The organism is Pseudoalteromonas rubra, from assembly GCF_005887095.1.
GTDB classification, from domain to species: domain Bacteria; phylum Pseudomonadota; class Gammaproteobacteria; order Enterobacterales; family Alteromonadaceae; genus Pseudoalteromonas; species Pseudoalteromonas rubra_E.
Genome location: NZ_PNCI01000035.1, coordinates 1 through 57671 on the forward strand (window position 1 = coordinate 1; position 57671 = coordinate 57671).

Sequence of the window (57671 nt, forward strand, 5' to 3'; positions counted from 1 at the left end):
ACAAAAACGCAGCAGCTGAATCGGATTATAGACGGCGCAAAAAGCCCGTAAGTTCTTTGCGCAGTCGCTGATGTTGCATTGGCTGGTGCTGCTCACCGAACAGCTCTCGCTGGCGGTAGTCGAGTTTACTGTTACGTCTGGCCCAGCGTTTCCGCTCGTCAATGGTATCCAGCACCAGTGGACTGTCAAAGGTATAGAACACATCCAGCAGTGCTGGAGCAACCAAAGATAAACTGGCAGGTAAATGGCTGTTGCGCTGTGCATTGGCTAATTGCGCGCTGACCGTGATCAGGGCATCGACACGAATATTGGGCAGGGTCGCCAGGTACTCTGCAAAAAGTCCTGCACTGTTACCAAATGCCACAATCGCAATATGCTCTTGTTGACGCAGCGCCAGTGTTTTATAGAGTGCTTCAAAGCGGGCGACTAACGCGGCTTTGTAATTGTCTAGAGCGAATTCACTGAGTACAGGGATTGCGGTGCTTTTCACTTCATTGGGTTCACCGTCCATCAAACCCTGCGTAATATCATTGCCCTCGGTAAGATCCGGAACTGGCAAGGTGTAAGTATCGTATCCATCGTCCGTGAGTGTCTGGTGTAAGTAGCTTAAGCCGTTATTGTATAAAGGGCTTTGTTCGAGTCCCGGCAGTAACACGATAATACCGCGTTTTGGCGCCGCCATATATTCCGAAAATAACACGGCTATTTCTTGTTCTTCATCTTTGATAGTCAGCAGCTTTTCGCTGCTCAGCCAGTAGCGCAAGTCGCTGTCAAATAAGGACGATTTGCTGGGAGGTAGCTGGTGCTCTGCAGCCAGTGAAAACGTGCTGAAAGCGCTAAAACAAATGCCTGCTATGAGGCTGATTATGAGTGACAACAGGGAATATTTAAACATAGCTCACGCACTTTAAGACTCTATTGCATTTGTATCGGCTATTTGTTGTAAAGCTTGAGTTTAATCTGTTTGCTGCTATGTGCAGCGTCCTAAAATTTAGGTAAACTCGTGCCGGAAGAAAACAATGGAGAAGGCTTTGAGCAATAAAACTGATACCAAACGTGATTTTATTTGGTTGTTTTTTAAAGGGGCTGGCATGGGGGCTGCCGATGTGGTGCCGGGTGTGTCTGGCGGAACCATCGCATTTATAACCGGTATTTATGCACGTTTGCTTGGCGCCATCAAAAGTGTCAACCTGGATGCTGTCAAAACGCTTCGCTCGAACGGGGTGCAGGCAGCGTGGCGACATATCGACGGTACCTTTTTACTGGTGCTATTTGCGGGCCTGCTAACCAGTGCCGCTTCTTTGGCTAAGCTCATTACTTACTTGCTCGAGCATCACCAATTATTTGTCTGGTCTTTCTTCTTTGGCCTTATCATCGCGTCTTTTATTCATGTTGGTAAGCAGGTTTCCTGTTGGGACTGGCGCACGGTGACAGCCTGCCTCGCCGGTGCAGTCATTGCGTATGTCATAACTTCTATGGCGCCCGCGGAAGCGGTGCCACAAACCTGGTACTATTTTGCGGCGGGTGCTATAGCCATTTGTGCGATGATTTTGCCAGGCATTTCAGGGAGTTTTATTCTGTTGCTGTTGGGCATGTATGGTCATGTACTGAGTGCGGTCAATGAGATTGAGGTAATGTTGATTGCCTTGTTCCTGGGAGGATGTGTGGTTGGATTAATGGCGTTTTCGCGTTTATTATCATGGCTGCTAAGCCGTTTTGAGCAAGTGACGTTTGCGCTGTTGTGTGGCTTTTTACTGGGATCTTTGAATCTACTTTGGCCCTGGAAGCAGGTACTAACGACGTATACCAATTCTAAAGGGCTTGAAAAACCTCTCACTCAGCAAAATGTAATGCCAGCTGAGTTCGCCCAAATATCAGGCCAGGATCCTTACGTGCTGGGGTGTGTGTTGCTCGCCGTTGCCGGTTTAGTGCTGATCCTTGGCATCGAGTGGATCAGTAACCGAGACGCTTAATCGACCAGTTCTTTTGGTCAACTGATAAAATTTCATCATTGTATCATACGGGTGTGTGACGCTGTTCACACACCCGTTTTTTGTTGTCTGCCGGGCGTTAATTAACTCAATCAGGCGTGGGGTCTAGACTTGTGTCGAATGTAGGTTGTGTGAAAATTATGCTATTAAGTAGCCGCGCTAAAATTAACCACGTTTTAACCTCGTTTCGGACCTGATAACTAATGAAAAACTCGCTTTATGTTCTGCTCGCCTTAGCTACTCTGCTCTGCCATCCTGCAGCCATGGCGGCTGCGGCGAATCACGTTGCAACACCTGTTGATCTTACCTCAGCCCCTCTGGGTTGGCTCTGCATCGCCATTTTTGTATTGGCGTATATTCTGGTCATGCTGGAAGAAAAGCTCCACATGCGTAAGTCTAAGCCTGTGCTGGTGGCGGCCGGGTTGATCTGGATGATGATTGGCGGTTACTACGTCATGAATGATATCCCCGAACTGACTGAGCATGCCTTTCGGCATAATCTACTAGAGTTCTCTGAGCTCATGTTGTTTTTGTTGGTTGCGATGACTTACATTAATGCGATGGAAGAGCGGCGACTGTTCGATGCTTTGCGCGTGTGGATGGTACGTCGGGGTTTTAACTTTCGCACATTATTCTGGCTCAGTGGATTTCTAGCCTTTGTGATATCACCGATTGCAGACAACCTGACAACGGCGTTGTTAATGTGTGCAGTGGCGATGAAAGTGGGTCAGGGTGATAAAGAATTTATTAACCTCAGCTGTATTAATATCGTGGTGGCGGCAAATGCAGGGGGTGCTTTCAGCCCGTTTGGAGATATTACCACCTTGATGGTCTGGCAGGCTGGTATTGTCCATTTTGCTGAATTCTTCTCTTTGTTCTTCCCTGCGTTGGCCAACTATCTGGTGCCGGCCGTCATTATGAGTTTGTTTGTAAAAAACAAAAAACCAGCGGCCAGTGATGAAGTGGTAGAGCTCAAGCGCGGGGCTCGTCGCATCATGGTACTTTTCCTGATCACCATCGCCACCGCGGTCTCCTGTCATAGCCTGCTACACTTGCCACCCGTGCTGGGCATGATGATGGGTCTGGGGTATCTGCAGTTTTTTGGCTACTTTTTGCGGACGACTTTGCCTAACTCGCTTGACCGTAAGCGGGCAGAAGCAGAGCAGGCCGGTGATCAGGAGCGTCTCAAGGCGTTGGGCAATGTGGTGCCATTTGATGTGTTCGCTAAGGTGTCACGGGCTGAATGGGATACCTTGCTGTTTTTCTATGGCATTGTGATGTGTGTTGGCGGACTAGGTTTTCTGGGCTACCTGAGCCTGATGTCGGAGCTGCTCTATGGTGGTTGGTCTGCCACAGCAGCCAATGTCTTCTTAGGTGTTGTGTCTGCGGTCGTTGATAATATCCCGGTGATGTTTGCTGTGTTATCCATGCAACCTGACATGTCACATGGTCAATGGTTACTCATCACGCTAACCGCCGGGGTTGGTGGCAGTTTACTCTCCATTGGCTCCGCAGCGGGTGTCGCGTTAATGGGACAGGCGCGAGGCTACTATACCTTTTTTGGCCATCTGAAATGGACGCCTGTCATTGCACTGGGATACGCTGCGAGTATTTTAGTTCACTTGTGGCTCAATGCTGAGCTATTCACGGTGTTTGATTAGATACTCCGTTAAGATATCACTGTGTGCCTCAACCCAGCGGCCGTCAACCGGTTTGGCGGCGCTGATTGCATACGACAGGGGGACTTCCTGGATCTGGTTCCCTTGCTTTCCGATCATGACCTGATCTCGGTGACTGGCGACGGCATTGACTGCCGCTAACCCTAATTCAGTGGCAAGTAGTCTGTCTTCAGGAGCGGGGCTGCCACCCCGCTGGATATGACCGAGCACACAGACTGCGCTATCAATACCCGCTTGCTCGGCTAGTTGCGTTTTAAGGGCTTCAGGTCCGCCCGGCCAGAGGTTTTCAGCCAACACTATGACAAAGCTTTCGTGGTTGTGTTGTTTTTGAATCTGGATTTGAGCAATCAGTTGTGCCAGTTGTGGTGCGGTATTGGTAGGATCACAATTCTCGAACGACAAAATGGCTTCAGCGCCCGTCGCCAGCCCGACATTGAAAGCAATATGTCCGCTGTGTCTGCCCATTACTTCAACAATAAACACGCGTTCAAACGCGTTTGCGGTATCGCGGATCTTGTCGATTGCATGAGTGGCCGTTGTTACAGCTGTGGCAAAGCCAATCGTATTATCTGAGCCTGCCAGATCATTATCTATGGTGCCGGGTAGCCCGATCACTTGTCCTTGCCAATGCGCTTTAATTGCTTCGAGTCCATGGAACGAGCCATCGCCACCAATGACTATCAGCGCATCGATCTGGTGTTTTCTGAGTGTATTGGCCGCTTGTTTTGGGCCGTCAGGGGTGCACATAGCGGGGCAGCGCGCGCTTTTTAACAAAGTGCCGCCAAACTGCAGAACGTTGCTAACATCCTGATGTATCAGGGTTTGCCATTTATCATTTAGCAAGCCATTGTAGCCGTGGAAAAAACCGATGCATTCATATTGATGGTGCTGACAACTATGCACTATGGCGCGGATAGCGGCGTTCATACCGGGCGCATCGCCCCCGCTGGTGAGTAACGCAATTTTGGTCATTGAGATCCTTGTACTGTGACTGAACTATACACAGTGATTAATGTACAGCACTGTACAGTCACAGTACAAGATAAGGCACTTATTTCTGGGTGAGTGACCAGATGGCAATGCTGCCTGAGATTTCATTACCAACAATCAGCAAAGGCGTATTGGTCGGGCTATGCTCAGCACTGACAAAGGTCATGCCTTCTGGTGCCAGATCACCTGTAATGTCAGCGCCTTCTTCCAGTCCCCGGTTGATCAGGTAGGTAGTAAAAGTGACATTAAACGGGTTGGTGATGTCATAGATTAAAATGCTACCCATACGCTCCAACCCAACGAAAGCATAAGTGCGCTCGCCAATCTGTCCCAGAGCCAGTGCTTCTGGCTCTGCGCCCTTCGCATCTGAGCGTGTGTCACCTTCATTGGTATCTTCGTCGTTATTGAACTGCTCACCATGTAATGCGGTGGTGATCCGTACTATCTCGTCTCCTGAATCGAATACGCGAGTACCGCGATGATCCCAGATTGAGAAAGAACGAGCGCCGTAGGTATACAGACGCTCATACTGACCATCATTGTCCTCGTCGCCCATCACTGTAGTGACTTTGAGGCGACCCAAGTCATCGTTGTCGTTGTTTACACCGGTAAAGTTCCCAGCCAAGGTGAGATCTTTGGCGCGAATTTCATCCGTATACGCCAGACAACCATCGTCCTCATCAAAGTCTAGTCCACCGTTAGCTGTACACTCAGCTTCACTGGCAGCCGGGAAGAAGTACTCTCGCCCGTCACCTTCGTTTGCAGTCACGATGAAGTTGGCACCCAGCCATTCGTAGGCGGCGATGGAGTCAGGCTGGTACATGCCGTATAGCCCCGGGTATTTACGCAGATTAATGCCTCCGTCTTTATCCGATGCATCCATGCTCCAGTTGCCCCAATCTTTGTAACCCAAACCCTTTATAGTTAGTGAGTTATCACTCAGGTCAACAATGGCGAGCGCATTGTTTTCTTGTAGCGAGACATAGGCATAGCGGTTGTCTTTGCTGACGGTAACGTACTCTGGCTCCAGATCCATCGCAACACTGGTATTGATTGCTTGTCCTTTGATGGTACGTCCGGTTGGGTTGGCGAAGACCACGCCTTGCGTCTGTAACTGAGCTTGTTTGTCATTAAACGCTTCGAAACCCACTAGTGTGGCCTGATCGGCAACCTGTCCATCATTAATGTCAATAATGGCGATACTGCCTTGCGGGTCCACACTGTAGTCTCCGGCAGGTTCACCTTCGTTTGCGACGAGTATTTTACTGCCATCCTGATTGAAGGTAACCATATCTGGCAGGTAACCTACTTCAACGGTTTTCAGCAGCTTTGGTTGCTCAGCAGCGATATTATAGACCAGCACAAACCCGGTTTGTCCGGTGGCGCGAGCCATCGCGACGGCGAGCATATTCCCATGAATTGCCAGGCTGTTTGCATCCGCGGCGACAACATCACTAACAGCGATGGTTTGAGCGACATCCAAATTGGTGTTTGTGACAACACCTTCATTGTTCTTAATCAGCTTTGCAGCATCAATTTGTGTGGTCGGGATCACCGCGATTTGTGGGCTATCGCCAGAGCTGTCGAGAGCAAAGATACGCTGGCTTGGGGCATGATAAGCAACAATTTCAGCTGCACCCTCAGGGCTTTCTACATTGAGTACAGCGCGACCCACTAATTGGGCAGACAGCGTACCAGTCATTGTAACACCAGCTTCTCCTTGCTGACCCTGAGTACCGGTTTCGCCTTGTGGACCTTTTTCTCCGGTCTCTCCTGATTGACCGGCCTCGCCCTGTATACCTTGTTCGCCTTGCTTTCCTGCTTGTCCGTCATCGCCATCCAGGCTACACCCGCTTAGCAAGCCAAGCAGCGTTAAAGAGATCAGTGTTTTTTTCATTGTCTTTATTCTGAGTTGAGAAAATCACTGTAATTAAATCAGGGATTATTGACATCAGAATGACAATGGTGTGATTTTGGGGAAGGGAAACAAAATGGCCCTCGCACTAAGTACGAGGGAAGCCAATCAAGACAGTCTCGTTAGGAGTTTGTGAGACGGTCTAGCTCTGCGCGTTGTGCGCTGGGTAAGTTATCAACCACAATCTGATATGAATCATCAATCATGCGTTTGATTTCTTCTTCCGGGATGCTGCCATCAAGTACGATGGTGTTCCATAATCGTTTATTCATGTGATAGCCAGGTACGATTGATGCGTACTTGTCTCGCAACAACAACGCTTCATCTGGATCACACTTTAGGTTAAGCCACCACACTGGCTCACCATTCTCACCCATTTGACCTTCTTTCCCTTCATATAAGGTAGCAAACATCTTGTGCTGCACCTTGTAAACGTCTACGTCCTGTGCAAACGGTTTTGTGATAAAGGTCCCAGGCTTAGCCTGTAAATACTCATGTACGAATTTCTGATCCATAGCCCGTGTCCTTGAAATAACAAATTAAATTAACACAACATGGGGCTGATTTTAGCAGCTTTTGTGAGATTTCTGTAATTAGGAATAAGTAAAAACTATCAGTCAGTTAAGACCAAATAAGAATATACCTGAATAACCTTATCTAAGCTGCGCAACAATATCAGTATATTTCACTCTAACGAAAAAAATACGTCTTAAACCGCACAGAGGTTAACCAGTCCATTTATCTTTACAGTTCCAATTTCAAATCTGCTCAAGGAGAAGTTTTCTCCCGCTCTTTGACTGCTAACCACACCATGACCAAAATGACAAATGCCCACTTCATTAAACATTCACTCGGTTAACATGAGAGAAACCCTCTTCAAAACACAGTGAAAGTGCAATCAAATTGGCACGCTTAAGCTTCCAATCCCGTTCGGCTTAACCTAAGTGTAGGAAAATCAAACCGGATCGCCAGCGAAAGTGACAGGTCATCAGGTCTGTCTATCACCTGATGCGCCACTTGAAACGACTCATATCCGTGTCGACACAAATAATACCTTTTTAAAATAATAAGTTAGTAATTATTTGTGAGTTTAGGGACGTGTTGAAACATGCACCTAAGATAGAAACCACTGGCTTCTGGGGACGTATTAAATTAAATAATGCGATATTTTGCAACAATTTCAGTGTTTTTGCGTGTTTTTTAAACTTAGGGTACACTGCGCGGGAAAAAAGTTACCCATTTACTTAACGTGAAGCGCTGTGTTTCACGAATTTCTTATGGATCACTGTGTCGGGAGGCTGTGTGCTGGAGCTGTATCCTATAATGATGTGTCTTGGGGCACTGCTGATGTTCAATGAACTGCGTTGTACTGGGATTACAAGGCGTTCCTGGGTATTTCTGGCAGCATTTGCTGGGCCTGTGGTATGGATCCTGTTTCGTACGCATTATCGTCTTGCATGGCTCAGAAAAGTGGGAAGGATGTACGCGGTATTGAGAGCCTGACCCTGCGAAGTGTGCAACACAACTTATTCTTTCGTGTTAGTTGACCAATTGTAGAGTAGGTTTATCGGTAAGCTGGGACTTAAGAAATTGTTCGAACTCAACTGCTGACAAAGGCTTAGCATAATAGTAGCCCTGAATAGTCTGACAATTGAGGCGCTGCAGCTGCTGGAGCTGTTGTTCATGCTCAACACCTTCGGCGACCACATGCAGACCCAGGTTGTGGGCAATGGTGACAATCGAATCGACCATATTGCAGCCACGCTCTGTGTTCATATCATCTACAAAGGCTTTGTCGACTTTCAGGGTATTGAGTGGAAATTGCTTCAGATAGGCCAAAGAGGAATAGCCGGTGCCAAAGTCGTCCATTGCCAGGTGGATGCCACGAGAACTCAATGAACGCATAATTGAAATTGCTTCTTGTGGATCGTCCATAACCGTACCTTCCGTAATTTCTAGCTCAAGAAAATAAGAAGGAAGTTGATTCTTTTGCAAGATAAGATCTATGCGAGCTGTCAGATCCGGCAGACTAAACTGCCTGGCGGATAAATTGACCGCAACCCGGCCATTAAACAGCCCCTGATCCACCCAGCGTTTGACATCCTTACAGGCTTTGTCCAACACCACTTCACCAATCTCGACAATCTGGCCGGTTTCCTCAGCAATAGGAATGAATAACCCAGGGCTGATCACCCCTTTTTTGGGGGTAATGAAGCGCACCAATGCCTCCATACCTACGAGTGCGCCGGTTGCAATGTCCATTTTGGGCTGATAATACACCACAAAATGGTCCTCTTTTAACCCAAATCGCATCAGGTTCTCTATTTGCAGCCGCTTAACGGCCTGCTCATTCATAGAGTCGTTAAAAAACAGGTAGTGATTGCCTTTTTGTTTTGCATGATACATGGCTGTATCGGCGTTTTTCAGCAAGATTTCTGGTGTGCTGCCATCTTCTGGAAACAACACAATGCCAACCGAGGAGGTGATCACCAGCTCATGGTTCGCCATTTTGAATGGCGTTGCAATCACTGCCAGAAACTGCTTCGCGGCTTTGGTAATGGTATGAATGTCGTTAGTACCCGACATCACCAGGGCAAACTCATCGCCGCCAAGACGGTAAAACGTGTCTTGCTGACGGCATAGCTTATTGAGCCGCATGGCAAGCTTAGCAAGCAAGCTGTCTCCCAGCTGATGGCCAAGAGAGTCGTTTATTTTCTTAAAGTTATCCAGGTCAAACACCAGCAGGGCGTGGTCGCGTTTCTGATCAACCAGTTTCTTAAGGTTGGTAAAAAATAAGTTTCTGTTTGGCAGGCCAGTGGTGCGATCCCGGTTAGACAGATTATGCAGCTGTGATTCTGCTTTTTTTCGTTCAGTTAAGTCTGAGAATACAACAACGTAATTGGTAATGTGGCCGTGATTATTTTTAATCTCGTCAATCGATATTTCAATCGGCAGCATAGTGCCAGTCTGGTCGTAGAGCTTAAGTTCTTCCTGCCAGTGTTCGCTCTTTTTTAATGCCGCTTTTATCTGGCTGATAAACTGGCCATCGTAGCCGGGCAGTTTAAACTCGGTATTTATGTATTGTTCACGAACACCGCCAAACACTCGAATGTAGCTTGGGTTCAAATCGACCAGACGAAAGTGATGATCGTAGATGGCAATCGCATCGGTCAGAGACTCGACGCATTTGGCAAACAGGTTTAGCCGCTCTTCTGTGCTCTTTAAGTGGTTGATGTCGCGAATTGTGCCAGTCATACGCAGCGGGTTTAAGTTATCATCTTTTTCAATGATCTTGCCTTTATCCAGTACCCAGTGATACTGATCCAGGCTGTTTCTGACTCGGTAAGTGGCTTCAAAAAACGCCGTTTTTTCAGCAAAATGCAGCTTAAGTTGTTTTTCTACCAAAGGCAGGTCGAGAGGGTGGATCAGGCTGGCGTTTGGAATGAAGTTTTTACCTGTTGCGGTATCCATCATGAATTTGTCATTGATACGCACAATTTCACCGCTATTGATGTTCCAGTCCCATAGCGTGTCACCGCTGCCTTCAACGGTACTTTTCAGGCGTTGCTCTGAATGCTTAAGCGCACTGAGGGAGCGTTTTGCTTTACGATTTGCAATCACCAGATAGCACAAGGTGACCGCGGTGATGAGTCCCACCACAATCGTTAGTGTCATCTGTGAATTTTGCATTACCTCTAAAGACACGGGCGCACTCACAGTCGGCCAGGTCTGAAGCAACAAAATAGATGTAATTGTTTTTATAATTGTTGTTTTTTTCATAAGGCTTAAAGAGTCAATTACAATTGCTAATCTAATCTAAGCCCTGAGTAGAGTCAAAAAGAATGTCAGAAAAAATCCCTAATTTGGGACCTATTGTTTCTGCTTGTTTAAAATCTATGCGGGAATATGTGTTTTAGGCGCAGTGTATAGGCCGGTTATTTGATAGCAGTAAAGGTCTGGATTGGCCTGTGTTTCAGGGGCGCCACCTTAACGATGGACGCCGCTATCTGTTAGTTACATCTGAGCGTGATTTTTGCAAAATCGCTGGACACCAATTTTACTATGTATTGTTTCAGTGCCTCAAAGGTCAGGTTATCAAGTGCTTCGATGAGTTTGTCCTGCATGGAGAAGGTATGATCATCAGTGCCAATGGCTATCCATAATCGTTGTGACCTTAACCTCAGATTTTTATCTTTCTCAGCGATTTGGGCATGTAATGCCGCTTTTACTTGGATCCATTGCGTGTCTTGATAGTTATCCAGTTGTGTCACCAGATCAGTCAGGTAGTGATGATGACGCTGCAGCAGTGTTTCGCTGTTATAATTGGAGGATTGCACATAAAACGCGATCCCTGCACGGGTATTAAATGGCGCATAACCCGCACCCACCAAGTAACCTAGCTGTTGCTGTGTGCGTAGAGACTCAAAGTAATCCTGGCTGACCAGTTGATTGAAGGCCATAATTTTGACCTTGTCGTCGACACTGCTGGTGGGTGCCTGAATATATTCAACAAATGCGTGCTCAGTGCCAGACTTCTCGATTTCTACTTGCTGATGAGACGAGATCAGATTGAGTGGTTTTTTCAGGTCGTCCAGAATTTCACTGTAGGCAAACAGGGCATGAAGTTGCTTCTGCATATCCAGTGCATGATCCAGTTGCCAGTTACCATGCATAAAGGCTTTGATGTGAATTGCCTTGAAAAAATTATCTCGAAACAGGCAAAACTCATTGAAGCTGATATTTTTCAGGGCTTTGGCTAACTGCTCTGGCGTTGGATTCCAGGGCATTAGTTGGGCACCGAGCAGGCTAAATAGCTCGCTGACAGGTTTACTCTTGTTGTGGTTTTTCCAGTGCCGGATCAGTTGCTTTTTGTACTCTGCAAAACGAGTGGCACTGATTGGCTGTTTGAGTAGTGCCTCGACCAGTTGTAGCACAAGCTTGAGCTGACTGGCTGACAAGCCTGCCGTTTGCAGTGTCAGACCACCCTGATGAGAACTCAGGTGATAGCTCAGACCCGCTAATTCGGCGGCATAAAACTGCTCTGCCACACTGTCCATAAACAAATCGGCGAATAGTCGGGTCATCGCCATACTCTTGTGGCTTTCAACCGAACACTGGGAATCAATTTCTAGATAAAAATGCCCTTTCGTCACACGAAAGCGCGTGTCCTGCTTAAACCAAAATGCAAATCCTGGCCTGTCCGTTAACAGTGTCGGAGTTTTCCGGCCGGGCTCAATATCATACAGGCGGTTCTCAAAAGCCAGATAGGGATTTGCAGCAGGTAAGCGCATTTCGGGTAGCGGGGTGGTAATTTGCTCAAGCGTTTGGAGCCACTCAATGTTAATCCGCTCGACCTGATAGGGCGTATTGTACCACTGGGCAACCTTGCGGGTGACATCATTCTCACAGGTAATATCGGGGTGGATCAGGATCAAGCGCATATTATAAGGGGAGAGTAAATCCATGAGTTCTTCATGCAGCGCATGATTGAATGCACTCATGCAGTAATCACCGTACAGAATGTCATCTTCTTTATAATGATGCATGTTGATACTGAGTGCACTCACCCAGTCAAGGAGTTTACTTTGTTCCTGGTTTTCAAAAGCCAGTTCAAGCAGGCGTTTTTTGTCTTCGTATAGCGCCGGAAGTAGAGCGATTTGTTCGCGGATTAGACTGATATACTCAAACAACATCTCAACGATGTCTTCATAGTATTCAATGCCATTATCCGTCAGTGCAAAGCTGATATTAAAATCTTTGAAGTTGCTGCCATCCACGCCACCACCGGCGGACAAAGCGTTGATCCAACCATTTTTCTTTAAAATGGCGTACAGCGAGCCATCCCCTTCGTAGCCCAGTAAGTAAGCCAGGAAGCTCAGGCTCTTAAATTTATACAGCCTTTCTACATCTGGCATCGCAAAACTGACAATCAGTTTTTGCATGTGCTTACGTGGCTCGATGTGGAGTAACAGGCCAAGATCTTGCTGACGATACAGTGGCACGTCAATGGCTGGTTTCGGTGCGTCTTGACCCTTTAACGGATTAAAGTAGAGTTTGGCCAGTCGCGCCAGCTCATCCAGAGATTGAGGGCCAGCCAGGACCAGAGTCATCCATTGGGCCTGATAATGTGCAGTGAAAAAGGATTCAATCTCTTGTTTGAACTCACCACTGTGATCAGCCAACGTGTTGTGATTCCCCACAGAGAACTTTGCAAATGGGTGAGCCGGGTTGACTGTTTCCTTGTGTACCTGAATGATCCGGCGGTTGTCGTCTTTGACTTTCAGGTTGAACTCAGAGTCGATGGCATTGCGTTCATCTTGCAAGGCATCTTCAGCGAACAGTGGAGCGTAGAAGAACTCACTAAATCGATGTAACGCCTGTTCATACAGGGCAGAGCGGCAATCGAAAAAATAACAACTGTGCTCTGTGCCTGTCCATGCATTACTCTGTCCACCTGCCTGACTAACAAACTGAGAGAATTCTCCCCTGGCCGGAAAGGTCTGGGTTCCCAGAAATAACATGTGCTCAACAAAGTGCGCCATGCCCTGACGGCTTTGGGGATCGTCAAAGTGACCAACATTAATGGCCAATGATGCAGCGGCTTTGGTGCTTGATGTATCTTCTACCAGGAGTATTTTAAGACCATTGTCCAGTGTCAGGTGACGATAATTTCTTTTATCATTATTGCTCAGTTTCAATTGTGTGCCGCCGATATAGTGGTTAGAGACGTGGCTGCTGTTTCCGGGCTTAATGCTGGCAACAGACACTCAGGGTCGTTGCGATAGCCGGTCACCTCTGAATTAGCCTGTATTTTAAACTTAAGGTTTGGGTGCTTTTGTTTTAATATAGCGGACAATTTGGGGCAATAGCTACAGGTTGTCTTTAATTTTCTTGCCAACTTTTCGGAGTGCTATGAAAACAATTCTGATCATGCGCCATGGCGAAGCAGGCCCTATGCAGGCCAACGATGCAGCCAGAACACTGACTCCACGCGGAATGACTCAGTCTGCGGCGATGGGGCAGTGGCTAAATGAGCACTTTCCTCCCCAGGCTGTCCTGGCCAGCCCTTACGTCAGGGCACAGCAAACAGCACAGGGGGTGTTACAGCACAATTCTGTGTCTTTTGAACAAACGTGTCATGATATTGTGCCCAGTGGTAATGCTGCGGTGGCTGTCGATTATCTGGAAACTTTGATCAGTATGCATGACACGCTGGATACCTGGCTGGTGGTGGCACATATGCCTATCGTCAGTTATCTGGTTGATCAATTGGTACCGGGTGAAATGCCAATATTTCCAACCGCTGCGGTTGCCGTGATCCAATATAACCCCGACACGCTGAAAAGCGAGTTACTCCAGCTGGCCACACCACCAAACTAGACAAGCACAGAGTTTAAATAAGTTGACTCTGTGCGGTCTAATGTCCTCCTTTTCGTTACGGCGCTTTATTACAATGGCGTCGCTTTCATGACACCGGTTACCATCTTTGGGCGGATGGTGCCAGGTTGTATTATATTTCGCACTGAATAAGCCGTTAAAAAACACTGCTGTGTTGTAATTAAACGGACAGGTGTGCGCAGCAGGTTTCTTTGACCTTGCGCGTTTCCGTTAGCGGTATCCTGTAAAACGTTGTTGAGTAGAGCGAGACAGTGACATCTGTATTTCAATTCGGTAAATCCGTTTCCTGCCACCATATAAGCAAGGGTTTGGTAAGGACAAATGTCCTTATATTTAGGCTTTTTGTTGCGAAAAGTTGTTAACTCTTAGCTAACTTTCACGATATTTACAAAAATGTGGAAAATTTATATGCATAATTGCAGCAATTTGAAAATTTGCTGCTATAATTACGGCCGTCTCGTTCAGCCTCATATAGTTGTTTTGCACTCTCGCTAGTGAGGTCCGCGCTGCTCGTCATTTGCGCGTAAAATTGAGCGAACCTGCCATTGTGATACGGCGCCCAAATCAAAACCGTTGAACTTAAGAGTGCATATAAAAGGTTAAATCCCAACATGAAAGCAATGAAAAGATCTACGTTAGCAACTTTAATCAATGCGACGTTGTTCTCTGCTGTAGCAGGTACTTCATTCTCTACGCTTGCAGAAGAAGCGCAAGCCAAAAGCAATCAACTGGAAGTGATCCAAATCACCGCGCGTAAGCGTGTTGAGAACGCACAAGAAGTGCCAGTTTCTGTGTCTGCTTTACAAGGCGACAACTTAGATGCATACAGCTCAGCTGGTATGGATATCCGCTTTATGAATGCGAAGATCCCGAGTCTGTCGGTTGAATCTTCATTCGGACGTACATTCCCACGCTTTTATGTTCGTGGTCTGGGTAACACCGACTTCGATCTGAATGCCTCGCAACCTGTTTCTTTGGTGGTTGACGAAGTTGTTCAGGAAAACCCAATCCTAAAAGGCTTCCCTGTATTCGATATTGCCCGCATCGAAGTATTGCGTGGTCCACAGGGAACACTGTTTGGTCGTAACACGCCAGCAGGTCTGGTTAAATTCGACAGCGTTAAACCAAGTCAGGAATTCGACGGCTATGCTGCGGTTTCTTATGGCAGCAACAGCTCAATTGACTTTGAAGGTGCCGCCGGTACTGGTTTGACTGATAAAATCTCTACCCGTGTCTCTGTATTGGTTCAGGACAAGCCTGACTATATCGATGTGAAAGCACCGGGTTTCGAAAAAGAAGATTCTCTGGGTGGTTACAACGAGAAGGCTGCGCGCGTACAGTTCTTGTACGAAGGCGATGACTTTACCGGTTTGTTGAACTACCACGTGCGTGATCTGGAAGGCCGTCCTATCGCGTTCCGTGCTAACCTGATCGAAAAAGGCTCTAACAACATTAACCCATTGTATGATAACGATGTGGTTTACCAGGATGCGGCGTCTCGTGCGACTCAGAAAGTTGACACTCAAGGTCTGAGCCTGAAACTGGAATGGGATCTAAAAGAGCACACCATTACTTCAATCACTGCCTGGGAAAGCGCTGAAATTTATTCGCGTGCAGACGTTGATGGCGGTTACGGTGGCTGGGCTGATGCAAACGATGTACCTGTTGCCCAGGGCCCAGGTGTGATCTTCTTCGCCTCCGAAACGGCAGATGCTATCCCTGATCACGACCAGTACACGCAGGAGCTGCGTTTATCCAGCAACTTCTCAGGTGACTTCAATTACCAGGTTGGTTTATTCCTGTTTGAGGAAGACTTGACCATTGAAAGTTTCAGCTTCGATACATCTGCTTATGATGCCGCTGCGCAAAACTATGGTCTGCAAAATGGTTATGCGGTTCAGTATCAGGACACGTCAGCTTGGGCTTTGTTCGGTTCATTTGATTACACAGTATCTGACGATCTGGAAGTGACCTTAGGTCTTCGTTACTCAGACGACGAAAAAGATTTTTCTGCTAAACGTACACAAAGCCCGTTTGGTATTCCGGGTACTCTTGAAGTGGCTGCTAATCCAAGCGACAGCCATGTCAGCTGGGATTTGAGTGCAACCTATAAGTTGACGGATGACGTCAATCTATTTGGTCGTATTGCAAATGGTTTCCGTGCACCGAGTGTACAGGGCCGTATCTTGTTCGGTAATGATGTGACAGTGGCAGAATCTGAGACTGTGAACTCAATTGAGTTTGGTGTGAAGTCAGACGTACTGGATGGCCAGGGTCGCGTGAATGCAACCGTATTCTATTTCCAGATGGACGACCAACAACTTACCGCAGTAGGTGGCGGCGCTAACTTTAACCGTTTGATCAATGCTGATACAACCACAGGTTATGGTTTCGAAGTAGACAGTGAATGGGTACTGACAGACGAGTTGAATGCAACCTTCAATGTGAGCTATAACAAAACCGAGATTGACGATCCAACCTTGGCTGTAGAAGGATGTGCACAATGTACGGTACTTGATCCACAAAACGATCAAGGTCGTTACTTGTTAGACGGCAACAGCCTGCCACATGCGCCAGAGTGGATTTCAAACGCGACTTTGCGTTACACCAAAGAGCTGGAAGACGGTGAGTTCTTTGTCTACACCGACTTGTCTTACCGCAGCGAAATTGACTTCTTCTTGTATGAGTCAGTTGAGTTTAAAGGCGAAGCGCTGTTTGAAGCCGGTGTACGTGCGGGCTACGCGTGGAACTCGGGCGACAACGACTACGAAGTATCAGCGTTCGTACGTAACCTGTTCGATGAGCAGGTGGTTATCGGTGGTGTAGATTTCAACAACAACACAGGTATGCTGAACGAAGAGCGCTTTTTAGGTGCTGAGTTCAAAGTGAAATTCTTTTAATTTCACGCTAATTTGAAGTGAAAACCCGTGAATGCTTGGCATTCACGGGTTTTTTTATTAATACTGTCATGCAACCCGGCCCCAGTACTGGTAAAGTACAGCTGGTTTAGACAGAATTTTAGAGGAAGAGAAGATGTCCGCATTTTGGAATTACCGCGTTATCTATTGTGAAGCTAGCAAAGATGCGCCAGAGCAGTATCAGGTACATGCGGTTGAGTACAATGAAAATGGTAAGGCGGTCAACTGGTCGGAAACGGGTGAATCACCTTATGGCCAGAGCATTGATGACCTGAAAGCCGATTTTACTCGATTGCAAACGGCATTCGACAAACCGGTACTGAAAGTAATCCGCAAGCCTCGCGGTTACGAGCTGGTAGAAAAAGATACGGGTGATGTTGCACACGCAGAGCCACCTGCCAAGGCAGAGTAATACCAATAACCCATAATGAAGGAGCGACTATGAGTTTAAAAGCAATCTTGTTTGATTTTGATGGGACGCTGGCGGATTCTGAAGCGCTCCATTATCACAGCTGGCAGCGCGTACTGGCACCATTTGATGTCACTTACAGCGAGCTGGCTTTTTGTGATGAGTTTTCTGGTGTTCCTACCCTGAAAACGGCAGAGATACTGCGCGCGCGGCACCAGTTGCCCCGTGATGCACAGGCATTGTGTGAAGAAAAAAACCGTCTGTTTGTCGACACCTCGGCTACCATCAGGCCCAGGCTCACGCCCTATGCGCGAGAGATCCTGAGCTATACGGCACAACATTGCAAACTGGCGCTGGTGACTGGCAGCACCCGAGCTGAGGCCATTCCTGTACTGGAACATTATGACCTGTTGCACTTCTTTGAGTGTATCGTTACCAAAGACGATGTAAAACATCCAAAACCGCACCCTGAACCTTATATTCAAGCTTTGGTGTCATTACAAATTTCACCCGAGCAAGCCATCGCGATTGAGGATACAACAACCGGGCTCACCTCGGGTTGTACTGCGGGTCTTCAGGTGTTGGTGATCCCTAATCAGCATTCAGCTAAACAGGATTTTTCGCGCGCAGCCTGGCAGGAAAGCTCGTTGCGGTCGGCTCAGTCCTTAATTGAGCGCCTTATCGGGCAAGATTAGGTGGCAGTTTTGCTGTTGTCTTTTTGCGCGTTGCCTTAAAGCTTGCGGCTGGCATTTCTGTTAACTCACGCTATGCTCTGATAGTGAAAGGAATAGGATTCTAACTCTACAAGGAGCGTAGCATGCACACCAAACTGTTTGGGTTGTTGCTGCTGGCCTGTCTGTGCCAATTGCAGCCCGCCTATTGTAATCCCACACCTGCTGTACAACTCGCCAAAGTATACCAGGCACAACGCCCGGTTATGCACTATCTGGTGAGCGAGAAGTTTGATGGTGTCAGGGCCATCTGGAATGGCAGGCAACTGTTAACCCGCAGTGGCCAGCAGATCCATGCTCCGCATTGGTTTACCTCTGCGTTACCAGATATGGCACTCGACGGGGAGCTGTGGGCTGGATATGAGAACTTTGAGTTTGTCAGTGCGGTGGTACGTCGCCATCAGACTTCGGATCAAGACTGGCGGCAGGTTCAATACCTGATCTTTGATGCACCGGATTTAGCTTCCCCCTTTACGCAACGCTTTCAGGCATATAGTCAGCTGATCAATCGACTCGCACAGCCGCATATTCGTGCGGTACCACAGCATCACTTTTCAACTAAGGCCGAGCTCGATGACTTCTTTGCACAGGTGTTGTCCCGTGGTGGGGAAGGGGTAATGCTGCACGAGCGCCAGGCACTCCATCAGCAGGGAAGGACATCGGCAATTCTGAAGTATAAACCCTATTTTGATGCCGAAGCCGAGGTGATTGCCCATTTACCAGGCAAAGGGAAGTATCAGGGGATGATGGGGGCGATTAGGGTGAAAACCCCCGAAGGAAAGGTGTTTAAGATTGGCAGCGGATTTACTGATGAGCAGCGACGAAACCCGCCCCCGATTGGTAGTGTTGTGACATACAGATTCCAGGGGGTCACCAAGTTCGGTAAACCGCGATTCGCCCGCTTTTTGCGAACAAGGCAGCCGCTGTAAGGGGTGGGCCCCAATGGGTTGAGGCTTTTACTTGCCACCTTGCTGTGATACAGTTCGCGACCTTTTTTATGGTCGTGAGGTGAAAAATGATAGCAGGATTTGATTACGGGAGTTCCAATTGTGCAATTGGTGTGATGCGTGAAGGTGACGTGACACTGGTTCCGCTGGAGCAGGGTAAGCACTATCTGCCATCGACACTTTACGCTTTACACAATAGCCTGGTGAGTGAATTTGTGGCGCACAAACTGGCAGGCTCTGCGCTTGCTACTGACTACCAAAGTGCACGTAAACCTCTGCTCAGTAGTGCTGCAATGGCGAGACGCGAACTGGACTTACAGCCGACAGAGCAGGGCTTGTTTGTTGGTCAGCAGGCAATAGAGGAGTATATTGCGTTCCCGGAAGAAGGATACTTTGTGAAATCTCCAAAGTCCTTTTTTGGTGCTGTTGGTCTGAAACCAGCGCAGCTTGCGTTTTTTGAAGATATTGCCACGGCCATGATTATGGAAATAAAAAGTCGTGCGGAACATCATCTGGGATACTCCCTGAGCCATACAGTCATCGGTCGTCCGGTGAACTTTCAGGCAATTGGTGGAGAGCAAAGCAATCGTCAGGCAATCGATATCCTGACTGTTGCCGCAAAGAGAGCAGGCTTTAAGGACGTGGAGTTTCTGTATGAGCCGCTGGCGGCTGGCATTGATTACGAGTCACGTCTGACTGAAGATCAGAAAGTACTGGTGGTTGATATTGGGGGCGGTACCAGTGATTGCTCCTTTGTGCAAATGGGCCCGGGCTTTCGTGATAAAGCCGACCGTAGTGCCGACTTTTTAGCTCACAGTGGTAAGCGGATCGGAGGCAATGATCTTGATATTGCACTGGCCTTCCATACCCTTATGCCGGTGTGCGGCTTGGGCGGTCAGTTCACTTCAGGGTTACCTTTGCCAAATCCGCTGTTCTGGCAGGCGTGTAAAATTAACGATATTCAGATGCAAAGTGACTTCTACAGCGAGCAGATGCAACGCGAGTTGACCGGCATGTTAAGAGATGTATGCGAGCCTGAAAAATTGCAGCGTCTGTTAAAAATACAAGAAAACAAAATGACCCACCAGTTTGTACGTCAGGGGGAGTTGGCTAAAATCGCCCTGTCGGAGCTAGAGGAACATGCTGTGCCGCTGGATTTTCTGGACAAAGCGTTGAGTGTCAAGGTGAGTGCGCAGACTATGGCTGAATCGGTAGCTAGCTGTCTGGAACAGGCTGCGGCACTCGCCGAGCAGGCGATCGTTGAAGCCGAAACACAGCCTGATGTGATTTATCTGACCGGAGGCAGCGCCCAATCTCCTTTGTTAAAGTTGGCATTACAGCAGCGCCTGGGTGATATTCCTATGGTCAATGGTGACAACTTTGGGAGTGTCACAGCCGGCCTGACTAAATGGGCGAACAGGCTTTACCAAACTGGCTAATGTCACTCCCTACCCACGGGGCAAAAGCTGCGCGATAACCACAGCAAAGTTGCGCGGCTTATCTGCTTTACAGAGGTGAGGTATAATCTGGCTGGAGTCGATTTAACTCAGTCAAGCATTAGTGCTCCAGGCGCTCTGCCAGATACTGCTCATAGTCAGGTAACTGGCGCTCTATCGGTGTAGTCATCATCATGGAGGAGAGCAACATATCTGCGGTGGTCTCATTACAGGCGACCGGAATATTCCATACAGCTGCTAGCCTGAGCAGGGCTTTTACATCTGGATCATGGGGCTGTGAGGCCATGGGATCCCAGAAAAAAATAAGCATATGAATTTCATTTTCGGCAATCTTTGCACCAAGCTGTTGATCTCCACCCATTGGGCCGCTGAGGAGTTTATGAACAGGCAGGCCTGATGTCTTTTCAATAAGGTTACCGGTCGTTCCCGTGGCATACAGTTGATGCATAGCGAGCTTATCAAGGTGTGACTGGCACCAGTTTACCATAGCTTGTTTTTTACCATCATGTGCAACCAGTGCGATGCGTTTTTTAGCCGGAATAACCTGCGACTTGGTGTCCATACTTACCTCATAATAATAAGTTAATTGCCAGTGCGATGAAGATAAATGCAGAGATCCTGTCTATCCAAATTGGCGCACTGGGGTGAGCGCGAAAATAACCGGCGATTTTGTCGCCGCTGTAAACATACACACAATCAAGGGGAAAGGCTAGGATCGGGTAAAGTAAACCGAACATGGCCAGCTGCACTGTGGTTGATGTGGTGAGGCTCTGATCAACAAACTGGGGAATAAAGGCAATAAAAAATAGCGCCACCTTAGGGTTAAGTACCTCGGTCATCATTGCCTGAAACATGACATTTTGCTGTTTTTTATTACTCACATGGGGTTTTTCATCATCGCACTCATTCGACTTGGAGAGCGTGTCTTTAAAAGTACGTATACCCAGATAGGCAAGATAAGCAGCACCTATATATTGCACTGTGGTGTAGGCGGTTTCTGAGGCTTTGAGAATGGCCGATAAACCAATCACAGCAAACAAAGTGTGGACCACACCGCCGAGGGCAAAGCCAAAAGCACTTTGCATGCCAGCTGCTCGGCCATTGGTAAAGGTCTGAGCCATTAAAAAAGCATTTGAAGGACCTGGTGCAATGGCAATGATAAAGCTGGCAAATAAAAAAGAGGCGAGTAATTCTGGGTTCAGCATGATGTGCTCTGGTAGACAAGATTGCGTTTAGTTTACCCAGCTTGAAACAAAAAGCCTATAAAAAATGCGGGCATAAGCCCGCATATAAAATTGGTTGGGTTAGAGCACAACACGTTGGGTTCTATGGCGCAGCAAATATCTTGCTTTACAATAAGCTAGCGCGAAACTTGTGCTTCACGCTAAATCCATTGTTGCTATCTATAGGTAGTATCATATCTGATTGTGACAATCGTACGACTGTCATTAAAGTGTCATATACTTTTATCTGCGGAGCTCAATACGCCTGTGCCACCTGATGTGTTATCACGCTGGACTATGCAGGTTGTCTTTGCAGCGGCTAAATAGCAGACACAGGAAAGGCAGCCCGAGCAGCAGGTGCACAGCTAATTGTTGCGGGGCAGGTAATGCCAGTGGCTGGCTGAGCATAGCCAGTAGCCCGGCGCCACTCATTTGCATCACCCCAATCAGCGCTGATGCCGTGCCTGCCTGATTGGCAAATGGAGCCAGGGCATTGCCTGCGGCGGCGCCAAGTGTAAAAGCAAAGCCCACGGATGCCAGATACATAGGTAACAGATAGGCAAGCGGATGGTTTTGCGGCGCCATCATCAGTAACACACCGCCGAGGGTAAACAAGCTCAGGCCAAACCGTAGTGCCTGTTGTGAGTTACGCTTGATGAAATGTGGTGCAATAAAGCTGGCAGCAATGCTGATGGCAGCATTGATAGTAAACCACATGGTAAATTCTTCGACGGGCCGATTCAGCTCGGTCATAAGCCAACCCGGTGCACCAACCACAAACACCAACATGGCGGCCATACCAACCATAGTAATACACGCGTTGAACATAAACTGAGGACTGCTCAGCATGGGCCGGAAACGACGTAAATCCAGCAGGTGGCCTGAGTATACAGTGCTGTCTGGTTTGGTTTCCCGATACAGTGCCAGCACGAGGATGAGGCCGATGGCAGCAAACCCGCTCAGAAAAGTAAAATTACTGCGCCAGCCAAACTCTATGGTCAGCCAGGCGCCCAAAATCGGCGCAAGGGCCGGAATAAAGCAGACTATACCGTTGAGATAGGTGATCATCTGGCCACTGCCTTTGTGACCAAAGCTATCCCGAACGATGGCAAAGGCACTGACGAAGGTGGCACAAGCGCCTAAGCCCTGCAACACGCGGGCAACCATGATCCAGTGCCATTCGTCCAGCAAAGTGGCAAGTAGTGCGCCACTGCCAAAAAGTAAGATCCCGGACAGGGCAACCGGGCGTCGGCCATACTTATCGGCCAGAGGGCCGGCAAGTAACTGTCCAAGACCAACAGCCAGCATATAAATCCCGACGGTTTGCTGGATTTGTGCTTCGCTGACGGCTAAGTCTTGTTGCATATTGACGAATGCGGGTAAATACAGATCGATCCCCAGTGGACAAAACACCACCAGTAGAGCGAGTATAAAAATCAATAGTTTGCTGGTTTTTTGCTGCATGCTGTCTCCTTATGGCGGGTATTGTAGGGAAGCATGGAGAAAAAGACAGGACAAAGCGCCGGAAAGCGAAATTTTTTATTTCCAGGGCAACAGAAATGAAAAATAAGAACAGAAAGTTTCAGTGTGAGTGGAAGCTGTGTTTTACGTAATTTGAATCAGACTAAGTGGTTTGAGTGCGGCAGCAGTGCTGCCGCAATTTAATTAGCACCAGCAGGTGTGGTCACTTTTGCCGCTCAGACGATCACAAATGTGGCCGGTTGGCAGGCAAGCTCGTGGTGGTGAGCTCTCGCCGGCACCGCCAACCTGAGGCGTGGCCTGGTTGTCCAGCAGCATAGTGTTGTCTAGTTGTTTTAGTTGTTTTTTCTTAAGTGCTAGTTTCATTTTATTTTCCTTATTGTATAAATTATCTCAATGTTTACCTTTTTGTTTTATCTTATAATTTACAACTAATCAATCGTTTGTTTTTTGTTCTTACCGGCGCTTTTACTCTCGCTGAGTGGGTTTGGGCTCGGCGAAACTTTGGGTATCACTGAGCAGAATACTTTGCCAATGCCTTCGTGGTGCCGGGCTGCCTGCTATTTCCGGCTCTCCGAATCGCGCGAAAAACACCGGAAGTTCTGCCTGACTGAGACACTCTGCCAGTGCCTGCCTGGCATTGTCATGTTGAACCAGTACGCTAATTGGGTGCATTGCCCACCCCCATTGTTGTAGTCTTAACCACAATGCGCCTAAGCCAATCCCGGCACGAAACATCGCTTCATCCCCTTCTTTGCTGACATTCAACGACAGATAGTGAGGTCCGCAAGCGACTAATTCAGCCAGACCTTTTGCCATCTTGTTTGGTAGGCGGAGTAAGTTCGTCAGGCCGTTGAGGCTGGGATGGAAAGCCACCTTAAAAAAGTGCTTAAACCTGGCTGAAACCGGACCAAACAGGTTGTGCAGATAAAAGCCATCTTCATATTGGCGACGCTCGTCGAAGCGGATATAGCTATAGGTTTCGCGCCAGGCTGCTTTGTTGGCAAAGTCCTGTCCTGCATAGGTTTGAGTCAGCCCGGCCAGAGCCTCCCCATGGGTCTGTTGATAAAAAATCCCAAGTGAGACAGGGTAGGGTTTGAGCAAGGCCTTTAGCTCATCGCGCTGTTGCTCGCTCAGGTTGGTCCTGAGATAGGGCGAGCGTACGGTATGGCGCTGCTCGAGCTGTTCAGACAGGCTGGCAAACGCATCGCTCTGATAGTCTTGTTCAGGCCCCGGCATAAAACGTATCAGCGCCCGGTCGTTGCCCGCTAACTTTTGTTGTTCCTGTTCATCACACCAGCGCCAGTGCAGCTCGTAGCCTCGGCTGCGGATCAGCGCTTCCAGAATGTAAAAAAAGATCCCGCAGCTGAGCAACATTTCTCGCTCCAATGAAGGCAGACCTGTGAGTTTGCGGCGGTTATCTATGGCCAGATAACCGCAGTGTATGACGGGGTCAAAATGAATCGCCCAGGGCTGACAGTTGTGCGATGAAGGCGCAAGCCTCGCCAGCTTCACCGCTTCTGTCAGTGTCTGTTCAAATGCTGTATGTGTCATTGTCATTTCCCGATGTGAAGAGAGAGTGTTGGGGTGATGTCCCAGTCGCCTGCAATACAGACTGCGCAGCAGAAATACAGCGTGTGCCAGAGCCAGTAGCTGGCCGGGGCTAGGGACGCGCTGTGGGTATACACGCGGCCATATTCTGTTGTCCCACTGGTGTTGTATTTTTGGATTGCGATATCAGACAAATCAAAAGGCAGGCCGCGGCCGAAGGATTTTAGATAGGCTTCGCACACCGACCACCGAGCTGTTTGCGTGACCACGCTTGCTGGCTTGGCTTTATCACAAAAGATATGTTGCTGAGCACCAGCAGAGAAACCGCGATAAACCTGAAGGTCGATACCAACAGGGTGTGCTGCACATGCAACAGCAGCCCAGGGGCCGCTATGGCTGATGGACAAAGGCACCTTAGGCTGACCCTTGCCTGGCTCACCATATGGCTGACCGCTTGCAGTATGAGCAAGCCGGATTGATGAGGTGTGACTGGCATCTTGTAAGGCCAAGCTTGCCAGAGTTCTGCTGAGCTGTTTGACGATAAGTCCCTGAGCCAGGCGTGGTGCCGAGCGTATCGCATTATCGACGCTGCGACCGATATACACAGTGGGTGAGACATGAGTCTCTCCCACTGGTGTACAGGTGTGCTGGGAGATCACTGTTGATAGCCTTGTGCAATCCGTTCACCCTTAAACTCTTCAACCACTTCGGCCATTTCATCAAAGCGGCTAACCAGACTTTGAAATAAAGGCGTCGTCATGTCCTGTTCAAAGGCTTGCTCAGACTCCAGATAGATAGTTTCAACAAAGTGAAACGCTGCATCGGCCTGACTGGAAGCTTCAAAAACAGCGAACGCTTTAACTGAATCCAGTTTTTCGCATGCTTTATAGTCCGTCGTCTCTACCCAGTCGCGAAAGGCTCCCAGGTGTTTGATGTCTTTAAGGCGAATTTTGTGAACGATAAGTTTCATACTGATTCCTGTGAATGAGAGTGTAATAAAGTCAGGTGATAATTGATGCCACCGGTGCCAAAGGCGTTAATTGCACCTATCCGTTGTTGGTTTGACAGTGCCGGCCAGGGCAAGGCTGTTTGCGGAATTTGCGCCGGAATACTGTCAAATGGCAATGCATCATTGAGTTCACCCAGGATCGGGGTAGGCGGTATACAGCATTGCTCCAGTGCCGCCAGCATTTTTGCCAAACTGATGGCACCGGCTCCCGCAAAACAGTGACCAAAGTTGTATTTGCCTGACCCCAGATAGAGCGGCTGATTGTGCTCGCGGCTGTACGCCGCACAGAGTGACTCCAGTTCAGCCTGATCACCCAGTGTAGTGCCAGTGCCATGGGTTTCGAGATACTGCACCTGCTCGGGATTAACCGACGCCAGCTGAAGAGTCTTGTACATTGCCAGTGCCTGACCCTGAGGGTCTGGCGCCGTCATAGAGCGGCTGTCGCAGGACCCGGAAATGGCATCTATGTGGGCGATAGCATGTGGTGCGGCGGATTTTGTCTGCAGCACAAACAGGCCGCCACCATCACCCGGGGTAAAGCCATCGGCACCTTTGGCAAAGGGCCGAATACGGGTTGCTGAGAGCATCATTTGTGCACCACATAACACCAGATCCCGCTCCAGTGTTGCGGTCTCAATGCCGCCCACAACTATGCCATCGTAGCGTCCAGACTGCAGTCCCCTGACTGCGTTATGCAGTGCGGCCATTGAACTGGCACAGGCAGCCTCGACGGCGATGCAGTCGGCGTGAGGGAGTCCCAGTTGTTGTGCCAATAACTTTGCGCCACCCAGACCTGTCGCACCGTACCAGCTCCAGCGGTTAATTTCAGGTGCATCGGGTTGTGGCAGATAGCAGGGTGCGTCAGGCAGTTGTGCCCACAGTGCTTGTGCGCCTGACTGTCTGTCTGCGCTGAGTGCCAGGTTACAGGCCAGGATCACGGCAGGTCGTTTAAATTCACCCAGCGTCAGAGACTCAGCGCCTTTGAGCAACTGCAATTGTGAGACATCCAGACGAGTTCTTTTAGCGGGCATCATAGGCTTACTCAGGGCGACATCAAGCGCATTATGACTGTCAAAACTCATGGCTTTGTCGATATAGGTGCTGAGCTTTTGCGGTGTTTCCCGTACGAAGGCCTGCGTATTGAGCTGCTGTGCAGACTGCGGACGTAATACATCCTGTCCGTCAGCCAGAGTTTGCCAGAAACGGTCTTTGTCATTACCCAGCGCGGTAATGGGCCGATAATCTGTGATCGCGATTTGATCGTCGCTGGCCGGGACATAACTGTGTTGGCCTGCAGCAGAGATTTGCCAGTTCTGTCCGAGGGCCGGCGCACCGCTGCACTCAGCCTGACCATTCAGATGCATCTCGAGTATCTGATAAAACACTTGACTTGCACCAGCAAAATAGCCTGCCTGCGGCTGCTGTGAGTCGCAGGTAACAAAGGTGCTGAGCTCCATAAGTATTGGCCAGTTTTGTTGCTGGGCCAATGCTACCGGGCAGATAACCAGGCTTATCGCGCCTTCGAGCCAGGGCTGCTGTATTGAGATCCCCTGTTGATGCAGAATTTCGCTTTGAGGCTGATGATGAAAACACTGAATGCTGGTGAGTACAGCAAGCTGACTGTCCTGATAGCGAAAGTTATCCTGTGCTGCCTGAAGCAGTCTCAGTCCACCTAAATCACCGCCATCGAGTGTCTGACACTTTCCCCGGGTGTGTGCAAAATGTGCTATCCGGGCCGGGATCGTCGAGGCCATTTCACCGACCCGATCGTGGGATGTGGCCCCAAAAGTGCTCGCCAGTGTTTGTTTGTACTCATCTATGCATGCCTGTGCATTATCCTGATCACCCAGCTGCTCAGCCAGCGCGCGCAGCGCGGCTACTTTAGTCGCATTGCGGTAGGCGGAGTCACTTGCCATATGGGTTGCACACAGCTGATCGCAATGATCGCGCAGTGATTCATCGAGGGTGAGCTGGCTCAGTGCCTCTTCGGCAGCGAGCATCGCCATGCGGGTCTCACGGCTGACGGCCTTACGAAACAATGGCGGAATAGAAAATTTCTTGTAATCAAAGTCATCTGTGTTTACCTGTCCGCCTTTGAGCGGCTCAGATGCGACCGACCAGCCAAAGGGGCGAGTAAACTGACTCGGGTTCAGTGTGCCCCGCTGCTTTAAGGCCGCAAAGTTAATGCCCTCAGGCAGCGCGCAGCCAATCCCGACGATGGCTAAGGGAGTCGTTGTATCTTTGCTCATACCACCAACTCCGCCAGTCGTTTACGATCCACTTTGCCGTTGGCGTTATGCGGCAGCTGCGCTGCTACAACTACCTTGTGTGGCAACATGTAGGCGGGCAGGTGTTGTTGTAAGAACTGTTTCAGCGCCAGTAAAGAGGGTTTTGCAGCACCGTCCTTGAGGGTGATCACGGCAATCAGCTTATGCTGTTGTTCGCCCAGAGCAAGGTGCAACGCGGCCTGCTCGATGGCCTCATGCTGATGCAGCAATGACTCTATCTCTCCCAATTCAACCCGGTAACCGTTGAGCTTAACCATATCGTCGATACGACCGCGATAAACCAGTCCGTCCTCGGTCAGCTCAACCAGATCGCCAGTTGCATGGCAGTGCTGTTGATGTAGCTCGGTGGCACGGGGCAAATCCACATTGGCATACCCAGGCGTGACGCAGCGACCGCCAATCAGCAGTTCACCGCTGTGGCCAAGGCACTGTGAGAGAGGCCAACGTGTGCCAGACTCATCTTCCAGCCAACCGTCCAGTTCAGGCAATAATTTACCTATTGGCAGGTGGCGAAGGTGGCTCAGTTGTGTTTTATCAACCTGCCAGGCGACGCAGACATTGGTTTCGGTCGGACCATACCAGTTTTGTAATTGGGTATCAGCGCTCAGGCAGCTGATCAAACGTTGTAATGCTGCGACAGGGTATGGCTCCCCGGCAAAAATCACTTGTTTTAATGTCGCTGTATGGCTGCTATTGAGCTCACCACTGCGAACCATCATTGAGAGGATCGATGGCACGCTGTACCAGATACTGACCTGATGCTTTTTAATTCCCCTGATCAGCGCCAGTGGATCTTTTTGTTCCTGCTCTGTGATAAGCCACACACAGGCGCCCGTGCGCACAGCAGCAAAAAGATCAAAGGTGCTTAAATCAAACGCAAAGCTGGCGTGATTGGCAAATGTATCCTCGCCGTCAGCTGCGGTGGTTTGCACGGCCCAGTCAATGAAAAAATCCAGCATATCATGGCTTATTTGCACGCCTTTAGGTGTGCCGGTTGAACCTGAGGTGTAGAGGATGGCGGCAATGGTGACACCCCGATGCTGGCGTAATCGTGACATATAGGCTGCGAGGTCTTGCTCATAGTCGCTGTGATGCGCCAGGCTGTCGAGTGTATTCAGCCAGTCCTGATCCAGTACCAGTGCTGGCTTTGCCGCTGTGATGATCCGCTCAACCCGGGCATCAGGCTGACTGTAATCTATGGGGATGTAATGGTTGCCACTGAGCCAGCAGGCATAGATGGCTGCTACCGTATCTGGCTGTTTTGGCAAGTTGAGCAGCACCGGCGCCTGAGTTAAACCTAAAGCGCAAAGCGCATTGGCTATCTGGCAGGCGCGAGCCGCGAGCTGAGCATAATCCCACTGTTGATCGGCACAAATCAGCGCCGTTTTATGCGGTGTCTGCTGAGCATGGCTCAGCAGATTCAGCGCAAAACGGGCCGATGACGGAATTTTCGTCATACTCAGGCCTCCGCCAGTCCCGCTTTAACATCTTGATTGAGGGGCACGCCCACTTCCAGTGCACCTTCTACCAGAATACGATAGGCTTCATCCAAATCTGCCTGGGTGTGCTCACTGGTGATACTCAGGCGCAGACGTGCGTCACCAACCGCTACACCGGGGAAGACCACGGTCTGGCAATACAGGCCACGGGCACGCACTGCGCGTCCCAGTGCCAGTGTTTTTGCATCATCGCCAACTACGACAGGGACTATGGCCGAGTCGGAGTTTTCCAGATCAAAGCCAGCCTGCAATAACAAGTTGCGGAAGTAATAAATATTATCCCACAGCTTGGTCAGACGTTCAGGCTCGCGCAGCATCACATCAATCGACGCAATGACACCCGCTGCAACGTGGGCCGGAATTGTGGCGGCGAATACATATGAATTGGAGTAGAAACGCAGGAACTCCACTACGTCGCCATCGCCACAGACAAACCCGCCCAGGCCAGAGAGTGCTTTACTCATAGTACCCAGCTCCAGGTCGACTTCGCCTTTCATATTAAAGTGCTCGGTAGTCCCTGAGCCGGTTTTACCCAAAACGCCGGTAGAGTGGGCATCATCAACCAGTACACGGGCGCCGTAGCGCTTCGCCAGTTTCATCAGGCGTGGCAGGTCGACAATATCCCCATGCATGCTGAACACGCCATCGGTCACAATCAGTTTGCCACCCGGGTGGTCGGCGTATTTGGCCAGAGATTTTTCCAGGCTGTTCAGAGAGTGGTTGTAGATCTTGCGCTGGGCACCCGCCAGCTTACAGCCGTCTGTGATACTCATATGGTTAATGGCATCGGTAAAGATCAGGTCGTGTTTAGACGTCAGGGCGGAAATACAGCCCAGATTCGCCGAGTAGCCGGACGGGTAAACAATACAGGCTTCGCGGCCTTTCAGTTTAGCCAGTTTACGTTCCAACTCCAGGTGCAAGACGTTACTGCCCGCAATAATCCGGCAACCCGTGTTGGTTGCGCCATATTTGCCAGCGGCATCCTGTATTGCCTGGATCACCTCAGGGTGATTCGACAGGCCCAGATAGCTGTTGGAACCAAACATCAGAAACTCACGACTTGTCCCGGTGACTTCATCAAACATGACCGCACGGTTTTTACAGGGGGTTTCCAGTGGCATACCGTACCAGTAAAGTTGCTGCGCCTTTTTCTTGTCGTAAAAGGCTTTAAACTCGCTGGCTTTGTGGAACAGATCCGGATGCTGGATCCCCACAAAGTCACGCATTGTCCGGTTATCACCATCGTCGCTGTCTATCTGGTGCTGTACTTCGTCACTTTTCGCAGCCGGATTGAGCAGCTCATCAATCAGCGGGTTTTTAGTAACCAGCTCAGCGGCCCATTGTGCGCCTTTTTCTTCCGTCAGTAAGCTGGCAAGTGCCTGCTCCAGCTCAGCCAGGGTTTTACAGGCAGGAATTTTTAAATTGTCTCTGAGTCCCAGGGCTTTCAGTAGCTCGCCCTGTGCTGAAACCACAGTGACTGAGTCTATACCCAGATCGCTCTCAATTTCGGCATCCATACTCAGTTCATTGGCGTTATAGCCACTGAAGCTTGCAAATACAGAGATCACCTGCTCGCGCAGCCAACTGTATGCATCTTGTGCGCCATCGGTATTCACTGTCGCCTTTGCCTCACTGAGGTGGAATTCCTGTGCCGCGATTTGCTCAACCGCATCGGCAATGCAATGAATATTCTGGATAGACAGCGGGTTTTTAAGCTGTAGTTGCTTAGTCAGTGCTGCGGTTACTTCGGCCAGCGCAATTGAGTCTATGCCAAAGTCGTTTTCAAGATGACTGGTCAGGTCCAGAGTATTAGCAGGATACTCAGTCAGTTCAGCAAATGTTTTCAGGACTTGCTGTTGCAGGGTTTCCATAATATCCGGGTTTACTTTTGGATTCGTTGCACTCATTTCAAGCCTCCTTATGCTTGCTCTGTCTGAAGGCGTTCAACCAGGGTTACCATGGCATCGACTGATGCAAAGTTGCCTGGGTGGATCTCCTGCATACCTATGTTTAACTGGGTTTCTTGTTTGAGGTAATCGACTAGGTCAAAAATGGCCGCCGAGTCAACGATATTTAATTCAAACAAGGGGGTTTGCGGCTCAAGGCCGTCTTTTTCGCCGTCCAGAAACTGCTCGGCGATATGGTTTAGTAATTTAGTGGCTAACATCCTGCTACTCCTTCTGTTATTGCCTGATCACGCTTTTTCGCCGACGATCAGGGTCCGTGGCCCAGGGATCTCAAGGATACGGGCGTTGTTGAATCCGGCTTCGTGGAAGCGTGCCAGATATTCTTCGCTGCTACTTTCAATACCGCCGTCTGTGGATACCAACATATTCAGTGACAACAGGGCGGTGAACTCAGGACCAGACTTGTCATCATTAAGCGGCGTTTCTGAGGCAATAAAGCGGCCACCGGCTGGCATGGCGTTGTAGATATTTTTTAAGATGGTGACCTGGGTTTCTGGTGCATAGTCGTGCAGCATCCAGCCCAGGTGGATCAGGTCATAGTCACCAATGGGCAGGTTACCTGCGATGACATCGCCTTCCACGACTTCGATGCGATCGCCATAGCCTTGCTCACCCAGCTTGTCGCGCAAAAATGCCGACGCCTGAGGCAATTCACAGATGGCCAGCGACACACCGGGGTGGGCATTGGCCACGGCTATTGGTAAGGTGCCAATGCCGCTGCCGATATCCAAAAAGGCGTGGTGCTGTGAGAAATCATAATCTTTGACGAAGCCTTCGATGAAGGGGGCGGCAAATTTGCCCAGGAACTCCTGAAAATCTGCTACGTCATCTGGGTTTTGATACAGAATGTCGAACCAGCTGCGGTTGTCACCAAATACCGCTTCACGCTGGTTAGTATCGCTTTTTACCGCGCTGCTTAGCTCTCCCCACAAAGGATATAAGAAAGTATCGATATGGCGGCCCAGCCAGCCCAGCCACATAGGTTCATCACTTAATAAAAACGCGTGATGCTCTGTGGGTAGCTGATACTGGTTATCTTGCTTGGTCAGATAACCCATTGCATGCAGCGCGATAAGCATTTGCTCAGTAGAGCGCAGCGGTGCGTCGATTTTGTCCGCCAGTTGCTGGGCGCTTAGATCCGTGTCGCGAAAATGGTCAAACAGCTTCAGCGATAATGCAGCGGTCACGGCTTTGGCCTGGAAAAAGCCCATCATATGGTTGACAACGTCTTGTTTGTTGAGAGTCATAAGTAATCCTTATCAATCAGTCATTTGTTACGGTGTGGGTCGCAACTGTGTGTGGCAGTGCGACCCAGATTTCATTAGTCTAAAAAGGTCGAGAGTTCTTCACAGACACAAGAGAAAGCGCTGACAAAGCGATCAATCTCAGCTTTTGTGATCACCAGAGGCGGCTGGATCCGGATCACCGTCGAACTGTTGGCGGTGACAAAGGTCAGGATTTGGTGGTCCAGACAGAACTTGGTGACAAATTTGAGGCAGAACATTTCACCCAGTGTCTGCTCCATGCGTTCCATTGCAGCTTGCAGGTGCTCCCGGACCGGATCGGGCAGGAATTTCCAGGTGCTGTGCCAGTCGCCGGGCAGACGCGTGGCAAACTCTCTTGCGGAGGCGGCAACCGCTCCGTCAAAGGTTTGTTCGAACTGGATCCCCAGCATCAGGCCTTTACCGCGAATTTCGGCCACAAAGGGGTATTTATCGGCAATGGCCTGTAGCTCAGCTTTAAAATAGCTCCCCAGCTCGTCAGAGCGAGAGGCCAGATCCTGCGCAACGATTTCACGCAGTGCGGTCAGTGCAGCCACTGATGCGAGGTTGCCGCCGCCAAAGGTGGAAGTATGTACTAAGAAGCGATCTGAGGTGCCATAAGCACGTTGCCAGACATCGCTGCGACACAAAGTCGCCCCGATGGGCATAAGTCCGCCGGACAGAGACTTAGAGAGCATCAGCACATCGGGTTCGATGCCTTCCCACTCACAGGCAAACAGTTTACCGGTACGTGCCAGACCGGTCTGGATCTCATCGACCATCAGTAAAGTGCCTGTGTCGCGACAGATTTGCTGAACGGCACTCAGATATCCGGCTGGTGGCACATGGACGCCACCTTCACCCTGAATGGGCTCTATCATCAGAGCACCCACATCATCACGTTGCAGGGCGTCACGCAGTGCATCTAAGTCAGCAAAAGGCACTTCAACCATGGCCTGGATCAGCGGCTGGAAGTATTTACGGTGTTTTTCCCGCCCGGTAATAGACAGGGCACCCAGGGTTTTACCGTGGTAGCTGTTTTTCAGATAGGCAATGCCTGGCTTACCGGTCGCAGCCTTGGCCAGTTTAATGGCCGCCTCAACGGCTTCGGTGCCTGAGTTACTGAAAAACACCCGGCCCATATCGCCCGGGGCTAAATGACACAGCACTTCCGCCAGCTTGGCGGTATGCTCAGGCACAGAAATATACTGAATAAAGTTAGGGCCTTGCTCATCCAGAAAGGTCTTCACAGCTTCGCTGACGGCGGTTGGGTTGTGACCCAGGTTCAGACAGCCATAGCCTGCCACCATATCGAGATAACCGGTGCCTTCATTGTCATACAACATAGTGCCTTCGGCTTTACGGAACACATTGTCGCAGCGCTGTTGTTTTAAAAACTCCACCATCATGGGGTTAATAAACTGATGGTGACGGTCCAGGGTGTCTTCTTTGGCTGGGTCCTGGGCCAGGATGTTATCGATAAAGGTCAGTCTCTGACTGGTGTCGCCTTTGTCGATGGCATAAATGTCCTGGTGATAATAGCGCTTCAGGTTGGTGACATGCTGGCGGTCAATACGCTCACCAAATGAGGCCAGCGGATAGGCATAAAAGCCATGTTTTTCGGCCAGCTCTCCGATTTCCAACACCTTGACCGGCTCCAGGTAACGACCCAGTGAGTAGTTCTCACGGCGCTGCTCCAGGGCCAGCACTATCGTTTCGGCCATACAGCCATTGAGCTGTTGCTTGATGGTGACATTCAGTGATTCCCCCCCGAGTTTGACGGCGTCGGTTGCCGTGACGCAGCCGCCATCGATGATTAAAATGTCATCGCGGGCCGGGCGGGCATCGACATTGACGTCCCGCGGCAGCGCTACATCAATAAAGATGGAACCGGGTTGCAGTTTCGCTACATCAATCACGTCACCGGCTGAGGTGGCCCCGGCAAATAGCTTGCATTCGCCATACAAGTCGTCCGGGTTGCCAGTCAGGCTCACCCGATTGTGGTATTGCTCCGGCAGGTGGCTGAGCATTTCTGCTTTGTCTTTGTGACCGGCGCGGTGCAGCAGCTTCAGATTAAACCCTTCCGCCAGCAACAAGCGGCTCAGTGCCAGGCAGATAGAGCCCGGATAGCCGACGATGGCCACGGTTTCTTTTTCCGGGTTGATGTCCAGCCACTCTTTGATTTGCATCAGGGCTTTGTAGCCGGCATAAGTGGTCAGCGAGTTGCCCGAGGTAATCGGGATCGGGGATTTGGCGGCGGTGGCTTCGCCGCGGCGACCGACAATAGAGGTAAAGCCACCCAGGCCAACCAGCTCTGCGCCGTCAGCCACAAACTCTTCCACGCCAGCGACCACGCGCTCGGCAATGCCTCTGGGATCGGCAATCATCTCCTCGGCTATCAGTGGCATGTATTTGATCATGCCTTCACAGGTCGCGCCGCTGGCTGAGGTGATTTTGGCAAAGTTCATAAACGGAACCAGGTTGGCTTTGCCCCACAGTTCACGGTTGTAGCCGGTATGCTGATCCTGAGTGTTGCGTTGCAGCAGATCGAGCATTTTAACGTAGCGTTTCAGGCCGACTGAGGTCGGGTGGGCGATAAATCCAAACTTCATGAGTTAACTTCCTGTGCTGGTGGCGTATCTGAATCGGTGTCGGGGGTAACGGGCTCTGCGCTGTCGCGCTGCCAGCCTTTGGCGGTGGCCAGTGAAATGCCATCCCCTTCATTGTTGTGGCCCAGTACCACGGAGAACAGCGTCAAACGTTTGTTCGCTGTCAGTGCTGTGCGAACTGCCGTTTCATCAAACTGAGTCAGGGTCTGGGCGGAAATGTCAAAATCACCGATTTGTTGCTCAAATTGAGGCTGATCTATGTTGACCAGACGCATCTGACGTGATGTGCGGTTGAATAAGATCCGTTCCTGATAGGTGTTGATCACCGACAGACCGCCGTTGCAAAAATAGAACACGCTGATGCTCTTATCGAGCAGCTGAGGGTGAGTCAGAATATTGTCGATAAATGCCGGTAAAATATCGGGCACAATGCCTTTGGCCCCATCGCCAATAAAGGCGATAACATTGGTAGGGCTGGTATAGGCCAGATAGCCACTGGCCAGCAGGGCGTCGCCCATCAGGGCGCGGCCATACCAGCCAGAAAAACCGCGACGTGTTTTGGCTACGTTGCGCACGGCGGAAATGCCACAGCGACCAACATCGTAGACACCGGTATAGTCAAAGTTCTCTTGCTCAATTAAATCTTCAATGACACGATTGAGCTGGCAGAAGAAATAGTTCGGTGACATTGGCAGACTGGGTAGCTTGCTGAGCACGTCAGACTGGGTATCCGGGTAAGCCATGATCCGCGCCATACGCTTGGCACGCAACGACTCGCTGACATTGAGGTGCTTTTTAACGGCCTGCAGGAAATCACGACAGCGCATATGTAAATGCAGATCGGCAAACGGCGACAGATGGGTTTCTTCCTGGGTCAGTTGCACCAGGTGGACCTTGCGCTCCAGGCGGCCATCGGAAAATGGCGTGGCAATCTGAGCAACCCGGCTTTTAATCATAAACAGACACTGCTCATCAGTACTGTTGAGCTTGTCTTTGGTATGAAAATAGTTGTAAACCCGCGGCGTATAACCGTAAATGGCCAGTGTACCCAGGTAATTGTCGTTGCGTTGGCCCTGATAGTACTTTGGCGCAGTGCCAGGGTGGGCGAGGCTGTCTACCAGTGCAATACCTGCCTGCTGGGCTATGTCATGGATCAGGGCATACTCGTCTTCACTGACCGGACCAAGCTGCCAGACCAGCTTTTCTGGTCCGTTATTGATAAGCTCGATGGCCTGACGGAGCTCGTCGGTCATGATCTCAACGGGCTCATCACTTGGATTCGCAGGCAGGGCTTCGAGCGCAGGTAAATCCAGTTCTAAAGAAGACTCCAGCACATTCTGAGTGGCCAATACCACAACCGGTCCCTGACCCTGATGATAGAGTCGGTAAACTTCTGCCAGGTTTTCACCTATTTGTTCAATTTCATCCATGTATACATAGGGAATGCGCTTAGCTGCCAGTACATCACGCATGTCTTCACTGGCAGTGATGGTGCCCTGGAAGCTGTACCACTGACTCAGGCGGTTTTCGGCAACAACGATGATCCCCTGCGCTGCCGTTTCTTTCAGGTTGGCCAGGGTACCTTTAAATTCATCCATCATGCCTGAGGTAACCACCGCTAAAAACGGCATGCGGTAGAGCTGCCAGTTGGCAATCGCGCCACAGGCAATGGCGTGCTCATTCGGGCCCCTTAGTACCAAGGCGCCTTGCTTTTCGGCGTGACGGTCGAGATGACCGATGAGGTTGGAAACCACAGAGCCGGTGTAGTACGACACCAGCCAGTGCTCGGGCGCAGTTCTGGCAAAGAAGTTGATCAGCTGATCGCCCAGAGTATTGTGCAGCTCTAAAGAGCCAACAGGTTTGACCCGGCGGTTGGCATAATTCATTTCGAAAAAGTCCATCCACAGTCGCAATAGCTCGGTCTGGAAAGTGGCCGGATCGGTGCTGCGCACGATTTCACGATATTGCTGCGGTAAATAGCTGTAGGGCGTACGCAGTGCGCGAATAAAGGTTACGGTCGAGAAGCTGGTGTAGAAAGCGGGAATACCGATTTTCTGCATCGCCCGGTAAAAGGCATCCAGGTCGCGGTCAACCTGATCTATGCTGTCGTCCTGAAATCCCATTGAGGTTTGATCATAAAACAGCATGCCAACCTGAAAATCCGGCTGATCGTTCAGGGCATTGCTGTGAATGATCTTACCGGTTGCTTCAGCCAGACTGGCGCACTGAATGACCTGAATATTGATCGCTTTTTTCTGTCCCTTCAAGAACTGGATCGCTTTGCTTCTTACTTCGTCGTATAGCGAGCAGGGCACCAGCGAAGGGTTTTTCAACGCCAACTCCGATTGAATATGTACCCGGTTGAACACATAATCGCGGATGTCGCTCAGAACGCTCAATCCGGTGTGGAAAAACTGCTCGTCACGGGTGACTACGATTACCCCAACGGTGATGGTGTCTTGCTTTGCACCACTGCGCTGCGTCTCGGCTTGCCATATATGTTCAAAGCCGGATGCGCTCGACTGAGTGCTTAATCCTGTAATGCTTGTCATAATTTATTCCTTCTGCTGCCTGTTAATAACTCGGTTCGCTGGAAAATTGCACGCAGCGACCCGCAACGGCGGCAGCACGCCACTTGCCGTTGTACTTTTAAGTTGAATGTGGGTGTGCGGGTCAGTGACCCGCTATGGATTTCGCTATTCTCTTTGGATGATCACTGTGCCCTGGTCACCATCTAAGATCAGCGTGTCGCCACTTTTGATGGCCGCAGTGGCACTGTGCAGATTCACCACCGCTGGAATGCCGAACTCTCGGGCCACGATGCAGCTATGCGACAGGGTTGAGCCGATGTCCGTGACAACGCCACTGGCAAGCGCAAACAAGGGGGTCCAGCTGGCATCGGTAAAGCGCGCGACCAGAATTTCTCCCGGCTCCAGTTCACCAGCCTGGGTCTGCAGGTCGGTGATGACACGGGCTTTGGCAACTATCTTGCCGGGGCTGGCTGCCAGGCCGCTCATCGAGTCGCTGTGCTCCTGCGTGGTGGTTTTCATCTTAGGCGTATAAGGCCCAATGATGGCCATTGGAGGCTCTTCGGCATGGAGGTTAAATAAATGACTGTGACGATTGGCATTGAGTAGCGTCTCGCTGAATGCTTCGGCGGCGCCCATACGTCCGGCGACATAGTCACGTAGTCGGTTGAAGTCGATGTAGGGCAAGTCTTCAACTTTAGCCAGGTTATCTCGCTCCAGGCGTGACAGCACCTCCAGAATGATACAGCGATAGAACCAGGTTTCTGTGATAAACGTCGGACGTGTTGCTTCGCGGCGCTCTGCCATCACACCATACAATTTAATGATGGTTTTGAGTTTAAATCGTGCCCCGGCTGGCAAGGCTTTAAACAGCTGCTCGCTGTCGGCTTCGCGCAGGCTCTCGGTTTCTTTGAGCTTTTTCTCCAGATCAACCGGGTGCTTAAGGTACATTTTCATGACCTGCAGCAGGTAACTTGGGTCGTCACGCCAGCGCGGGATACTCAGCTCAAACTCCTGACGGCCACGGGCGCCAAATTCAAGTAAGAAGGCTTCAAACGGACCCTGCCAGAATGGCTGTCCAAGCGGGTGAGCAGGGAGTATTTTAACCAGCTCTTCGGCTTCAAAGCGCTCAAATACGGCTTTTAGTTCATTGTTCTTCTGTACATGTTCAACCAGATCCAGGATCCCACGTGTGACTTCAATCGTACGCAGGTTGTTCATAGAGGCCTTGATGCGATTTTGCAGCCCTTCACCGCGCTCTTTAAAATGTTCCTCACAGGTTTCCGCCAGAGCATCGTATAAAGCAAATGACTGCAGGAAAAACGGCATATAGGCCGCACAGGATTCAAGGAAGTACTGGTCGATGCGTGTCAGCTCTGCATCTAGTTCACTGAGTGACATACTGGGCAAGTCCAGTGCCAGAAACCGTTTAGTCTCGTTTTCTCGCAGGGCAATCATGTCCTCAACAATTTTGCCTGCATTGCGCATATTGTGCACTTGCTGTTTTAGCCAGTGCCAGGCACTTTTGGCGTAGTCCCAGCCTTCAACGCCACGACCATAGGGGTTGCGGTAGTTGCTGAAATCTATGTCTGAGGTCGCATAGCGGGTGGTGAACTTCATCTCGTCCCGGGTGGGCGGACACTGGCGCAACATGTGTGCGGAGCCGGAGATATTCAGATACACCTGGCCCTGGATATAACCCATGTAAACTTGCCAGTCACTGATGTCTGCCAAGCCCATGGTTTTGATAGCAGGACCATGAATATGCTTTTGATAGAATTCACAAAATGACAGACCAAGCGGCGTCATTAGTCCGGTGACTATCTCTCCGGTATCCATACGAGAAAAGAAGGCACCGTCTTTAATGCTCTGATCCTGCTCCCAGGGGTTGGCGTAAATGGGCTCGGCTTTACTGGCCTGGGTGGTGACCGGACGAGCCTGTAGCAGCCAGATTTTGTTGTCTTTTAGTGCCCACTCGATATCCAACTCAGTCTGATACAGGGCCTGAGCCTGCTTTGCCAGTGTCAGTAATTGCGCTAGTTGCGCTTCATTCAGACTGGCGGTTTGTTGTTGCGCTGGTGGGGTATTCAGTAAAGTGACCTGACCCTGAGCATTGCGCTGGCAATACTGAGGCTTTACTCGGATTTCCTGTTGCAACAGAGCACCGTTTTCCTTGTCCAGAACAAAGCTGTCGGTACTGACCTGACCCGATACGACGCCTTCGCCCAGACCCCAACAGCTGTCAATAACCACTTTGTTGGTATCGCCGCTGAGAGGGTCCTGAGTGAACATTACCCCAGCTGCATCGGCATCGACCATAGTTTGCAATACAACGGCAATGGCAGTATCAGCCGCACTGCTGTTACGATACCCTGCGGCCCGTTCGGCCCATAATGAGGCCCAGCATGCGCGTACTTTTTCCATCACGCTGTCACTGCCCTGAACATGCAGGTACGTCTCATATTGACCCGCAAAGCTCTGGCTTTGACCGTCTTCGTCCAGTGCGGAAGAGCGCACAGCGATTTGTGCATTATCACCTAAGCCCTGATAAGCAGACGCAATAGCTGTGCGTAACTGCTCAGGGATATCAGCACTGAGAATCGTTTCACGTACTTTGTCCAGCTCTGATGCGCTAAGTAAGTCGTCTGGCAGTGCCGTGTTAACAAAGGTCTGATAGGCCTCTGCGGTAATGCAAAAGGCGGGTGGTACGGGCAAGCCCGCACGGATCAGATGATTCAGTGAGTGTCCTTTGCCACCCAAATGATCGAGTTCCAGTTGTTCGTTGCCACTGAGGGCGACGACGAGTGATTGGCTCATGATACCGTCTCCTTGCTGCGCGGTATGGCAGTTTTATCCGTGTGTAGTAATGCGTCTTTAACCTGTGCTGAAGCCTGTTTACCTGCAAAAATGGCACTTTCCAGGTTGCCTATTCCAACACTGTCCTGATTGGCAAAATAAACGCTGATATATGGTTGTGAGGCCTGCTGGAATATCCCGTTGGCCTGCTGGCCGATGACCGAGGTGATCAGTGCCCCGGGCCAATACCAGATCTGAATGTCTTCGACAATGCGTGGATCTATCCCTAAGTTATTAAGCATCAGCGAAATTTCCCGATAGGTTTGCTGTTGCAAGCCTGTGAAATCATGCTCTGCGGTACGTCCCTGGCGCTCCGGACGTGTCGTTGGTTTTAACAGGGTAAGTACACCGCCTTCGCTTTGGTTAGTGCTGTCCATCCAGTTGGCTACTAAGCAGGTTCCGGCTTTACACCAGGCGTAGGGTTGCTCAGGGCGGTCTGGTTCAATCATATAGCCACCAAAAGAGTGGCTGAGCACAGGGCGTGATAACAGTGCATTGGCCAGATAGTAATCCTCATGGCGGATTTCTTTAATGGCATTAAGCTGGGCTTCAGGCAGTGACGGTAGCCACTGTGAAAGCTGGTGCTTAGGGGCTGCCCAGATGAGCTTTTTACCTTTTACTGAAATATTGTGATGCTGTACTTTTGCTGTTAACTGAACGCCAGCCTCAGCGTTGTTCAGATTGACCAGGTTAACGTCGCTTTGCAGTGTGACATTGGTTTGCTGATTAAGGTGTGCGACTAAGGCTTCACTGATATGCCCGTTGCCTCCCGGAAGCGTCACTAAATTGCCCCTGAGGTAGCCGACCAAAAAGTGCAGACCGACATAGGCAGAGACCTCATGAATATCAAGACATTCTACTCTGAGCGTGGTAGTGACTGCATTTTCAACCAGCTTGCCCAGGTTGCGAGGCGGTTGCAAATCGTCCGGGAGCGACGCGGTTTTTTCAGGCTCAAACAGGTAACTGTAGAGAGAGATGTTGTCCAGCTGGGCCATTGCTTCTTTGCTCCAGCCACTTTGCTCGTGCCAGGGCACCTGAGGAAAGCGCTTGGTCCCCGGCGCAAAACCATCCAGAAAGTGGTACAGATCGGCAAATATCGGGTCGCCCAGTTGTTTTGCTGCGACAACATAGGGTTTACCAATTAACGCGTTGAGCAACAATTGGCCCGTTAATCCCCATACCGCAGGTTTGAGCAAGTAACTGGGAAATTTTATAAAGCCTAAAGTGATCTCATTCAGGCACTTGAGCAGTAGAATCGTATTGAAGAAAACCAATGTGTCTTGTGCGTTGGTTTTAAATTTATCTTGCAGTTCCAGTTTGGTCAGTAACTGATCCATGTCTGAGCCTGCAACGGGTTGTTGAAAACACACGCCGGCAATGGGGTGGGGCAACGAGCGGTGACTGTTGCAGCGTGCATTACCGCCAAACGTTGGGCTTTTTTCCAGTACCAGTACGCGCTCTGTATCGAATTCGCTGGCCGCTGTCAGTCCCGATACGCCACCACCGATAATGATCACGTCATATTCCTCAGCCAGCTTGGGCTTGTCAGGAGATTTCGCCAGCGCCTTTGGCTTGGCAAAATCCTGGCTGGCAAAGACGCGTTTTGCGCCGGTGCGACGGAATTGCTGACGCAACATATAGAGCGCTGCGACAATAAAAATGGCATCTAATGGGATAACCTGCGGCTGAGAGCGATGCAAAATGGTGATAAACACCGCCATCATTGCCAGCTGGCCGTAAATAACAAAACGGGTCCAGCGTGGATTCAGCCACAGTACCAGGCCCGAGCCGAATAGTGCGACAGCGACCAGAATATTCGCAATCTCTCCGCTATTGGCCAATAGTTCACTGAGCCCACTATACCAGGTACCCTGATTAGCAGCGGCAGCCTGGCGCAGAATATCAGGCACATTTTCTAACTGTGGAAATGCTTTGGCCAACCCGGCCAGCATATAAAGTACAGCAAAGATCCGTTGAACTAGCATATTCAGGCTCCTCTTAAGCCAAGTTTTCGGGCAATGATTTCACGTTGAATATCGTTGGTGCCTGAGAAAATGCGGCTAGGCAAGGTATCCAGCAGAACCTGTACAATCCCCATGTCAGCATCGATTGCTGCGCCACCAAAAGTGGCAATGGCATCCAAAGCGGACTGTACTGCGTACTCTGAAATCAGCAGCTTGCTCATCGCAATGTCAATTTCAGCATCCTGTCCCTGATCGTATTTCCAGCCTGCGCGATATAGCATCAGGCGGCACTGTTCCAGGCGCAATTTTATCTCGATAATACGGTTTGATACTGATTGGAAATGTCCTATTTTCTTGCCAAACTGCTTACGCTCCTGCGCGTAGGCCAGCGTGTTTTCAAGCAGCCGGTCCAGAGCACCAACAAACAGGGCAAACAGACAGCCTTTTTCCCAAATCATTGAGTCATGGAAAATGGCCCCACCGGCGCCCTCAAACCCAATACGTTGTGACTCGGGAACAAATACATTGTCAAAAAACACGTCGCCCATTGGGCAGCTGGCCAGGCAATCCTTGGATTGGCTCGCGCCGGTTGACAGACCTGGAGTGTCTTTTGCAACGATGAAAGCTGAAACGCCCATAAACCCATGGTTCGGGTTGGTCCGTGCGTAGGCGACGAACACATCCGCGACCGGTGCATTGGTGATGTAAGTTTTCTGGCCATTAAGACGATAACCACCCGCTTCTTTGCTGGCTGTTGTCTTCATGCTATAGATATCTGATCCTGCGCCCGGCTCAGTTGCCGCGTTGGCAGCAATCAATTTGCCAGCGACTAAAGGCTCCAGAAAATCTCGTTTGAGCGCTTCGCTCGCAAACCGTGTAACCGGCATCACGCAGGCGAACAGGTGCGCACATAAAGAGAATGACAAGCCCAGATCCTGGCTGCCTTTGCCCAGGGCTTCTACCATTAACATGGTGTTGAGTGCCCCTAGGTTAGCACCGCCATAGGCTTCTTCCACAGCCAGTCCGGTAAAGCCAAACTGAGCAGCCTGGCGCCAAAGCTCCGGGGAAAAGTGATGATCTCGTTGACGCTGGTGTGCATCCTTGTTCAACACTTCAGAAGCAAAGCGAAGCGCGGAATCGTATAACTCGGTCTGATAGTCGGAAAGTTGAAAATCCATAATATTGCACTTTGAGTTGGTTGAAATACTGCTTTTGCATTAATTGCTATTATGGAGACTTGTTAACGTGCCTGTCAATCCTGTTAACCTGTGTTTTTTAAATGTTTTATTTGGGTTTTATTTTTGTGATTCACATTCTCTACACTATTTTATGGTAATTGATTCAATAATATGTTTTTAAAGGGCTTTTCTATTTCCTATTGTGGCTTTTTTATGACAGGGAGTGAACAGGTTTTGGATTTTTATTGTTAAATTATTATTAACTTTGTATTTTTTTATCATGATGTGTACGCCCGAATTGGGTAGAAGCCTTCTCAATCGTGCTGGCAAAAATGAATGAGTTTGTCGCTGTCAGGCTCAGCAAAGAGCGCATCATGCTCATGGATTCTGGATATAAGCCATTGACATTGAAGCCTGGCGTGATAAAACGGACATTCAATAAAAAACAAGAAGAAATTCATGACTTTTTCAACCGCCCTTACAATGCATAATACCTGGCTGCTCAATTCGGCCTGTGTGTGGCGTATTGTCAGCGGTTTGTAAACGTCAATTACTAACCGCGGCAGTATCAGCGGTTAGTGATGTTTCTTTACTTTAGCCTCTCATACTGCCCCGCTTTCGGGAGCTTATTATGCCAGTCCAGGCATCTTACATTTTGGTTATCATGATTTGGTCAACCACCCCGCTGGGGATCGTCATCAGCAGTGCGGGTATGTCACCAACATTAAGTGTGTTTTTGCGTATGGCCATTGCGCTAGTGCTGTGCTTTTTTATCATACTGATTGGCCGTTATCGGGTTCCTGTATCCCGCCGGGCCTGGACCTTGTATTGCTACTCAGGTTTAGGGATTTTTGGTGGTATGTTGCTCAGTTACCTGGCTGCTCAGACTGTGCCTTCCGGGGTGATATCATTGGTATTTGGTCTTGCCCCAGTGCTGTCGGGCCTGTTTGCTCAGCACTTGTTGCGTGAGGCTCGCTTTAGCGTAATCAAATGGCTGGCTTTGGCTTTGTCTTTAGTGGGCTTGTATTTGGTTGTGATGTCACAACTCACAGAGCTGGACCTTGCACCCCGTGGGTTGATTTATGTGCTTGGCGCAGTCACTTGCTTCAGCCTTTGTGGCGTGATGGTTAAGCGTGTTCGTTTGGTTATTCACCCGTTAGCCACCACTTTTGGCTCGCTCTTGCTGGTGACACCAATGTTTGGCCTGGTGTGGTGGGTGAGTGATGGGCAGCTTAACATGCAGAGCTGGCAGCAAAGCTTTGTGCTGGCTACGGTGTACTTAGGTGTGTTTGGCTCTTTGATCGGGTTTATCGCTTATTTCCATGTACTACAAAAACTCAAAGCGAGTACGGTTGCATTAACGACCTTGATCACCCCTGGATTTGCTATGCTACTGGGGGCCTGGATCAACAATGAAAAGATCACGCTGACTTTATTGGCTGGTGCATCCATTATTGTGGTAAGCCTTGCTGTGTTCCAGTTTGGCGAAAGCGGCTGGTCAGCTGTGGCAAACAGAATGAAAAGGCGATTGTTATAAATCGTTACATTGGGCTACTGATCCGAGGTTGGGAACATGTTAAGCTTATCGAACTGACCGGTAGAGAGTGCGTAATCAGCAGTCAGTGCAAGGCGTGCTCTTATCATTAAACAATTATTATAACTATAAAGCTGAAGGACGATGAAGTTAACATTCCAAGATTTCGAGTTTGACTGCCAAAACCTGGCTTTGTCAAAACAAGGTAGAAAAATCAGTATAAAAGAGAAGCCTGCTACGCTGTTGGGCTTGTTCTTGTCTAACCCTCAAAAGATTTATAGCAAGGCAGAGATTCTGGAGCATGTCTGGCCTGGCAGAACGGTGACAGAGCAAGTTGTGTTTCAGAATATTGGTCACTTACGTGCGCTGTTTGGTGATGACGCAATAAAGACCTTTTCTAAAAAGGGCTATCAATGGCAACTGCCTGTTCAGCCTGCTGAGCCTGCCGAGGAATTGCCACAGCCTGGCGAAACTGTTGAGCAGTCAGTTTCCGCACCGGAGCAACAGAGCTCAGGGCAAGAAAAAGAGCCACTGCAGCGTGTACCCTGGAAATGGTTAGCGCCACTGGCGGCTTTGGTCATTGGTGCAGGTGTTGTTGCCTTGGTAGTGTAAAAGCGGTGGAAAACCACGGCTATCGTACGGAAAAGTACGGACTTCTGCCAGCGTGACTTGCACCTCCCTGACATCCTGATGACCAGCACGACATACTTCCCTTGATGTCGATTTTCAGACTCTTTATTGGTCTTACCTCAAGGGAGGTTTGTTGACAGCGTTGTTAACTTTATATTAATTTTTACTCCGTATACTGGTGTTCGAAGCGCAAGGTAAACCCTTTATTGTGAATTTCAGGTCAAAATGGTCCGATATTTCCAATTAATTTGGGTTAACTTGCAACAGAAGGGATCATCACCAAGGAGTGCTTTTGACTACTATTGCCTACCATCACAACTCCAGAACTATCTGTACAGATAGCCTGACCTCGACCAACCAGACTATTGTGTCCTGGGCAACGCGTAAATGCCAACGTGTTGAAGACGGATATGTGTTTGCTTCGGGTAACTGTGCCGAGATCCATCACCTGATAAAGCAGTGGCGTGACAATCAATTTGGTGACATTACTTGTTCATTCTTTTTTGTGGATGACGGAGGCAGTGTTTTCTTTGGTGAAATTCGTCATGGCCGACGCTTTTTAGAACCGCTGTCGCTAAACTGGGCCATTGGCAGTGGCGCGAACTGGGCCATTGCTGCGATGGATTTCGGTCGTTCTGCATTTGAGGCCGTTGAGTATGCATGCCTGCGGGACAAATCCAGTGGTGGCTCTGTTATGACCTACAGGCACGACGAAAGGGCGCTTTGGCTGTGCACACCGCTGTACGAAGATGCCGCTATGAGAGTGAACTGACGGGCACCTGGTAATAGCTGGCGACCAGAGTGAGGCGTTCACTGTGCCGGGGTGTGACACTCAGTTGCGACATTACTTTCTCAAGATTATCCATGTTTACACCGGACAGCTTTCTTTGTGCTTCACACAAGGCAAGCCAGGCCGCAAGTTCATGTTGGGGAAGTTCACAATAATGCGGGTTAAAACCCAGATACACTTCCAGCGCGCTTAACCCCTGATGATTACGTACAACGAGCGCGTCGGCCAGTGACTCGTTACGTTCAAACAACAACAAGGAACGAATGTAGTTAAATGGAGGAAGCGGGTTTTGCGGGTTGGCAAACAGACAGTGTAAAAATGTATTACCCTGATGGTTGGTGACATTAAACGCATTGGCGGCCTGCAGTGCTGGCATAAAAAAGTCCAACCGTTCGCTATTATTGATCCCCGCAATGACACCCGGTGGCAAGCCATGATGCGTGACGCAGTGGGCAGTGATATTTTGATAATGTTCGTAATTTGCCGCGTGATTACTGGCTGCTTCAAAGCAATGTCTGAGCTGTGCAGAGCGCTCTGTCGGTGTTGCTTGTTCAAAACAGGTTAATATGCGTGTCAGGCTATGACTGTGTATCGCCTGGATCATATCTGTGACTGCCTGCGTGGTATCCGGCGCAGTCTGAGTGTTCGTTTTCTTTGTAACCATATCCGTTTACCCGAAGCAGAAGGCTGTGACATCTGCCACATTTGTTCAGCCTTTGTACGCATTATACCCATTGGCACGTACACGTATCCAGTCACAGAGATAAAATCTGATCCAGGCTCAAGGTCTCCTTCCTCGAGAAAATACTCCATGACGTGTTAAGGATAAAAGGTACAATAGAGAAATTATTCATTCAGGACAATTATTAATGAAGGACCTTACTCGGGGAAAAATCCTCACTCACCTTATTACTATGGCTGCCCCAATGGCGGTTGGGATGTTTATTCAGACCTTGTATTTTCTGGTCGACCTGTATTTTGTCGGAGCACTGGGAGCGTATGCGCTTGCGGGGGTTAGTAATGCGGGTAGTGTGTTCTTTTTTGTGATGGCGCTCACTCAGGTGCTAAATATTGGTTGTGGCACTTTGGTTGCCCATGCTGTTGGCAGGAAAGATCGCGTGCAGGCCAACATACTATTTCATCAAAGTATGCTGATTGCCGCGATTTGCTCCGTCTTGCTGGTTGTACTGGGTTATGCGTTTGGTCATCTTTTTTTCGAATTTATGGCGCCTGATCCCATGACTCGCCAAGCTGCGGTGGAGTACTTTTACTGGTTTCTGCCTGCATTAGTGTTGCAGTTTGGGCTGACTGTCATGGCCGCAGCGCTGCGTGGAGCGGGTGTTGTCAAACCTGTCATGTTGATTTCTGTTCTGGCAGTGGTCCTGAATATTATTCTGTCACCTGTTTTGATCTCTGGATGGGGGAGTGGAATTGCGCTTGGTGTGTCAGGGGCTGGTCTTGCCAGTTCTTTGTCCGCAATATGCGCTATGGTGATGACGGTTTGGTATTTTGTTCGCAAAGTGGATTATCTGACCATGCCCACAAAGGCGTTGGTACCTGAACGCAAAGTTATGCTGAAAGTGATTAACCTGGGCTTGCCATCAGGTGGAGAGTTTTTACTTACGTTTATGTACATGTCGATAATTTACTGGGCGCTCAGCCAGTTTGCCGCAAGTGCTCAGGCTGGATTTGGGTTAGGGATCAGGATCATGCAAGTGCTTTTTCTGCCTGTGATGGCGGTCGCGTTTGTTGCGCCTGCAATTGCGGCTCAGAACTATGCTGCGGGGAGATACGACAGGGTGCACGAAACCTACCGATATACGAATTTACTGACCTGTATATTGATGACCTTGCTGACCCTGGTATGTCTGGTAAATTCCAGCTGGTTTTTTGCGCCTTTTAGCGATGAGCCACACGTCATTTTGGTTGCGGCAACGTTTTTGGGGTATGTTTGCCTGAATTTTGTACCTGCAGGTTTTACATTCGCTGCTTCTGGCATGTTTCAGGCATTGGGGAATACCTGGCCTGCCTTATACAGCACGGCCAGCCGGGTAGTATTGTTTGCAGTTCCTGTTATCTGGTTAGCGGGACAAAGTGACTTTGAAATCGAGCAGATCTGGGGGTTTTCTGTTGCCACTGTCTATTGTCAGGCAATGATCAGTTATGTGTTGCTGCGCCGTGAGATGAATAAAAAGCTGGTGCATAGCAGTGAAGCGCCAATACCCTCTCCTGTTCGCAGCTAAACAGGGTGGACTAACTCTGAAAAGTGATGGTGGTGTTGCTACAAAAACGTGCGCTTGCGCTATTCTTAAGGGGGAGTCAGTGAGTTGATTACCACCTAAGGCGCAGGAGAAAGGTATGCATAAAGGTGAAGTGGATTACGGAGAACGACATCCGAAGGTATTGATGATCTGTGATGACGCACATGAAATGGTGGGCGTATGTAAAGTGATCAGTTCTCAGGTTACTGCCTTTAGAACACAAGAGGGAGCCCGGGATGCACACAAGGTGATCCGCGAGGGAAAACCCCCCGTGCTGATTTTTGCTATGTTGCATGTTAAGGCGAGCATAGAGACCTATAATTCACTTGCGCAGCGTGGGTTGCTGGGCTATCCCCACAAGAGTATCTTGTTATGTGAAAACAAAGAATCCGGAGTTGCTTTTCGTTGCTGTATCAAAGGCATCTTTAACGATTATTTTGTTTTTAAGCCCATGTATGAAAATTATCGGCTCAGGATGATCTTGCATAATATCTTGCAGCAGGCCGAGGATACCCAGCAAATCACCGAGCTAAAAGAAGAGCATTTTGGGCGTATCGATAACGGGCTAAAACAGCTGATTGATCAGGCTGCCAGCTACCGGGTTAACACTGAGCAATCTTTCCAACAAGTCAGAGAGTCACTGAGTGAAGCTCAGGAAGAAGATGAAGTAAACGCGCAGTTATTACAACAACTTAAAGAAAAGCATGTTTTACCTTTACTGGATAAATTGCAGCAGCAATTGGTGAAAGATATTCAACAGATCACCAAACAACTCAATGACAGCCATTTTACCCTGAATGAATTGGCCGATCTGTTCAGTAACTCACAGGCGTCTGCTTTTACCTCCGTACTTGAACACGCAGGTGAACACAAGGAAGAGGTACATCATGATGAGCCCGAGCACGATGTACGCGAACATGATGCGCCAACCCAGCACGCTGACTTTCACGCTCATGAAGAGTCGCATACTGATCACGCGCATAGTGATGAGTCGACGCACGCCTTTGACAGCAACGATGTTCCTGAGCCAGTTTTGGCCAGAGACAAACGGATAATGATAGTTGAGGACAATGAAATCTATCGTGAGATGATTTCAGGGATACTGCGGGAACAGGGGTTTTCTGTAGACGGTATGGAAAACGGGCTGGCTGCTATCAAGGAGCTGCGCAAGCACCGCTACGATATGATATTTATGGACCTTTTTATGCCGGGTCTGGACGGTTACAATACCACTAAAAATGTACGTGCCATTGAGCATTGTCGCGGAATTCCCATTGTCGCCCTTACCAGCAATCGAAATAAAGATCTCATCCGAAAATGGGCTACCCTGGGGCTTGGGGGCTATATTGTTAAGCCTTCTACTAAGCGCAGTATTTTGGACGCCGTAAACAAGTTGTTGGGCACTGAGTGTGTTTGAGCAAAATTCCAGGAGCAAGTGAGATAGCGATTATTCGCCGTGGTTGATTAGCGCGTTAAGTGCTTTGATCTCCTGTGCTATGTTAATTAGCACAGAGCGGCAATCCCGACGGTCGCCAGACAATGCAGCGTCTTCTAACTCAGCCAGATACTCACTGCAACGCTCAGCACCAATGGCCCGCGCTGATGTTTTTAAAAAGTGTGCATGCTCTTTCAGCTCAGCATAAGCCGCATTGCTGTACGCGCTTAAAAAAAGTTTACAGCTGGATTCTGCCTGAGTCACAAAATCTCGCTGAAATCGGGCAATGGTGTCCATGTCTTCGCCAATTAAGTCAACAAGGGTTTGTGCATTCAGCCTTGCCAGTTGGGAGTGATCACTTGCCATACCATTTCTCTATCACTGATTTGAAGCGTTCGAGCTGAACAGGCTTGCCTATACAGTCGTTAATGCCATACAGATGGCAGTTTTCCAGTTCATTTTTTACCGCGGCCCCAGTGACTGCCACTATCGGAATGGCCTTGCGCGCCAACTGCTTTTCAGTCTGGCGGATGCGCTTGGCCATTTCGTAGCCATCCACAACGGGCATGTGACAATCGGTGAGTATGAGTTTGTATTCATCCCGCTGCCAGCTTTCATATCCTTGTTCGCCATTTTCTGCCAGCGTACAGGTGTATCCCAGTTTTGCGAGCTGTTTAACCATCAGGTTCTGATTAAAGGTATTATCTTCGACCAATAAAATGCCAGGGCGTAAACCTGAGATATTGGCCTGTACTTCCTCTGGTTTTGTCTGGCTTTCACCCAAAGGGTTTTCCTCGGTATTATCTGAGTTGGCCGATTTGTCTGCGGGGTGAGTCAGTAAGTGCATAACTTGCCTGGTAATGCCATAACGCGTTGCCAGGCCAATATTTAGCGGGGCTGCATCTGGGAGTATTGTTCTGAGCTTCTCAGTCACACCTGTTTGATGACATATAAGTACCTTATACTCGGTAAGTATCTCTTTGAACTCGTTCAAACGTGCCAAATCCTGCTCTGATTGTACACAACAGCACACCAAAATGCCTGAACCAGAAGGGGAAGCCAGCTCCTCCAGCTCTGTCAGGTGCAGTTCATCGGTGAGTGTATTAAGTACTGACAGCAAATGTGGCTGAGCCTGTGCACTGTGGGCCGGAATGACATAAACATGTTGGAATAAAGACGGCGCAGCCTGATGTGAGAATCTGTGTAACGGAATACATACGCGGAAAATGCTGCCGCGGCCCAGTTTGCTTTTCAGTCCGATACGTCCCCCCATCAGGTCAACAATTTTCCTTGAAATGGCAAGCCCCAGACCCGTTCCACCGTACACCCGAGTGGTAGACTTGTCTGCCTGGGTGAATGGATGAAAGAGTTTTTTCTGTGTCTTTTCGTCAATGCCTATCCCATTGTCTTTCACCAGTATACTGAGTTCTCCCTGGCTGTGACTTTGTACTTGCCAGTCGACTTCGATTATCACGTTGCCACTGGCTTTAGCTGGAGGACCACTGAATTTAATGGCGTTACTTAACAGATTGAACAGTACCTGACGAATACGGTTTTCGTCACAATAGAGCATAGTCGGAAGTTGCTCAGACTCGATGACTTTCAGGTTTACACGGCGTTTCTCCGCGTTAGACGCAAAAGTCAGAAGCACATTATGTAGCGTTTTTGAAATATCGAATTCTCTGAACTCCAGCTCCAGTTTACCGGCTTCAATCTTATTGATATCCAGAATATCATTAAGTATATCAACCAGATTTTTAGCAGAGACAGAAGCGGTTTCAAGCAGCTCCATCTCTTCCGGGTTGTGCTTTTGTAACGAAAGTAGTTCGAGCGACCCTATGATGGCGTTCATTGGTGTTCTCAGTTCATGACTGATCATGGCGAGAAAATCGGATTTGGCACGGCTGGCTTGCTCTGCTTTAGTGACGGCACATTTCAGATCGGAGGTACGGCTCTTCACTCGTGTTTCTAATTCTGCATTCAGTTGGTATAGTTTCGAATAAGCGCGATAAACCTCCGACTGATCTACACATACACCGTCAAGGCGACAATGATTACCATAACCGTCATCTGTGACAACCCCTTTAGCAAAGATATGTAATTCATCTTGATTGGGCAGTACGGCTCGAAATACATGTTCGAAATCTTCCCCTGTTTCAAGGGCTTCTTTTAGTCCATTTGATACTCTTTCTCTGTCCTGGGGGTGAATTCGCTCAAGCCACTTTTCATAACTGCCGGTATCCTGGGCAGCCAGATCAAATATCGCGCTGGTCTGAGGGTCCCAGTCCCAGTGCCAACGGGTATTTTGCCTGCTGACTCGCCAGGTACCGACTTTGCCCGCTTCCAGTGCGATACGGCGACTTTCATGGGCGTTATTGAGGTGGATCAGCATTTGTTTTTCTTGTGTGCACTCACGCAAAATACCAAACAAACTCAGCTGGGTGTCACTGTTGCGGCGCTGGTCGCCGCTGAGCTCAAACCAGTGAGGCACCGAATCGAGCATGACTCTGAATTCAAATTTCAGCCGTACGTTTGACTGAATGTGTTCTTCAATGAAGCTCAGTGCCAGTGGTCTGTCGTCTTCGTAAATCAGATTGATGAACTCCTGCCAACTGGATAAAGAGTGGCAGTGAAGGAGTTCACAGAAAGTGCGCGAAAAGTAGGGCTGTTTCAAGTCAGCGCTGACCTGCCACACTCCAATGCTACCGCATTGCAGCGCTAATTCAGCCAGTTCATTCAGATATGACTGGTGTGGGTGGCTAATCGGATTGAGTACTAAACAAGTTTCGCAGGTCAGGTTGCCACTGATCACCAAACTGAGCCGTGTGCCACAGGCTAATAGCGCTTGTGCTGAACTCCCAGATGCCTGACTCAAAAATGTACTGTTTTGTTCGTCTGTGTCAGTGAGCTGACAATAGTCAAAAAAGTTGCGATGTTTGTCGGTTTTGCCAGTCAGGTTAAGCAAAGCGTCCGCTGCCTGATTGCAATCCAGTACCTGCCACTGGTCATTTACGGTCAGTAGTGGAAGATCCAGTAAGTGGATATCCATGTCATTTCCCTGCCTGATTTTGCCTAATATTAGTATTGTTCAAATTATGAGTATTGTGGAAAAATTTACTCAGGTAATTGCACAAGGTGAGCAGGTTACGGGGCACAGCCTGTCTCTGGTTCAGTTTTGGAAAGTGAGTGAGCAGGATACCTGAAGCCCCTCTCTGGGGATTATCGGCAGAGCCATCAAATTCATCCATTGTGCAGTCAGCCTCACTAACGGAGGCTGACATAGCTGATAAAGATCAGAATTTATTGGCCGGTGGCCAGTGTGGATTGGCGATTTCATCTTCACCAACAGCGGTGTTCGCTTCTATGGTGATGGAGTGAGGTGTGTCTTCTTTTGGTATGGTCACTTCAACCACGTAGTTACTACCAGGGTTGGTTCTGATCTCTTCCATGACCGCCATTAACTCACTCACTGTAGAGACCAGGCGACCTTCACCGCCAAATGCCTGGGTAATATTGGCGATTTTCCAGGAGGGCAGGTCGTTGTAGCTATAGACCTTGTCGAGCAACTTGTCCTGATAGTCGACGGGAGGCGTTCTGAAAGGGTTTGGATTAACCAGATATTGCTCTATGCCATAGATGCCGTTCGCTAACACAAATACCACCGTGTTTTGCCCATAAGCATGTTGGTCCGCAACGGCCTGACAGGTTTCATGAAAGGCGCCATCACCTACTACCACGATAGCCCGTTTATCTGGGAAAGCACACTTAATACCAGTACCAGCAGGCACCGAATAACCTATGGATAACCACGCCGCCTGAGCGACAAAGCCATCCTGCGTCGGTATTTTAACGCTTTGTGCGCCGATCAGTGGAAACCCGGCATCCACTGCCAGGACATCATCTTCATCTAGCCACTGACTTAGGGTGGCAAAAAAGCTGTCGTAGCCAAGCTGTGACTCAGCAGATTGGTTTTTTAGCACAGGCTTGTGCATACGCAAGCCTTTAAAGTTAGCGCTTTGCTGCTGTGCCAGAGCAGTAAACTCACAGATCAGACATTGCAGATAATCCGCTAATGTGGCCGACGCATAATAGGTTGCACCGACGTATACACCACCCTGAGCGGCGAGCACGGTATGGCTGCTGCGAATGTCCTGATTGCCAGTGTCTTTGCCTGTCGTCCAGGCGCCAACTCCTACCAAAACACCATCGTCCCCAACCAGCGACTCAACTTCTGCTGGCGTCAAGGTGACACAGCCTTCAAACCAAGGGTGGGTCTCGGCAATCACCGACTTACTCAGTGCGGAGGTGACAAAATGAATATGCCCTTCTGGCACCGTGTGGTTACGGTTGATGACCTCGAGTAATTCTAAAAAGGTATCCTGCAGTCCAAAACGCTGCAGCTCGACGCCAGCCCAGAAGATACTTTTGGGCTGACTGAGCATCAGCTCGACGGTTGCTTTGGCTGCCTGCTGCGCTTCACTGACCGTGACGCTGGCGGGATTGTTAAGCTTCAGAGACTGGGCCGGTTTAGTGCACTCTGCTCGCCAGACATCTTCACTCACCTCAAAGTACACAGGACGACGTTCCGTCAATAAGGCTGCCAGTGCCGAATCAATTTGGTGAGGCGCTTGATTCGCATTCACAATACGCTCAGCGGCAACTGTGATCGGTCGAAACATGTGAATGTCGACAAACTCATACCCTGTGGTGTGTGAGTATAGTAGTCCGGCATTTTTTGAGATTTGATCTTCTTTGTTGGTGGGTGCGCCATTTATCAGGATCACCGGCACTTGTTCAACGAAAGAACCGGCAATGGTATTGAGCAGGCTGAATGCACCAACACTGTAAGTGACGTACAGGGCGCTTGGGCCTTTGAGTCGGGCATAGGCATCCGCAGCAAAACCGGCGCAAATTTCATTGGCATTACCGCTAATTGTTATAGGGGAATGCTGATCAGCCAGTATGGTGTCCAGCAGAGCCGCGGTGTAGTTACCTGCAACACCAAACATTTGTTCAACACCAATTTCTTCCAGTCGCGCTTTAAAATAATCGGCAACACTAAAGGTTGGGGTAGCTTGAGTCATCAATTTTCTCCTGAACAAGCTGGGCGGGTTTCCCCGCCGTTGGAAGGTAAGGCACCGGGGTTGGTGCCCGGAGCTGAGTTACTTAAGATCAAAGTAACTGAGATTAACACCCAGAACGTTTTCAACTTCCGAGTGTTTTTCCACAGGGGCGCTGCTCGTTGAGAAATTGGGTTCAATATACTGGTTGATCAGCTTGGAGGCATTTTCTTCATAGGCAACTTTTATGGCTTCTGACGAACTGATGTGCGTTGTCTGCTCATAGACCTCGCTCAGTGGTTGTAGCCCAAACCCTTTGTTGAGCGCCAGATCGGTTGAGCGCAATGCGCCTTCTACCCACCCCTGGTAGTCAGAGAAAGCTTCACCACAGGTAAACAGATTCGGTAACGGCTCTGCCAGTTCTTCCATTACTTTTTTATCATCAGCACCGACTGCCCATTGGTGCACACCGAATCCAAACTGCTGGCTGGGCGGCACATCAAAGCGGACACCACCTTGCCAAATTCGGGCGCTGGTCAGAATTGGCTCTGGCACATAGTGTGTGTTGAAAATATCTTTGAAAAAGCGGGTCGCTTGCTCGACCACTGCGGTTGAGGCCGGGTAGATATCACCCGGGATATCGGTAACATATTTGTCCTGGTGTGGGTGATGATAGGTTTCGCCAATGTTTTGCAGCGCACTCCAGAAGTTAATGTTCAGATAGTCGCAATAGATAGTCAGAGCCGCAGGGCGCTCGTACTTTTCGTTGCTAATATGTTCCAACTTTGCCTGCGTACTTTCACTTGGGTCGGTCTTGCGCTCCTGATACATCAGAGCTGCGACCAGCTCCTCGTTGACTGCATAAAAGGGGTAAACAGAGCCGGTGGGCAGATCCGCAAAATTCGGACCAAATTCAACCGCCGGACGTCCTGTGGTGCCGCGTCCCCACCAGGCATTGTCGTAATAGAGGTTAATCTTGAGCAGAGGCTGATTCGAGGTGGTTTGCAGGGTGTTCCATAGGTGTTCAGACCGTTCCTTATCCAGGGTGTTAAACGCATTTGAGCGAACAAACAGTTTTTCCAGTGCCAGGCGAGGGAGTGCTAAAATAACTTTGTCGGCCGTTACTTTGCCCTTGTGGCTGCGTCCGCTGTCGTCGGTGTGCAGATAATGTAGTTCATAGCGGTTGTCTGCCTCGAGATAAGAAATTTCCTCAATACTGGTTTGCAGGTGAATGTTGTCAGTGCCGACTTTATCTACAAGCGCATTCGGTAGGGTGCTGAATCCGTCTTTGAACGTTTTGAATTGGACACCAGCCGGGAAATCCTCCAATAACTGATAGGCCACCCCTGCATTCATTTGGGACAAAAAGGTACCATTAAAGCCAAGTACCCGGTACAGCATGTTAATACATTCCTGAGAATAGCCCATCGCAGTGTACAGATCCCACAAGGTCCACTCATTGAGGGTTTTTCCTTGCCACTGACATTCCAGGCGGAATGCTTGCCAGAACTCTGGGCCTCTGACTTCGGGACGTGCCTTAAATTGTGGATTGGCTTGTAAAATCCGATTGAACACAACATTGACAATGTCTTTTGGGTTAACCCCTTGCTCAGACGGAGCCAGGTTGTAGAGTTCTGACCAAATCTTGTAATTGTCTTGTGCCGCGGTATTCACACTGAAGCTCTTGCCGCGGAAAAACAGACGATTGTCACCGCCACTGTTCATCGGAAAAGGAACTATCTGATCCTGTAGGTCCAGATTCAGAAATAGCGCCATTAAATCGTCCATACCATCAAATAAAAAGCGCATACCCCCTTGCTCTTCTTTTACCGTGATGGTGGGAGGGGTATTACTGTGCTGATTTTTGAATTGAATTAAATCGGAGTCAAGCCGGCCGCCGGTACGATTGGAACGCTCAAAGATAGCAAGTTTCTTACAGTCAGACTCATTTTGCAGGCGCCACGCACTGTATAGCCCAGCCATACCAGCACCGACAATGGCGACCTCAAGGTGTTTTGGGAGGCTTTTATCATCGATTTCATTGCCAAAAGAATAATGCGTCATAGTAGTTCCTTAGTTTGTTATTTACCGTTTTTGTCACAAACGACGGCAA

The 57671-nt window shown here is 49.5% G+C and carries 42 protein-coding genes; 14 read left to right on the forward strand and 28 right to left on the reverse strand.

Going from position 1 to position 57671, the window contains the following annotated elements; translation table 11 throughout:
• Positions 1 to 25 precede the first annotated feature (25 nt).
• Entirely contained in the window at positions 26 to 895 is an 870-nt protein-coding gene (locus CWB99_RS14580; protein ID WP_138549647.1) for a DUF3530 family protein, read from the reverse strand.
• Between the two features lie 136 nt (positions 896 to 1031).
• On the opposite strand from CWB99_RS14580, the gene CWB99_RS14585 reads away from it, so the two are divergent.
• Positions 1032 to 1973: a DUF368 domain-containing protein gene (locus CWB99_RS14585; RefSeq protein ID WP_432760834.1), complete on the forward strand. Its 942-nt coding sequence runs from the start codon at positions 1032 to 1034 to the stop codon at positions 1971 to 1973.
• Between the two features lie 221 nt (positions 1974 to 2194).
• Positions 2195 to 3652 carry a sodium:proton antiporter NhaD gene (gene nhaD / locus CWB99_RS14590; protein ID WP_171045354.1) on the forward strand — a complete coding sequence of 486 codons (1458 nt, stop codon included), beginning with the start codon at positions 2195 to 2197 and terminating at the stop codon, positions 3650 to 3652.
• Here the strand turns inward: nhaD and CWB99_RS14595 are convergent.
• From CWB99_RS14595 to CWB99_RS14615, 5 genes are all read right to left on the reverse strand, one after another.
• Positions 3632 to 4642, reverse strand: a complete 1011-nt coding sequence (locus tag CWB99_RS14595) for an ATP-dependent 6-phosphofructokinase (RefSeq protein ID WP_138549648.1) — start codon at positions 4640 to 4642, stop codon at positions 3632 to 3634. The genes nhaD and CWB99_RS14595 overlap by 21 nt on opposite strands.
• A gap of 79 nt (positions 4643 to 4721) precedes the next feature.
• Positions 4722 to 6557, reverse strand: coding sequence for a choice-of-anchor I family protein (locus tag CWB99_RS14600; protein WP_138549649.1), 1836 nt, complete (start codon positions 6555 to 6557; stop codon positions 4722 to 4724).
• A gap of 140 nt (positions 6558 to 6697) precedes the next feature.
• A complete protein-coding gene (locus tag CWB99_RS14605) occupies positions 6698 to 7090 on the reverse strand; it encodes an MmcQ/YjbR family DNA-binding protein (RefSeq protein WP_054014183.1) in 393 nt (130 codons plus the stop codon).
• Positions 7091 to 8114: 1024 nt separating this feature from the next.
• On the reverse strand, positions 8115 to 10250 hold the full coding sequence (locus CWB99_RS14610) for an EAL domain-containing protein (RefSeq protein WP_432760835.1): 2136 nt from the start codon (positions 10248 to 10250) through the stop codon (positions 8115 to 8117).
• A gap of 335 nt (positions 10251 to 10585) precedes the next feature.
• Complete coding sequence (locus CWB99_RS14615; RefSeq protein ID WP_138549821.1) at positions 10586 to 13273, reverse strand: insulinase family protein; 2688 nt, start codon at positions 13271 to 13273, stop codon at positions 10586 to 10588.
• A 214-nt stretch (positions 13274 to 13487) separates the two neighbouring features.
• Between CWB99_RS14615 and sixA the strand changes: the two genes are divergently transcribed.
• The 6 genes from sixA to yegD all read left to right on the forward strand — a co-directional run bounded on the left by sixA (position 13488) and on the right by yegD (position 20417).
• Positions 13488 to 13955, forward strand: coding sequence for a phosphohistidine phosphatase SixA (sixA, locus tag CWB99_RS14620; protein WP_138549651.1), 468 nt, complete (start codon positions 13488 to 13490; stop codon positions 13953 to 13955).
• 629 nt (positions 13956 to 14584) lie between these two features.
• Positions 14585 to 16873: a TonB-dependent receptor gene (locus CWB99_RS14625; RefSeq protein ID WP_138549652.1), complete on the forward strand. Its 2289-nt coding sequence runs from the start codon at positions 14585 to 14587 to the stop codon at positions 16871 to 16873.
• Positions 16874 to 17006: 133 nt separating this feature from the next.
• The gene (locus tag CWB99_RS14630) at positions 17007 to 17303 is read left to right on the forward strand and encodes a hypothetical protein (RefSeq protein ID WP_054014179.1); all 297 of its coding nucleotides are present in this window, start codon (positions 17007 to 17009) and stop codon (positions 17301 to 17303) included.
• 29 nt (positions 17304 to 17332) lie between these two features.
• Complete coding sequence (locus CWB99_RS14635) at positions 17333 to 17995, forward strand: HAD family hydrolase (protein ID WP_138549653.1); 663 nt, start codon at positions 17333 to 17335, stop codon at positions 17993 to 17995.
• Positions 17996 to 18117: 122 nt separating this feature from the next.
• Entirely contained in the window at positions 18118 to 18960 is an 843-nt protein-coding gene (locus tag CWB99_RS14640; protein WP_138549654.1) for a DNA ligase, read from the forward strand.
• An 86-nt stretch (positions 18961 to 19046) separates the two neighbouring features.
• Positions 19047 to 20417, forward strand: a complete 1371-nt coding sequence (yegD, locus tag CWB99_RS14645; protein ID WP_138549655.1) for a molecular chaperone — start codon at positions 19047 to 19049, stop codon at positions 20415 to 20417.
• 118 nt (positions 20418 to 20535) lie between these two features.
• Here the strand turns inward: yegD and CWB99_RS14650 are convergent, their stop codons facing one another.
• The 17 genes from CWB99_RS14650 to CWB99_RS14730 form a co-directional block, all read right to left on the reverse strand.
• On the reverse strand, positions 20536 to 20997 hold the full coding sequence (locus tag CWB99_RS14650; protein ID WP_138549656.1) for a methylglyoxal synthase: 462 nt from the start codon (positions 20995 to 20997) through the stop codon (positions 20536 to 20538).
• A gap of 7 nt (positions 20998 to 21004) precedes the next feature.
• Entirely contained in the window at positions 21005 to 21640 is a 636-nt protein-coding gene (locus CWB99_RS14655) for a LysE family translocator (RefSeq protein WP_138549657.1), read from the reverse strand.
• Between the two features lie 303 nt (positions 21641 to 21943).
• Positions 21944 to 23122: a multidrug effflux MFS transporter gene (locus CWB99_RS14660; RefSeq protein ID WP_138549658.1), complete on the reverse strand. Its 1179-nt coding sequence runs from the start codon at positions 23120 to 23122 to the stop codon at positions 21944 to 21946.
• A gap of 201 nt (positions 23123 to 23323) precedes the next feature.
• On the reverse strand, positions 23324 to 23503 hold the full coding sequence (locus tag CWB99_RS14665; protein WP_054014171.1) for a hypothetical protein: 180 nt from the start codon (positions 23501 to 23503) through the stop codon (positions 23324 to 23326).
• 102 nt (positions 23504 to 23605) lie between these two features.
• Positions 23606 to 24691, reverse strand: a complete 1086-nt coding sequence (locus CWB99_RS14670; RefSeq protein ID WP_138549659.1) for a prodigiosin biosynthesis protein PigM — start codon at positions 24689 to 24691, stop codon at positions 23606 to 23608.
• Positions 24692 to 24693: 2 nt separating this feature from the next.
• Positions 24694 to 25347 (reverse strand): 4'-phosphopantetheinyl transferase family protein, encoded by a 654-nt coding sequence (locus CWB99_RS14675; RefSeq protein ID WP_138549660.1) that lies wholly within the window; start codon positions 25345 to 25347, stop codon positions 24694 to 24696.
• Complete coding sequence (locus CWB99_RS14680; RefSeq protein WP_138549661.1) at positions 25344 to 25658, reverse strand: RedY; 315 nt, start codon at positions 25656 to 25658, stop codon at positions 25344 to 25346. The genes CWB99_RS14675 and CWB99_RS14680 overlap by 4 nt, the downstream gene beginning before the upstream one ends.
• Positions 25655 to 27946, reverse strand: coding sequence for a polyketide synthase (locus CWB99_RS14685; protein WP_138549662.1), 2292 nt, complete (start codon positions 27944 to 27946; stop codon positions 25655 to 25657). Before CWB99_RS14685 ends, CWB99_RS14680 begins: the two co-directional genes overlap by 4 nt.
• Complete coding sequence (locus CWB99_RS14690; protein ID WP_138549663.1) at positions 27943 to 29442, reverse strand: AMP-binding protein; 1500 nt, start codon at positions 29440 to 29442, stop codon at positions 27943 to 27945. The genes CWB99_RS14685 and CWB99_RS14690 overlap by 4 nt, the downstream gene beginning before the upstream one ends.
• 2 nt (positions 29443 to 29444) lie before the next feature.
• Positions 29445 to 31391, reverse strand: a complete 1947-nt coding sequence (locus CWB99_RS14695) for an aminotransferase class I/II-fold pyridoxal phosphate-dependent enzyme (RefSeq protein ID WP_138549664.1) — start codon at positions 31389 to 31391, stop codon at positions 29445 to 29447.
• 11 nt (positions 31392 to 31402) lie between these two features.
• Complete coding sequence (locus tag CWB99_RS14700) at positions 31403 to 31651, reverse strand: acyl carrier protein (RefSeq protein ID WP_138549665.1); 249 nt, start codon at positions 31649 to 31651, stop codon at positions 31403 to 31405.
• A gap of 27 nt (positions 31652 to 31678) precedes the next feature.
• Positions 31679 to 32698, reverse strand: coding sequence for a methyltransferase (locus CWB99_RS14705; RefSeq protein ID WP_138549666.1), 1020 nt, complete (start codon positions 32696 to 32698; stop codon positions 31679 to 31681).
• A 74-nt stretch (positions 32699 to 32772) separates the two neighbouring features.
• Complete coding sequence (locus CWB99_RS14710) at positions 32773 to 35325, reverse strand: aminotransferase class III-fold pyridoxal phosphate-dependent enzyme (RefSeq protein ID WP_138549667.1); 2553 nt, start codon at positions 35323 to 35325, stop codon at positions 32773 to 32775.
• Positions 35322 to 37874, reverse strand: a complete 2553-nt coding sequence (locus CWB99_RS14715) for a biosynthesis protein PigD (RefSeq protein WP_138549668.1) — start codon at positions 37872 to 37874, stop codon at positions 35322 to 35324. The genes CWB99_RS14710 and CWB99_RS14715 overlap by 4 nt, the downstream gene beginning before the upstream one ends.
• A 144-nt stretch (positions 37875 to 38018) precedes the next feature.
• Positions 38019 to 40667, reverse strand: a complete 2649-nt coding sequence (locus CWB99_RS14720) for a PEP/pyruvate-binding domain-containing protein (RefSeq protein ID WP_138549669.1) — start codon at positions 40665 to 40667, stop codon at positions 38019 to 38021.
• Positions 40664 to 42691, reverse strand: a complete 2028-nt coding sequence (locus tag CWB99_RS14725) for a DUF6041 domain-containing protein (protein ID WP_138549670.1) — start codon at positions 42689 to 42691, stop codon at positions 40664 to 40666. Before CWB99_RS14725 ends, CWB99_RS14720 begins: the two co-directional genes overlap by 4 nt.
• A 2-nt stretch (positions 42692 to 42693) precedes the next feature.
• Entirely contained in the window at positions 42694 to 43848 is a 1155-nt protein-coding gene (locus CWB99_RS14730) for an acyl-CoA dehydrogenase family protein (protein WP_138549671.1), read from the reverse strand.
• A gap of 332 nt (positions 43849 to 44180) precedes the next feature.
• On the opposite strand from CWB99_RS14730, the gene CWB99_RS24080 reads away from it, so the two are divergent.
• The 4 genes from CWB99_RS24080 to CWB99_RS14745 all read left to right on the forward strand — a co-directional run bounded on the left by CWB99_RS24080 (position 44181) and on the right by CWB99_RS14745 (position 46784).
• The gene (locus CWB99_RS24080; RefSeq protein WP_171045355.1) at positions 44181 to 44339 is read left to right on the forward strand and encodes a hypothetical protein; all 159 of its coding nucleotides are present in this window, start codon (positions 44181 to 44183) and stop codon (positions 44337 to 44339) included.
• A 140-nt stretch (positions 44340 to 44479) separates the two neighbouring features.
• Complete coding sequence (locus CWB99_RS14735) at positions 44480 to 45385, forward strand: DMT family transporter (RefSeq protein ID WP_138549672.1); 906 nt, start codon at positions 44480 to 44482, stop codon at positions 45383 to 45385.
• Between the two features lie 141 nt (positions 45386 to 45526).
• Complete coding sequence (locus CWB99_RS14740; protein WP_138549673.1) at positions 45527 to 45994, forward strand: winged helix-turn-helix domain-containing protein; 468 nt, start codon at positions 45527 to 45529, stop codon at positions 45992 to 45994.
• A 304-nt stretch (positions 45995 to 46298) separates the two neighbouring features.
• Positions 46299 to 46784, forward strand: coding sequence for a proteasome subunit alpha (locus tag CWB99_RS14745; protein WP_249331934.1), 486 nt, complete (start codon positions 46299 to 46301; stop codon positions 46782 to 46784).
• Here CWB99_RS14745 and CWB99_RS14750 read toward each other — a convergent pair.
• Positions 46768 to 47466: a hypothetical protein gene (locus CWB99_RS14750; RefSeq protein WP_138549675.1), complete on the reverse strand. Its 699-nt coding sequence runs from the start codon at positions 47464 to 47466 to the stop codon at positions 46768 to 46770. The two genes, CWB99_RS14745 and CWB99_RS14750, sit on opposite strands and share 17 nt — an antisense overlap.
• A 205-nt stretch (positions 47467 to 47671) precedes the next feature.
• Here CWB99_RS14750 and CWB99_RS14755 point away from each other — a divergent pair, with 205 nt between their 5' ends.
• Positions 47672 to 49045, forward strand: coding sequence for an MATE family efflux transporter (locus CWB99_RS14755; protein WP_138549676.1), 1374 nt, complete (start codon positions 47672 to 47674; stop codon positions 49043 to 49045).
• A 115-nt stretch (positions 49046 to 49160) separates the two neighbouring features.
• Positions 49161 to 50480, forward strand: coding sequence for a response regulator (locus CWB99_RS14760; protein WP_249331936.1), 1320 nt, complete (start codon positions 49161 to 49163; stop codon positions 50478 to 50480).
• A gap of 30 nt (positions 50481 to 50510) precedes the next feature.
• Here the strand turns inward: CWB99_RS14760 and CWB99_RS14765 are convergent, their stop codons facing one another.
• The 4 genes from CWB99_RS14765 to CWB99_RS14780 form a co-directional block, all read right to left on the reverse strand.
• A complete protein-coding gene (locus tag CWB99_RS14765; RefSeq protein ID WP_138549677.1) occupies positions 50511 to 50864 on the reverse strand; it encodes an Hpt domain-containing protein in 354 nt (117 codons plus the stop codon).
• The gene (locus tag CWB99_RS14770; protein ID WP_138549678.1) at positions 50854 to 53547 is read right to left on the reverse strand and encodes a hybrid sensor histidine kinase/response regulator; all 2694 of its coding nucleotides are present in this window, start codon (positions 53545 to 53547) and stop codon (positions 50854 to 50856) included. The genes CWB99_RS14765 and CWB99_RS14770 overlap by 11 nt, the downstream gene beginning before the upstream one ends.
• 244 nt (positions 53548 to 53791) lie before the next feature.
• Positions 53792 to 55582, reverse strand: coding sequence for an alpha-keto acid decarboxylase family protein (locus CWB99_RS14775; RefSeq protein ID WP_138549679.1), 1791 nt, complete (start codon positions 55580 to 55582; stop codon positions 53792 to 53794).
• A gap of 78 nt (positions 55583 to 55660) precedes the next feature.
• A complete protein-coding gene (locus CWB99_RS14780) occupies positions 55661 to 57622 on the reverse strand; it encodes an FAD-dependent L-amino acid oxidase (protein WP_138549680.1) in 1962 nt (653 codons plus the stop codon).
• Positions 57623 to 57671: the final 49 nt, after the last annotated feature.

Excerpts from the sequence above, each read along its gene's own strand:
- CWB99_RS14580 (WP_138549647.1), bottom strand. The coding sequence starts at position 895 with ATGTTTAAATATTCCCTGTTGTCACTCATAATCAGCCTCATAGCAGGC.
- nhaD (WP_171045354.1), top strand. The coding sequence starts at position 2,195 with ATGAAAAACTCGCTTTATGTTCTGCTCGCCTTAGCTACTCTGCTCTGC.
- CWB99_RS14595 (WP_138549648.1), bottom strand. The coding sequence starts at position 4,642 with ATGACCAAAATTGCGTTACTCACCAGCGGGGGCGATGCGCCCGGTATG.
- CWB99_RS14600 (WP_138549649.1), bottom strand. The coding sequence starts at position 6,557 with ATGAAAAAAACACTGATCTCTTTAACGCTGCTTGGCTTGCTAAGCGGG.
- CWB99_RS14605 (WP_054014183.1), bottom strand. The coding sequence starts at position 7,090 with ATGGATCAGAAATTCGTACATGAGTATTTACAGGCTAAGCCTGGGACC.
- CWB99_RS14610 (WP_432760835.1), bottom strand. The coding sequence starts at position 10,250 with ATGACACTAACGATTGTGGTGGGACTCATCACCGCGGTCACCTTGTGC.
- sixA (WP_138549651.1), top strand. The coding sequence starts at position 13,488 with ATGAAAACAATTCTGATCATGCGCCATGGCGAAGCAGGCCCTATGCAG.
- CWB99_RS14625 (WP_138549652.1), top strand. The coding sequence starts at position 14,585 with ATGAAAGCAATGAAAAGATCTACGTTAGCAACTTTAATCAATGCGACG.
- CWB99_RS14630 (WP_054014179.1), top strand. The coding sequence starts at position 17,007 with ATGTCCGCATTTTGGAATTACCGCGTTATCTATTGTGAAGCTAGCAAA.
- CWB99_RS14635 (WP_138549653.1), top strand. The coding sequence starts at position 17,333 with ATGAGTTTAAAAGCAATCTTGTTTGATTTTGATGGGACGCTGGCGGAT.
- CWB99_RS14640 (WP_138549654.1), top strand. The coding sequence starts at position 18,118 with ATGCACACCAAACTGTTTGGGTTGTTGCTGCTGGCCTGTCTGTGCCAA.
- yegD (WP_138549655.1), top strand. The coding sequence starts at position 19,047 with ATGATAGCAGGATTTGATTACGGGAGTTCCAATTGTGCAATTGGTGTG.
- CWB99_RS14650 (WP_138549656.1), bottom strand. The coding sequence starts at position 20,997 with ATGGACACCAAGTCGCAGGTTATTCCGGCTAAAAAACGCATCGCACTG.
- CWB99_RS14655 (WP_138549657.1), bottom strand. The coding sequence starts at position 21,640 with ATGCTGAACCCAGAATTACTCGCCTCTTTTTTATTTGCCAGCTTTATC.
- CWB99_RS14660 (WP_138549658.1), bottom strand. The coding sequence starts at position 23,122 with ATGCAGCAAAAAACCAGCAAACTATTGATTTTTATACTCGCTCTACTG.
- CWB99_RS14665 (WP_054014171.1), bottom strand. The coding sequence starts at position 23,503 with ATGAAACTAGCACTTAAGAAAAAACAACTAAAACAACTAGACAACACT.
- CWB99_RS14670 (WP_138549659.1), bottom strand. The coding sequence starts at position 24,691 with ATGACACATACAGCATTTGAACAGACACTGACAGAAGCGGTGAAGCTG.
- CWB99_RS14680 (WP_138549661.1), bottom strand. The coding sequence starts at position 25,658 with ATGAAACTTATCGTTCACAAAATTCGCCTTAAAGACATCAAACACCTG.
- CWB99_RS14685 (WP_138549662.1), bottom strand. The coding sequence starts at position 27,946 with ATGAGCAAAGATACAACGACTCCCTTAGCCATCGTCGGGATTGGCTGC.
- CWB99_RS14690 (WP_138549663.1), bottom strand. The coding sequence starts at position 29,442 with ATGACGAAAATTCCGTCATCGGCCCGTTTTGCGCTGAATCTGCTGAGC.
- CWB99_RS14695 (WP_138549664.1), bottom strand. The coding sequence starts at position 31,391 with ATGAGTGCAACGAATCCAAAAGTAAACCCGGATATTATGGAAACCCTG.
- CWB99_RS14700 (WP_138549665.1), bottom strand. The coding sequence starts at position 31,651 with ATGTTAGCCACTAAATTACTAAACCATATCGCCGAGCAGTTTCTGGAC.
- CWB99_RS14705 (WP_138549666.1), bottom strand. The coding sequence starts at position 32,698 with ATGACTCTCAACAAACAAGACGTTGTCAACCATATGATGGGCTTTTTC.
- CWB99_RS14710 (WP_138549667.1), bottom strand. The coding sequence starts at position 35,325 with ATGAAGTTTGGATTTATCGCCCACCCGACCTCAGTCGGCCTGAAACGC.
- CWB99_RS14715 (WP_138549668.1), bottom strand. The coding sequence starts at position 37,874 with ATGACAAGCATTACAGGATTAAGCACTCAGTCGAGCGCATCCGGCTTT.
- CWB99_RS14720 (WP_138549669.1), bottom strand. The coding sequence starts at position 40,667 with ATGAGCCAATCACTCGTCGTCGCCCTCAGTGGCAACGAACAACTGGAA.
- CWB99_RS14725 (WP_138549670.1), bottom strand. The coding sequence starts at position 42,691 with ATGCTAGTTCAACGGATCTTTGCTGTACTTTATATGCTGGCCGGGTTG.
- CWB99_RS14730 (WP_138549671.1), bottom strand. The coding sequence starts at position 43,848 with ATGGATTTTCAACTTTCCGACTATCAGACCGAGTTATACGATTCCGCG.
- CWB99_RS24080 (WP_171045355.1), top strand. The coding sequence starts at position 44,181 with ATGAATGAGTTTGTCGCTGTCAGGCTCAGCAAAGAGCGCATCATGCTC.
- CWB99_RS14735 (WP_138549672.1), top strand. The coding sequence starts at position 44,480 with ATGCCAGTCCAGGCATCTTACATTTTGGTTATCATGATTTGGTCAACC.
- CWB99_RS14740 (WP_138549673.1), top strand. The coding sequence starts at position 45,527 with ATGAAGTTAACATTCCAAGATTTCGAGTTTGACTGCCAAAACCTGGCT.
- CWB99_RS14750 (WP_138549675.1), bottom strand. The coding sequence starts at position 47,466 with ATGGTTACAAAGAAAACGAACACTCAGACTGCGCCGGATACCACGCAG.
- CWB99_RS14755 (WP_138549676.1), top strand. The coding sequence starts at position 47,672 with ATGAAGGACCTTACTCGGGGAAAAATCCTCACTCACCTTATTACTATG.
- CWB99_RS14760 (WP_249331936.1), top strand. The coding sequence starts at position 49,161 with ATGCATAAAGGTGAAGTGGATTACGGAGAACGACATCCGAAGGTATTG.
- CWB99_RS14765 (WP_138549677.1), bottom strand. The coding sequence starts at position 50,864 with ATGGCAAGTGATCACTCCCAACTGGCAAGGCTGAATGCACAAACCCTT.
- CWB99_RS14770 (WP_138549678.1), bottom strand. The coding sequence starts at position 53,547 with ATGGATATCCACTTACTGGATCTTCCACTACTGACCGTAAATGACCAG.
- CWB99_RS14775 (WP_138549679.1), bottom strand. The coding sequence starts at position 55,582 with ATGACTCAAGCTACCCCAACCTTTAGTGTTGCCGATTATTTTAAAGCG.
- CWB99_RS14780 (WP_138549680.1), bottom strand. The coding sequence starts at position 57,622 with ATGACGCATTATTCTTTTGGCAATGAAATCGATGATAAAAGCCTCCCA.